Raw genomic sequence first — 57,671 nt, forward strand, 5'->3', positions numbered from 1 at the left:
CCTCGACCTCGATACCACGACCTGGCTGCAGGATTGGCTCAACGAAGCCGACGAAACAGTGATTGTGGTGTCGCACGATCGTGCGTTCATGGACGCGATCTGCACGAACATCCTGCACGTCGAGGCAAAGTCGAGCGAGTCATACAAGGGCAATTACAGTCAGTTCGTTCCGCAGCGTGCCGAACGGCGGCTCACGCGCGAGCGCGAAATGGAAAAGCAGCGCGCCTATGTGAAGAAAGAAGAGGAGTACATCCGGCGGAACCTCGCCGGCGTGAACTCGTTTCAGGCCAAGGGCAAGCGCAAGCGGCTCGAACGCCTGCCGCGCCTGGCGCCACCGCCGGGCGATCCGGCCGCTATGTCGCTCCACTTCGAAGTAGGCGAGCGTGGTGGCGACCAAGTCGTAGACATCAAGGATCTCCGCGTGGAAGTGCCGGGCCGCGTGCTCGTGGAAGACTTCACCGCCGTGCTGCGGCGTAACGACTTCGTGGCGCTCGTCGGGCCCAACGGCGCGGGCAAGTCCTCTTTCATCTCTACCATCCTCGGCGATCGCTCCGCCGCGAATGGCGGGGCTCGAGTGGGGAGTTCCATCACGCCAGCCTGGTTCCGACAGGATCTCTCGGATCTTCCGCTACGCCAGTCGCTCTTTGACGTGATCCAGAACCAACGACCGCTCTGGAACCGCGGCTCCGTGCAAAACCACCTCGGCGCCTTCGGATTCAGTGGGGACGAAGTCCTCCGTGAGATTTCGAGCTTGAGCGGTGGCGAACGGGCACGTGTAGCGCTCGCGCTGATTACGCTGACCCGCGCGAATCTCTTGGTGCTCGACGAACCCACCAACCACCTCGACGTCGAGAATATTGAGGCGCTCGAAGACGCGCTCGACGAATACGAAGGCACCGTGTTGTTGGTGAGCCACGACCGTGCGTTCTTGCGCGAGGTCGCCACGCGGGTGTGGTCGTTTGATGGCACGAGGCTCGTTGACTTTGACGGCCCCTTCGTGGACTGGGAAGCGGATCGTGCGCGCCGAGCGGCCCTCGCGCGCTGAGCGGCCATCGCGCGCCGAGGAAGCCTCGGCGCTAGCCGCGCGGCGTGAGTTCGAGAGGTGATAAAGGTCGTGGCGGAAGTGTCATGAGTTGCGCGCTCCCGCATTGGCGGCCAGCTTCAGTGTGACACGGTCCCTCGGACCGCGTCGCTCCTGCACACTCGGTCGCCCGCCAGTCATTGCACCGCGGGCCCGCTCGAACCTCAAACCAAAATTCCAATGCGCGCGATTCACTGTGTTCGCTTGGCCCTGTTCGTGTGCCTGCCGCAGCTCGCGACGGCGCAGAGTCGCGCGGCGGCCGTCGATACCACCACGCGAACCGTTGACCGCGTGTTTGATGCGTTTCGCGGCACCGATCGTCCCGGGTGCGCGCTTGGCGTGAGCCGCAACGGCCAAGTGATCTATGAGCAGGGTTATGGGATGTCGAATCTCGAAACGATCACACCCATTCGACCAGCGTCGATTTTCCACGTGGCGTCCGTGTCCAAGCAGTTCACCACGATGTCGATCATGTTGCTGGCCCGAGATCATGCGTTGTCGATCGACGACAACATCCGCAAGTATCTGCCTGAGATCCCCGACTACGGCACGCCGATCACGATTCGGCACCTCATGACCCACACCAGCGGCCTGCGCGATCAATGGGACCTGCTCAATCTCGCCCGCGGCCGCTTTGAGGAGAATCGCATTACCGAGGCCGATGTCATGGACATTGTGCCGCGCCAAAAGGCGCTGAACTTCACGCCTGGCGCGGAGTACCTGTACAGCAATACGGGCTTCACGCTGCTTGGCGTTATTGTGAAGCGCGTGAGCGGCAAATCACTCCGCGACTTTGCGGCCGAACGGATTTTCAAGCCGATTGGCATGGCCAATACGCACTTCCACGACGACTACACGATGCTCGTGCCGGGGCGCACGTCGGCGTACGCGGTTGGGGCAAACGGTTGGCGGGTGAGCATTCCCAACTTCGACACCTACGGCGCCACGAGTTTATTCACGACGGTCGGCGACCTCCTGCGCTGGGAGGCCAACTTCGACAGTTTCACGGTCGGAGACCGGGCCACGTTGGAGCAGATGCAGACGCAAGCTCACCTGACAAACGGCGACACGATTCCATACGGATTTGGCCTCGTGATGAGCCGTTACCGCGGCGTACGCGAGGTTTCGCACACGGGCTCTGACGCGGGCTACCGAGCTTACGTTGGCCGCTATCCTGATCAGGGGATCGCGATTGCGATTGCCTGCAACGCGGCGACTGCCAACACCACGACGCTCGCGCACGGAGTGGCCGACGCCTATCTAGGGAGCGCGCTGGCCGCAGTCGATGCGACTCCGATGCCCCAGCCCGTACCCCTGTCTCGCGCCGCGCTCGAACGCCGGATTGGCAGCTATCTCCAGCCGACGACGCTGCAAGTGCTTGAACTTTCGCTTCAAGACGGCAAGCTGATTCTGGGACGCACTGCGGGCCCCGTGCTCATTCCGTTGGCCGAGAACAGATTTCGGGTCACGGATCAGCCAGTCGAACTGGTGTTCGGCAGCGGCGAGCACGCGCGCATGGAGCGGCGTGTACTCACCGGTGGACGCGCAGTACCGTTCGAATGGCATCTGCCGCTGGCGGGTACCGCGGGCGCGCTGGCCGGATTCGTCGGGGAGTACTACAGCGAAGAACTCGACGCCCGCTACCGTTTGACGGCGACCGACTCCACCCTGCTCTTCCGCACGGGAACCTCCGAACCGACAGAGGCACGACCCGTGTTTGCCGACGGCTTTCTCAACAATAACGGCGTCACCTTTCAGTTCATCCGTAGCGGGGCGCGCGTAACGGGTTTCGAAGTGACGACCGGGCGGACTCGGCGCGTGAAGTTTGTGAGAGTCGCGCCCAGTCGGTGAAACGATGTTCGCGCTCGAGTGCTGACGTTCGTACATTTCGGCATCCTCTTGGAGCCATCACATGACACGTGCTTTCCGTTCCGCAGGCCTCACCGGCCTCGCGATGCTCGCCAGCTTCTCCTCGGCCAGTGCCCAACGGTCGACCATCACACGCGACGCGTTCCGCCAGCGCGCGGACTCGCTCGTCTACAGCTATCTCGCCGAATCGCACGCCGCGAGTGCGTCGTTCGCGGTGATTCGCGGCAACGACACGCTGGCCTTCGGTGCGCACGGTCTCGCGAACATGGATGCGTGGCGCGCACCGACCGCCACAACGATCTACGAGATCGGATCGCTCACCAAGCAGTTCACCTCTGCCGCGATCATGAAGCTCGTGGACCAGGGGCGCATCAAGCTGGATGACGATCTCTCGCAGTACGTGCCGCAGTTCCCGCTACACGGAAAGAAGATTTCGATCCGTCAGCTGCTGACGCACACGTCGGGCATCCACAACTACACGTCGTCACCCGCGTGGTCGAAGACCTGGAACGACGAGCTCTCACCTGATGCCGTTGTCGCGTTTGTCGCAGCCGACTCGCTCGACTTCGCGCCTGGCACCGCCTATCGGTACAGCAACACGGGCTATGTGCTGCTCGGGATGGTGGTCGAGAAAGCCGCGGGCCAGTCGTACGCGAAGTACCTCGATGCACAGTTCTTCAAGCCGCTCGGTTTGCGGCAAACATCGTACTGCCCGTCTAAGACCAGCGATCCCACCTTCGCGCTCGGCTACAGCAAGAGCCCGAACGGCACGGTTCGCGCGCAGTTCATGCACCTCTCGCACCCATTCTCGGCGGGCGCCGTCTGCTCCACGGTGGGTGACTTTGCCAAGTGGCAGCGCGCACTCGACGCTGGAAAGGTGGTGTCGCCGGCATCGTACGCACTGATGTCGTCCGCCGACACGCTCAACAGCGGACGCAAAATCAACTACGGGTTCGGCCTCGTCCCTGGCCTGTTTAATGGCCACAAGACGGTCTCGCATACCGGCGGCATTCCGGGGTTCGCCACGGCGGCGACTTACCTGCCTGAAGACAGCCTGAGCATTGTGGTCTTTACGAACTATGATGGCGAATCACCGCAGGCGTTGACGGCGAATCTTATGCGCCTAGCGTACGGCGTCGCTCCCGTGGGCCGAGCCGCCGCGGCTACACCTGCGGCTACACCTGCGGCTCCGCCTTCGCTCTCGACGGCAGACCGAGACGCTGTCGTCGGCAGCTACGCACTAGAGTTGCCCGGCGGGCAGACGTTGCCGATCAAGTTCTTTGCCGACGGCGCACGCCTGATGGCGCAGGCGCAGGGTCAGGACCCAAGTGAAATGCGCTACCTCGGCAGTTTCACCTTTGGCGTCGCGTTTGACCCGGCGGTGCGGTTCACGTTTACGGTCGTCGCGGGGAAGGCAAGTAAGGTGACCTTGCTGCAGGGTGGAGCGAAGATTGATGGAGCGCGAGCCCCGTAGTTGTTGACTCAGACGGCCGTGGTCATGTGGGCTCGTCCACATGACCACGATGCCGGCATAGCAGTAACTGCTGTGATTCAACCACCCCCCACTTCAGCGTGACACAAATGCGAATCATTGCTGTCGCACTCGGCGCCTGCAGCGCATTTTTCGTTTTCTATGAAGCTCGGCTTTTGGTCGTCACCCGTTTCTTTCAGCTGGTTCGGTCGAATGGTCAGGGAGCGTACATCGGTGCGATGGCATTTCCCGTGATTGCTCTCGCCTTTGGTCTTGCCGCCCGCGCCGCCTGGCGACGGAGTGCTCGCTAGCACGCGGCCTGACCATAGACTGGACAGACGTCACACGTTCGCTGCACTCCCGCCATCTCCAACATTCCCCGCCCCGATGCCATACGGCCCCCCGCCGAAGACGCGCTACCCGATCGCGGGCGTGACGCGCACTGGGTTTCTCAAACCCTTCATCACGCGCCCCAACATCGTCGTCGGCGACTACACGTACTACGATGATCCTCGAGGACCCGAACACTTCGAGGAGAACGTTCTCTATCATTTCGACTTTAACAACGATCGACTGCAGATCGGTCGGTACTGCTCGATTGCCGCCGAGGTGCGATTTATTATGAACGGCGGCAATCATCCCACGACGTGGCTCACGACGTACCCGTTCCCGATCTTCGGCCAGGGGTGGGAGTCTGCGACGCCACTGGCGTGGCCGAATCGCGGCGATACCGTCGTTGGCAACGATGTTTGGATTGGCTATGGCGCCGTGATCATGCCCGGCATTCATATTGGCGACGGAGCCATTATTGCGACCGCGTCGGTGGTCACGAAGGATGTGCCACCGTACGCCATTGTCGGCGGGAACCCTGCCACTATCCTGCGATACCGTTTTGACGATGCCACTATCGCGCGATTATTATCCGTGCGCTGGTGGGACTGGGATGTGGAGAAGGTGACGAAGTATGTCGGTGCGCTGTGCAGCGGCGACGTCACCGCGCTGGAAGCGGCGGTCTAAACGAGTTGTGCCTAACTTACGGAGTCATGCTTTGAAGATCACGGTTGAAACCCTCGTCGTCGCACCAATCGCCAGAGTCTGGAGCGCGTACACCTCGCCGAGCGACATCACCCAGTGGAACGCTGCATCCGATGACTGGCACACCGTCAAGGCCACGGTCGATTTGCGAGAAGGCGGCGTCTTTTCGTCACGGATGGAGGCCAAAGACGGCAGCTTTGGCTTTGACTTCGCCGGTACGTACACCAAGATCGTGACGCACGAGCTGATTGAGTATTCGCTCGGCGAGCGCTCGTGCACCGTAGACTTCTTGACGGGCGAGAACGGTGTGACCGTGCGCGTCACCTTCGACGCCGAATCCGAGCACACGGTGGAACAGCAACGTCAGGGATGGCAGGCGATTCTGAACAACTTTTCCAAGCACGTTGCATCGACGCAGTAAATGCGGCGATGCGCGGCCTAATAATGGTGAAAGTTCCGTTCTTTCGGAGCTTCCCCAATCACACCGTACTCAGTTGCCCGGATGGTACACCCGCTCCGTATGCCCAGCGAGTTGATTCGGGTAGTAGTACACCTCACGCAAATCGCCCGTGGCGTACCGCGCACCTTGGTCGTTGAAGTGCTTGGAGCCAATCACGCTATTCAAGCCACCGGCGGTCACCGCGCGAGCACGCACGCTGTCCTTGCCGAACTCCACTACCGCCACAAAACTGTTGCCGCTCGTGCCGTACCACTTCTTGGTGTTCGGGTAGGCGTGCGCGCCAAACGATGCGAGTGATCCGTACACCGCCGACGGGAACCCAACCGGTGTGCTCGGTGCTGCATCGTCAAACGATGAGTTGATGTCGGCATTGAGACGCTGGAAGCGATTGATGTCGCCCCATGGCGTGTTGCATTTGCCAAAGTCGGCGGTGAGCTTGGCACAGGCTGCCTCGAGCGCTTGCAGTTGCTGCTCGCCGGTCGGTGCATCGGCGGCGGCGGCGCGACGCCCGCGTCCGCCGGCAATACGCTGCAACTCGGTGGTGTAGAAGATCGCGATGGACGTCGGCACTGACGTCGAGCTCCAGCGCATATCCCAGGCGCGCAACAACGCGACTTGCTCTGCAACCTTTGCCTTGAGCCCCCCAGCGGGGGCGGCATCCCACGCCTTGATGAGTGCTGGGACCGATGCTTCAAAGCCAGGCAGATACGTGTCGTAGGCGGCGTCGCGCAAGCCGGAAATAGTGAAGTCTTTTTTGTTCTGCAACACCATCACCGCGTGACGACCGCGATGCGACTCCACCCCACTGTCCACGTACTTGGGGAAGCTGGACTGCTTGGGACTGCTCGGACCAGCCGCAGCCCATGGCCAATCATTCGAGTTGTACGCCCAGCCACTTTCCGGGTTGATGACGTTTGGCTCCTCTTCAAACTTCAACAGCCCCTTCCACTCCGTGGCCGGATTGCTGCCATCCACCGGCTTGGTCCAATCAAACGACGTGTCGCGACGCGGAATAAAATTGGCGTGAAGATACGCAATGTTGCCCTCGGCGTCGGCAAAGAGCGTGTTGTTCGACGAGTTCGTGTGTAGCTCCATCGTCTTGTTGAAGCTCGCCAAATTCGTGGCTTTGGTCCGCGAGTAGCTCTGCATCAATGCCTTGAGCGGCTCCTGCATGATGCGAATAGCCACCCACTTGCCGCCGGTGGACCGCACGATCGGCCCGAAATGCGTGTAGTAGACCACGAACTTCTTCTCAGCCATTCCACTGGCGGTGGTGTACGGCACCGTAATGGTCTTGGAGATCAGCGCCTTCGGTACGCCACCGACCGTGTACATAAACTTGTCGCCGCTTTTCGTCACAGTTTCCAAGAACTCGTCGCCGCGATCGGCCGCACTGGTGGTGTGCATCCAGCCGGCTTTGCTGTTGAAGCCCTGATAGATAAAGAACTGACCCCAAGTGGACGCACCATAGGCGTTCAGCCCTTCGTCGCTGGTCATCTGTAGTTCTTCGCGAAAGAAGAACGACGTGTGAGGATTGATCAGAAGCAACGCGCGCCCGGCCTTGGTGTTCTTGGGAGAAACCGCCATGCCGTTAGAGCCAGACGGTTCCTTTTCGATGGCGTCTTCGAGCGCCCGCGTGATATCTGCGGCGCGTGCGGCGCGCTCATTGGGGCTACCGGGCGTCAGAGACGACAGCTTGACCGGTCCGTTGCCGTAAAACGCCTGCAGCTGCGTCACGTTCACCTGATCGATGTCGTTGCCAATACTTCCTTCGCTGAACGACAACGCCATCCACGGTTCAAACTTGGTGATCACGTGCGGCTTGACGGTGGGATGCTTAGCCAGATAGAAGTTGAGGCCGTCGGCCCACGCCACCATCAACGTCTTGAGCCACGCCGGGCTCGACGCGTACATCTTTTTGAGCGAATCGGGATCAATAAACAACTTCATACGCAAGTCGCGGTAAATCGCCTGCTCTCCTTCGGCTTCCGCGGTGCGGCCAAGGCTGGTGATGAAGTTCGCTTCCACGCGATTGAAGTCGTCTTCGGCCTGCGCGTAGATCGCGCCGAACACGGCGTCCGCGTCGGTCTTGCCCCGCACGTGCGGAATGCCCCAGTCATCACGGGTAATCGTGATGCGCTGCGCTTGTGCCTGCCACCGCGTCATATCTGCCGGACTTTGAGCAACCGCAGTGTTGAGGGCGAACGCCGAGGCGAGCAAAACGGCGAAGATTTTCATGGTTGGATTCTGGGATGGGCGGTTGGGGCGACGAAGCTGCCTTTCGCTTAAAAATACGGCGTGGAGCGGCTCCGCGTTTAGTCGGCGCGCTTCCGGGCGGTGATCACCACGCGGTACGCATTTTCGGCATTGAGGTTCACGAGGGCGACAAAGGCCCGCCCCTGATACTGGCCGACGGTCCCCGACTGCGAGACCGAGCTCACCTCCCAGCCGGCCGGGAGCAGGAAACTGTTGCGAAGCCCCTTCACCACCCGATCAAAACGCAGTTCGCCGGCCGTGACCGTGTAGTCAGCGTCGGCGAGGGTGCCGGTGACGCGCAGATGGGCGCTCTGCTTGTCGTTGATGATGGGTTCTTCGAGCGTCACCACGGTAGCCCCGCCCTTTTTGCTCTGCGGAAGCGGATGGGCGGTATCCAGGTCGGTCACGATCACCTCGCTGAGCGCCGCATACGAGAGCAAGTCGATGGGCAGCGTCGTTCCCGTGCGCGCATCGCTGTACGTCTGCTCCACCGAAATTCGATGCGCCCCAGGATCGCCAAAATCGTACAACGTTTTGACGTCGTCGAGGAACATGTCCACGTACGGCGTAGGGGCAAACGTTGTGGTTGTTTTGCGCGCGTGAATCGTAAACGGATTGCTCAGGCCACTCGGATTCGCAAAGTGCAGTGCGAGCCGCCCGTCGGGCGTGGTGCTCATCTGCGCGGCGATGCTGGATGACAACAACCGATACCCAGCCGGCAGGATCACACCGAGCCGGTAACCACTCAGGCTCCGCACCCAGGAGATATCACCGGCCTGAATGCCGTACTGCGCATTGGGTTCGGTGTAGTTCTGATAGGTGCGGGCATCCTTGTATGTCTTGTAGATCAGCACTCGCCCAATGCCGCCCTGCGGCACTGGCGCGGTGAGTTTAGCATGAATGGCGTGGCCGTCGCCCTCGGGTTCGTACGTAAAGGGCAACGGTTTGCCGGTGCGCGGGTCGAACACGGCAACGTCGGTGCCTTCACTTCCACCGCGAGTGGCGTTCACCAACTCAGTGGCGCCCACGCGTGTTTCTTCGGTGAAAAACCGAATGCGGAATTGTTCGCTCCCCGGCTGTAGTAGCGCGTACTCGGTAAAGGCATCCTGAGTAAACAACCGCTGGAGGCGGCCCGTGGGGCGCAGCGAGCCATCGGCGTTTTCGCCGCCCGGGAACGGCCCAGCGGCGGGCCGCTGGGCATGGGCCGCTAGCGGCGCGAGTACCATCAGTACCAGCGCCGCGCCAACGAAGCCCCGCTGAATGCTCTTTAGGCAATACATAGCATCAGTTCTGGAAGGAGAATACCACGGCCGAATCCATCGTCAGACGTTCAACCAAATCCTAGACACTCACCGCTTGGCCGGCGGCTCCTCTTTCCACCACCATTGCGCCGGCAGTGCCTTGGTGCGCGGCCAGACTTCGTCGAGCGTGTTGCCGTCGTAGATCCGGCCATTCTTCATGACATACCGAATCGAGTTCGTATTGTGGATGTCGGTCAATGGATTCTTGTCGAGCACTTGCAGGTCGGCCAGCTTGCCGACCTCAAGCGACCCGAGGTCTCCGGCGAGGCCAATCGCGTCGGCTCCGTGAAGCGTGGCGGCGCGCAATGTCTCGAGGTTCGTCAATCCACCGGACTGCATCATCCACAACTCCCAGTGCACACCGAGTCCCTGGAGTTCACCGTGCGAGCCGAGTCCCACTCGGCCGCCGGCCTTCACGAACTTGGCGAGCTGTTCGGCGTGCCCCTTGAAGATGTACTGGTCATCTCGATTGTAGGTGACCGTTCTCCACGAGTCGAGTTCATCGTGCGGCGTGAAGCGGCGCAGCTTTTTATCGTCGTCAATGTTGTAGCGTGTCAGGTAGTAGTCGCGCCCAATCGGGCCGCCGTATCCAACGATGAGCGTAGGCGTGTACGTGATACCGCTCATTGCCTCGAGTTGAACGACATCCTTGAAGAGGGGGAAAATCGGCATCGCATGTTCGAGCCCCGGATACCCGTCCTGCATGAGTGTCAGGTTCATCGTGAGGTTCGAACCACCTTCGGTGGTGGTCGTGAGCCCCAGTTCTTTAGCGGCCATGATCACCCACTCCCGCACCTTTCTGTCGCCGGCCAGATACTGTTTGATCGTCTTGGTATTGTAGTGATCGGCGTAGCGGCGGAGGATGTCGCGCGCTTCGTCCAGACTCTTGATATTGTCGGCGGCAAAGATCCCGGGGCCGGTGGAATACAGACGTGGGCCAATGAACGCGCCCGTCTCCATCAGGTCGGTATAGGTGAGGATATCGGTGGCTGAAGTCTGAGGGTCACGCTGCGTCGTCACGCCGTACGCGAGGTTGGCGAGCAGCTGCGTCACCTGATCGCGGTGCACGCCCCAGCCAAACCAATTGTGCGCGTGGATGTCGACGAAACCTGGAATGATCGTCTTTCCGCTGGCGTCGATGACGCGCGCACCCGCTGGCACACGCACCGATCCGCTCGGGCCGATGGCCGTGATACGATTGTCCGTGACGACCACATCACCCTTTTCGATGACCTGGTCGCCCTTCATCGTGACGAGTCGAGCACCCTTGAGTACGACGGCGCCGCGCGGCTTGTCCTTGGCCGCCGTAACCGTCACATCCGTTCGGCGCGCTTCGTAGGCCATGGACAGCTTTTTCGTCGTGTCGCGTGCGCTGACGCCACCGGTACTTGGGGCGCTGGTTGCGATCGAATCGGCGCGCGCCACTGAATCACGAATCGCGCCCTCGCCCGTTCGCACATTGTACTGGAACCAGCTGTGGCCGATCGAATAGAACGCGGTCGCGCCGTCGTTGGACCATCCAATAAAATCGCCACCCACTCGCGTTAGGCGCGTGGTGGGCACGCCGCTGGATGACACTCCAATGGCGGGTGCCTGCCCCACCACCGGTGGCACGGTGATGATGAAGACGTTGCTGCTGGCCACCACCAAGGCTCGTGTGCCGTCGGGTGAGAGCAATACTTCGTCTGGGGATGGCGGTGGTGGCGGTGTCGCACCCGGGGCGAGCGGCTGTGCCGGTGCCGGCGGACCAGCGACCCGAACCACGACTTTCCGGTCGGTGCCGTCAAATCGCATTGACACCAATCCCTCGTTTCCTGCCCAAACGTAGAGCCGCGTGCTGTCGGGCCCGACGTGCGGCACATTGCGCCCCTGCTGCGACTGACCGCTGCCGGCCCACGCGATGCGTGTGGCCGTACCGCCCTCTGCCGGGAGCATCACATACTCGAGTTCGCCGTTGCTGATATTTCCAAAATCCTCGAACTGCCGCAGGCGGCTGTACCGCGAGCCGCGCACGGCCATGAGGTGGGCGCCATCCTTGGTGTAGGCAACCTTGTCGAAGTACGCGGCTGTGCGCGTGAGGCGCTCGGCCGGTCCACTGCCGTCAGCGCGCACGCGATAAATATTGCCGCCGGCCGTGTCGGTCCATGTCACGTAGGCGAGGTAGCGTCCGTCGGGCGACCAGACCGGTGCGTGCTCCACCATCGCGCCCGTCGTGAGGCGCCGCGCGTTGCGCACGTGGCGTGTCGCAGTGTCACCGGCGGCTGCGGCCGGGCCGAGCTCGCCGACGTACAGATGGTCGAGAGCGGTGAACGCGAGCAGGCGTCCGTCTGGCGAGGGGCGCGCGCCGCGAATCTGCGTCACGACCAGTGTGGAGTCGTTGATGGGATACTCGAACTTGGCGAGCGCGCCCATTTGCTGCTCCACTTGCGCAGTAAACGGAATCGGCGTCACCGCTCCCGACGGCACCTCGACACGCCAGATCTTGCCGCCGTAGCTCGTGATGAGCGACCGAGAGTCAGGCGTGAACGCCGAGCCGGGATAGAGATCGCGGTCGTTGACGCCGCCGCCCTGCGAGTTGTCGCGCTGCACGTCCATCACGAGCCAGCGTTCCTCGCCGGAGGTGAGATCGCGGAGCTTGAGTGCCGCGCGTGCGTCGTGGCGCGTGGCATACACGAGCCACTTGCCGTCTGGGCTCGCGACGGGACGGAACGCGCCTTCGGTTTCGTGCGAGCGGACGAGGGTGCGGCCCGTTGCGCGGTCGAACTGTGCAATCTGGTATGTCCCCAGCCGACGCGCGTTGCTGCGCGCGGCGAGTTCATCGTTTTCCTCGCGCGCAGATGTGATGTCATCCGGGGTCGCGCCGAATGCGCCAGTGGCAAGCGTGGTTGAAACTCCACCGCTCACGTTCACCCAGAGCGTGTGGGAATCACCGCCCTGCGCGGGGGCATAGTGCGAGGGGCCGGCGCCCGGCGCGCCTGCAGACGCGGCGCCTTCCGAGCGAAGCCCTGTGAGCTGCACACCGGATCCGCCGTCCTTGTTGTACATCCAGAGCTGTCCCGTTCGCGCGGCGATCACGTACTGCCCATCGGCTGACCAGATGGGCGACGCGAAGTTGATCCGCTCACTCTTGGTGAGGAGACGGGCCCTCGAACCATCGGCGTGAGCAATCCAGATGTTCTTGGATCCATTGCGGTCGCTAACGAAGACGATCTGCTTCCCGTCGGGAGCGTAGCGTGGCTGCTGGTCCCACCCGGTGCCGCTCGTGATGCGCGTAGCGGTGCCGCCGGCCACGGGGAGCGTGTAGAGGTCGCCCAGAATGTCGAAGACAATCGTCTTGCCGTCTGGCGCAACATCGAGCGAGATCCACGACGCCTCGTCGGTGGTGAAGCTGAGCTTGCGCGGCGTCATGAGCGGCAGCGAACTGGTCCGCGCGGCGGCTTTTACCGCACTGTCATTCTGTGCGGGGGTCTGCGCGCCGAGTGGCGCAGTAGCGACGATCGCGATCGCCAAGGTCGATCCGAGCAGGCGCAGGGGCTTCATCGAGCGGTCTCCCGATCCACGGTGGTGTCGCCAGACGAGCGCAGCGACGCATGAAGATTCGAAGCTACTGGAGCCGTTCCGAGGCCGCCAGCGTGGACGAGGGCAACCCTACGCCTCGTGAGGGTCCGTGCGGGTTAGTTCGAGCGTGAACGCCATGGCCGGTAGACACCGAGGGCCTCTCGACCACCACCCTTACCGTTTCCTGTTTTCGGCATGATCTTCTCAGGGATCGGTCTCATTCCTTTCCCGCGGAGTCGTCGTGCAGCTCGTCATTGAAAACCTGTCCAAAACCTACCCGAATGGCGTTCGGGCTCTAAATGGCGTTAGCCTCACGATCAACACCGGGATGTTCGGGCTCCTCGGCCCCAACGGAGCCGGCAAGTCGTCGCTGATGCGGACGATTGCGACGCTCCAGCTCCCAGACAGCGGCACCATTCGCTTTGGTGAGATCGACGCGCTACTCGATCCCGACGCCCTCCGCCGAGTGCTGGGCTATCTGCCACAGGAGTTCGGTTTCTATCCGAACCTGTCGGCCGAAGTCACGCTCGACCACTTCGCGAGCATGAAAGGGATCGTGGACCGTGGTCAGCGCAAAGAACTGGTCGCGAGCCTGCTCAACCAAACCAATCTCTACGATGCCCGAAAAAAGCACGTCGGTACTTTCTCTGGCGGCATGAAGCAGCGACTGGGCATTGCCGTCGCGCTCGCCGGAAGTCCGAAGCTCCTGATTGTGGACGAGCCGACCGCAGGTCTCGACCCGACAGAGCGCCATCGTTTTCTCAACTTGCTCGCTGAGATCGGTCAGGACATTGTGGTCATTCTCTCGACGCACATCGTTGAGGATGTCCGCGAGCTCTGTAACGCCATGGCAATCATTAATAAGGGAGAGGTTGTGGTCGCGGGCGATCCGCGGCAGATCGTCGACAGCCTCAGCGGCAAGCTCTGGCGGAAGTTTGTGTCCAAGGCAGAGCTCCCTGCAGTGAAGGCATCGTATCACGTGATCTCTACCACGTTGCTCGCCGGCGCGCCGGTGGTACATGTGTATGCGGAGCAGTCGCCGGGCGACGGCTTTACGCCGATCGAAGCGGATCTCGAAGACGTCTACTTCCACCAACTCGGCCTCGCCGGCTTGACTGAGGCCGTCTGATGTTCGGCACGATCTTCCGTTTTGAGATTCGCTACCACCTCACGCGACTCATCACCTGGTTCTACGCCTTCATCTTCTTTGGCCTAGCGTTTTTGTTTATGGCCACAGATGCTGTGGAAGTCGGTGGTGGCGTTGGGCAGGTGATGCGGAACTCGCTCTTTGTTCAGGCCCAGACGTTTTTCATTCTCGTGGCCGTCGGCCAGGTGATCCTGACCGGCCTTGTCGGCACGGCGGTGCTTCGAGACTACCAGTTCAAAACACACGAGCTGCTCTTCACCACGCCCATCACGCGGTTCGCCTACCTTGGCGGCCGCTTTTGCGGCGCGTTTGTGGTGATGGTGATCGTTCACCTCGGCATCCCGTTTGGCCTGCTCCTGGGCCCGATGATGCCGTGGGTGGATCACGCGAAGATGCTACCGGCCAACCCAGGCGGCATTCTCGTCCTCTTTGCGACGATTCTGTTGCCAAGTGTCTTTCTCCTCAGCGCCATCTTCTTTGCCGTCGGCGCGCTGACCCGTAGCCTTTTTGCGATCTACACACAGGGTATTGCCCTGCTGGTGGCGTGGACGATTTCGGTTCCGATGCTCATGAACGTGAACAATCAGCGAATGGCGACGCTGTTGGATCCGTTTGGGCTCTCCGCGTATGCTATGCTCACGCGGTACTGGACGCCTGCCGAAAAGAACACACTCTCCGTGCCGATTGCGGGAGTGCTCCTCGAAAATCGAATCTTTTGGATCAGCATCGCGTTGATCATCTTGGCGGTGACCTATAACGTGTTCCGGTTCCGGAGCGCGCCGATCACCATCGGCCGCAAAGCGGTCGGCGACGCCGAAGCGGAAGCGGTACGGCCATTTGTCGGGCATGTGGTGCACGCCGAACAGCGCTTCGATAATGCGACGTGGAGAACCCAAGTCATCAGTAGCGCACGACTCTCTTTCTGGAGCATCGTGCGGCAGGTGCCGTTTCTCGCGATCGTGACTGTCGGCATCGTGAATATGCTGATGAGCTCCTCATTCGTGGACAGCCTCTACGGCGAAAAGACCTGGCCCGTCACCTACACGATGGCGCAGGTGCTCGAGGCCAGTTTTGTACTTTTCTTCATGATCACGATTACGATCTACGCCGGCGAAGCCGTCTGGCGTGAGCGACAGCTGCAACTCGACCAAATCTCCGACTCGTTACCAACCAAGACCAGTGTGGGGTTCCTCGGTAAGCTGGGCGGCCTGTTGATGGTTGAGGGATTGTTGCTCCTGATCATGATTGTGGCCGGGGTCGTCATACAGACGTTCAAGGGATACCATCACTACGAGCTCGGACTTTACCTCCGCTATCTCTTTGGCACCACATTCCCCTCGCTCGCCCAGATCACGGTTCTCGCATTTCTGGTGCACGTGATTGTCAACCAGAAATACGTCGGGCACGTGGTCATGATTCTGTTTTGGGTGATGCAGATGGCGATGCGGCCCCTTGGCGTCGAACACCTTCTATTTAAGTACGCCAGCACGCCGACCTTTCTGTATTCCGACATGAACGGCTTCGGGCCCTACGTTCCCGAACTCACGCTCACCGCGCTCTATTGGACTGGCGTGTCGATCGTGCTTGGCGTGGTCGCGCTTCTGTTGTGGGTTCGTGGCACCGAAACGCGGTGGAGTTTCCGTCGAGCCACGGCACAGCTCCGTTGGAACCGCTCTGCCTTCACCGCTACCGCCGCCGGATGCCTGCTGGCCGTTGGGGCCGGCGGTGGGACGTTCTACAACACCAATATTTTAAATCGCTACGAAAACTCGAAGGACGTGCGCAAGCGGAAAGCCGCGTACGAACGGACGTACAAGAAGTATGAGAAGATGGAACTGCCCCGCCTCGTAGCAGCGGCTGTTCGGGCGGACCTTGTTCCGGAGCGGCTCACCTTTACCGCGAGCGGTACGTTCACGTTCGTGAACAAGCATCAGCAGCCAATCGACTCGGTGCTCGTCTTCAACTTGCACGATCGCGATCTCCGAATCGACAGCTTAGTGTGGGATCGGCCGGCCACGGCGGTGCTGACTGATGATGAACTGCGCATTTTCCGCTTCGCGACTCCGTTGGCGCCGGGTGATACCGTGCACCTTCGCTACCGCGCAGCGCTGGAGAATCGAGGGTTTTCGAACAACGGCCCACTGACCGTCGCGGCCGCCAATGGCACGTTCGTGAACTCCAATTACTTTCCTGCACTCGGCTATCAATCCGTCGGCGAGATCGATGACGACGATGACCGCCGGAAAGAGCAGTTGCCGCCCAAGATGCGGATGCCTTCGATTGACGATGAGTCGGCCAGAGCGAACTCGTATTTCACCAATAACGCCGACATGATCGACTTTAAGGCGACCGTGAGCACGGCGCCCGATCAGATTGCCATAGCGCCGGGCTACTTAGTAAAGGAATATCAAGAAAAGGGTCGTCGCGTGTTTGAGTACGCCATGGACCACCCCATCATGAACTTCTATGCCTTTCTGTCAGCCCGGTATCTGGTGAAACGCGAGGAGTACAAAGGCATCAAGCTCGAGATTTATTATCATCCCGGCCACGAGTATAACCTCGACCGCATGATGGCCTCGATGAAGGCCTCGCTCGATTACTTCGGAACCAACTTCAGTCCCTATCAGTTCCGGCAGGTTCGCATCATCGAGTTTCCGCGCTACGCGCAGTTCGCGCAAGCATTCCCGAATACCGTTCCATTTTCCGAGAGCATTGGATTCATCCTCCGCACTGGGGATGGCGATGGCGATCTGGATCTGCCGTTCTACGTGACGGCACACGAGGTGGCGCACCAGTGGTGGGGGCATCAGCTGGTCGGCGCCAACATGCAGGGGTCCACCTGGTTCTCCGAAGGGCTCGCGAACTACTCGGCGCTCACGCTGATGGAGAAAAAGTCTGGGCGACCTGCACTGGAGAAGTTCCTCTCGAACGAGCTCGACCGTTATCTGACGGGACGCGCCTTTGAACGGAAGAAGGAACTGCCGCTCTTGCTGGTCGAAAACCAAGGCTACATCCATTACAACAAAGGCTCGCTTACCCTGTACGCCTTCCGTGACTTAGTTGGCGAGCCGGCCATGAACCGCGCGCTGTCAAAATTCTTGGCTGCCCGCGCGTTCAGTGGAGCGCCCTATCCCACGAGCCGCGAGTTTATTGGCTACCTCAATGCCGAAACACCGGACTCGCTGAAGTACGTGCTCGACGACTTCTTCAACACTATTACCGTATGGGACGGCCAGGCCACGGAGGCGACCGCTACGAAGGGGGCCGATGGCACGTATCAGGTCTCGCTCAAGGTGTCGGCTCGAAAATTCCGTGCGGATACGCTGGGGAATCAAAAAGAAATCCCGATGGCCGATCTCGTGGACGTTGGGGTGTTCGGCGAACGTGAGCCCGGCAACAAGCTGGGCAAGCCGCTCTATTTTGCCAAAGTCTGGATTCACGGCGATACCACGTTCACCATTCCGGTGACCGGTGAGCCGAAGCGTGCGGGGATCGATCCCTATCACAAGCTGATTGACCGAACGCCGAAGGACAACGTGAGGGACGTCATTCTCAATGCCGCGAAGACACCCTAACGGGGAGGCCGGTATGCAACGCGTGCAGAGCAGGACCGCACACCGACTGCTGCAACTCGGCATCTTGCTCTTCTTGCTGGGACTCGTCACGGGCCTCGCCGTTCCCGCACTGGCGAACCCGCGCATGGGGCTTGCCAGTCACGTCGAGGCGGTAATGAATGGGACGTTTCTGGTGGTACTCGGCCTTGTGTGGCCGCGACTGATCTTGACGCCGCCTCTCCTCAGCGCTGCTTTTTGGCTCGCTGTGTACGGTGCCTTTGCCAACTGGCTCGCAACATTGCTCTCCGCCGTCTGGCGCGCGGGCAATCCCATGATGCCAATCGCGGCGCAAGGAGCCGCAGGCACCGCCCTGCAGGAGCTCGTGATCAAAGCTCTCCTCGTATCGCTCGCCCTCGCCATGATCGGCTGCTGTCTGCTCGTGCTGTTCGGGCTCCGCTCACCGGAAACGCCACGGGACGAAGGCTAGACGTGATCGCCTGCTCAAACCAACGCAACCGCATTTCCACGACTCACACCGCGTGAAACCCACGCGGCGCGAAGTGATCGAGATGGCGGGCTACTTCGCCCTGTCGGCCGTGATCTATTTCTACCTCGGCCGCCACGGCGTGGCGCCGGTGGAAGTAGTGAACGCGTCATGGGTGCCCTTTCTTCCTGTGTTGGCGCTGCCGTATCTACTGCAAGTCGTGGTCAGCTACGCGTTGATCCTCTTGCTGAGCGATCGCGCGTTACGCCGCGCCACGGTGAAGGCGTACTTCGTGGGCTTCGCCGTCTGCGCACTGGCGTGGCACTTCTACCCCACCGTAATGTACCGCCCAGAAATTCTGAACCCTACCTGGTGGAACTGGCCCTTCCGCGTGATGGCGAGTCTCGACATGCCCACGAATATTGTTCCAGCCGGACACATTCTTATGCCGGTGCTCATCATCTGGGCCTTTGCCATTGATCGGCCGCGCTCACTGTGGTGGCTCGTCCCCTGTGAGTTGGTGGGCACGCTAGCGATCGTCTCGACTTGGCAGCACCGTCCTATTGATGTGGCAATGGGAGCCCTCCTCGCGGTCGCTACTGGACTGTGGGCCGGGGTGGGGCGACACCCGGGCCGTGCGGCTATCCGATCTGCCCCCTGACCGTTATCATCTGCGCTTCGAGACGTCTCTCCCCGCACCGCAGAGCATTGTGCCTCCACGCACCTCGGCAGCCTTCGCCCCTCGGGGTATCGCGTGACTGACGACGACGACAAACTCGGTCTTGATCGCCACATCTCGCGTCGCGATTTTCTCGACGGGGTAGCGATCGCAATCGGCGGTTCCATAGTCGGTCCCGCTGCCCTGCAGGCTGCATCGGCCCCGCGCGGCGCCACTCAGTCAGCGAGCCGCGCCGCGGGATGGGCGGACGCGTATCCGCCAGCACTCACCGGGCTACGCGGCTCGCACGTCGGATCGTTCGAGGCGCTTCACGCACTCAAGAACGGACAGTTTTGGAATAACGCCAAGCGGCCAACGCCAACCCGCGAAGACTACGATCTCATCGTTGTAGGCGCTGGCATCAGCGGGCTCGCCGCCGCGCACTATTTCCGGCAAAGCCGCCCAGACGCTCGTGTACTCATTCTCGACAACCACGACGACTTTGGCGGCCACGCCAAACGCAATGAGTTCACCTACGAAGGCGAAACCCACATCGGGTACGGCGGAACGCAGTCCATTGATAGCCCTGCGCCATACAGCGCTGTTGCAAAGGCGCTGCTCGTGGAACTCGGCATCGACGTCGCGAGCTACCCCTCGGTCGTGGACCGCGCGCTCTATCCGTCGCTGGGACTCAAACCGGCGGTCTTCTTTGATGCCGCCACATACGGAGCAGATCAGCTCGTCGTCGGCAATGCTCGCGCCGCCGACCAAACTTTTCTTGCCGCAGCGCCGCTCTCCGACGCCGTGCGACACGACCTCGAACGACTGACCACCGAACTCTTCAATCCATTTCCCGATCTGTCGCTGACGGAGAAGAAAGCAAAGCTCGCGCGCATGAGCTACGCCGAATTCCTCACCAGCGCCTGGAAGGTGGATCCAACAGTTGTGACGCTTTTCCAAAAGACCACGCATCCTCTGTTCGGCGCCGGCATTGATGTGGTTCCTGCGCAAGACGCATACGGACTCGGGCTTCCAGGTTTTCAGGGAATGGCGCTCGATGACGTACCGGGACCGGGGCAGAACTACGACTCAAGAAAGTCCACGGAAACCGAGCCGTACTATTTTCACTTTCCCGACGGCAACGCCACCATCGCGCGACTGCTCGTGCGCAAGCTCGTCCCCGCTGCGATGCCTGGCTCTACCACAGAAGACGTCGTCACCGCTCGTGCGGACTATGCGCGGCTCGACGAAGCGGGCGCCCCCGTCCGCATTCGCCTCAGCTGCCCGGTGATGCGGGTGCGACACCTCGGTGCGCCATCAACAGCGAAAAGCGTGGAGGTCGCCTATCTCGACAACGGCACCCTGCGCACGGTCACCGCTCGCGCGGCAATCCTCGCCTGCTGGCACCAAGTCATTCCGTTCCTCTGCCCCGAGCTTCCGGCGGCGCAGAAAGAGGCGATGAACTTTGAGACGAAAGTGCCACTCGTTTACACGAACGTCTTCATTAAAAACTGGACAGCCTTCGAGAAACTCGGCGTCAACAGCATCGCCACACCGGGGCTCTGGCACGACAGCGTGTCGCTCGACATGCCGGTTAGCGTTGGCACGTATCAGCATCCGAAATTACCGACGCAACCTATTGTGCTCCATCTCAACAAAGCGCTTGCCAAGCCGGGGATGCCGATTCGTATGCAGCACCTGGCGGGGCGAAGCGAGCTGTACCTCACCGCCTTTGACACCATCGAGAAACATGTGCGCAGCGACCTGCAGCGCGTACTCGGCCCCGGGGGGTTTGACTCCGCGCGCGATATTCTGGGCCTTACTGTCAATCGATGGCCACACGGCTACGCGTATCAGTACAACTCGCTGTTCGATGACTTCTGGTTGAATGGCGGCGAACAGCCCTGCGAAGTGGCACGGCGGCCATTCGGTCGACTCGCTATCGCCAATGCCGATGCGGCGGCGTACTCTTACACAGACGCCGCGATTGACCACGGATACCGTGCCGTACAGGAAGTTCTCGCGCTCAGCACTCGATGATCGTCTCCTCTCTTCCACCGACTGTGCCATGACCATCCTGCTCCGTCGCACGCTGTTGATGCTGCTCTTCGCGTGGCCCACCGCACAGTTCGCACAATCGCCGACGGCGCTCACGCGCCTCCTCGCAGCGGACGCCGCGCGCTTTCCAGGATCGTTTGGCGTCTACGTGAAGCATCTGGGAACCGGCGAAGAAGCCAGCGTGCGCGCGGACGAGTCTTCTAATTCGGCGAGCGTCATCAAGTTGCCGATCCTTGCCCTCGCGATGCAGCAGGTCGATGCCGGCACATTGTCGCTCGCGACGCGTCTCACCATCACGGCGGAGCGTATGCGCGGCGGTAGCGGTATTCTGCAGCGCTTCGACGCCGGGCTACAGCCGACGTTGCAGGATGTACTCACGCAGATGGTGATCACCTCAGACAACACGGCCACGGATCTCGCAATCGCCGAGGTCGGCGGCGTTGATCGGGTCAATGCGTGGATTGGCGCGAATGGCGGCGGGATGCAACTGTTCTATACGGTGGCGCAGGTCTTTGCGAAGGCACGCGAATCGGCGTACGCCGCGAATCCGCGCGAAGCGGTCTCGCACAATAGGGCCTACTGGCTTGGGGAGATCACGCCACGGGCGGTTGGCCGTTGGCTCGAGCGCCTGCAGCGGTGTCAGGATGGGACCTCGCAAGGTGCGCCCCTCGCAAGCCTCGCGTCGTGCAAGCGGATGCTGACCATGATGCGGATGCAGCTGTCGGGCGATCACCGCCTCCCGCACTATCTCGATATTCCGGTTGCCCATAAGACGGGTGACTGGCCGCCATTTCTCGCGAACGATGTGGGGATCCTGTACACGAAGTCCGGGCCGGTCATCATGGTCATCTGCGCGAATAACATCACGGGCAACTACGGTGAGGCGGAGGACCGTATGGGTGAGCTGGCCCGTCGCGTGGTGGACTATTTTGACGGCGCGAGGTAGGCACTCGACGCACCGCGGCACGACGTAAGCACGGGGCCGCAGCATCGGGCAGCCGGGGCTCCTTGATATACATAGCACCGCAATGTATAATACCGCTATGTAGCTATCGAGCCGGGCCCGTGAGCCCGGCACCACGCCTGCGATCATGGAAATCAACAAAGACCTCGTCGCCGCTTCGTCTACCCCTATCGTCCTCTCGATCCTCGCCGAGTCCGACAGCTATGGGTACGCGATTCTTTTGCGCGTCCGAGAGTTGTCGGGAGGACGCATGGCGTGGACGGACGGAATGCTGTATCCAGTGCTCCATCGCCTCGAGCGACTCGGCTATGTGACCGCGCGATGGGAAAGCTCGGAAAATGGCCGTCGGCGCAAGTACTATCGCATCACCGTTGAGGGGCGTGCGCAACTCGCTGAAGAGCATCGCCAGTGGCAGGCGGTGAACGCGACGCTGCAAGGCATGTGGTCACTTCGCTTCACGCCCGCTGTCGCACATCACGCTGCGTCGGCCGTGCCACTTCCACAGGGAGCGTAACGATGACGGCTTCAGGGAACGCCTACTCGCTCGAGGAACAGATCGACCAGTGGCGCAACTATCTCCGCCGTCGACAGGCCATTCAGTCCGTCGACGTGGCGGAACTGGAAGACCATCTCCGCGAGCAAGTGGAGGTGCTGATCAATGCGGGGCTCGCCACCGATGAGGCGTTTTTGGTGGCCGTGAAGCGTCTAGGCGACCTCGATTCCCTTTCGCGCGAGTTCGCGCGTGAGCATTCGGACCGCCTCTGGAAGCAACTCGTGGCGGTTGGTGCGGATGCCAACGAGGCAGCGGCGACGGCGCGCACCGAGGCCATGATGGCCTTCGGGTTTGCCGTGGCGGCTGGCGTGGCCGTCAAAGCGCCGGCGCTATTTGGTATGCCGTTGAATACGAACGCCAGCTTCTACGCGCGCAATGCGAGTCTATTCACCTTCCCCCTGCTCACGGCCTTTTTCGCGTGGAAACGACGGCTCGACGTGGGCACGCTCGTGCGACTGCTCGTAGCGTTCGCCGCGGCAGGGATTGTGGCGAACATGTACCCGCTCGTGTCGCGCGGCTCCAATGAAGTACTCACGGCCATGCACCTCCCGATCGCGCTCTGGCTGGCGGTGGGAATTGCGTACGCCGGCGGTCGTTGGAACCAGGCCGCTCGTCGTATGGACTTCGTTCGATTCTCAGGCGAACTGTTCATCTACTACGTGCTCATCGCACTCGGCGGCATCCTCCTGACTGCGTTTATGGCGGCGATCTTTGAGGCCATCGGGATCAAGATCGAAATTTTCTTCCAGACCTGGATGCTCCCCTGTGGGGCAGCAGGAGCTGTGATCATTGCCAGCTGGCTGGTGGAGGCTAAACAGAGTGTCATAGAGAACATGGCACCAGTACTCACGCGCCTCTTTACGCCGCTCTTTGCCGCCGTGCTGATTGCATTTCTCGTGACGCTACTGTGGACCGGACGTGGCGTCGTCCATGACCGCACTGTGATCATCGCATTCGACGCGATCCTCGCGCTGGTCCTGGCGCTTCTGCTGTACTCGGTCTCCGCGCGGGATCCCCGAGCGCCCGTCGGCGCCTTTGATGCGCTGGAGGTGGTCCTGGTGGGGAGTGCGCTCGTGGCTGACGTGGTTGCGCTGTGGGCGATTGCCGCGCGCATCTCGGAATTCGGGTTCAGCCCAAACCGCGTGGCCGCGCTGGGCGGAAACCTCATTCTTCTCGTCAACCTTGCCTGGTCGGCTGTGCTGTACCTCCGCTTTTTGCGCGGGCGCGGAACGTTCGCACAGCTCGAGCGCTGGCAGACGAACTATCTGCCGGTCTACGCCGCGTGGGCGGCGTTCGTCGTGGTCGCCTTTCCGCCGTTGTTTCGTTATATTTGACGCAGCGTCGCGTGCCATTTACGCGGCCGAGCTTGATCACTCCCCGGAATGTTGTGCCACTCCCCTCGTCGAGGCCCCCGTGCGCCACGCTCGTCTTGCCCTGATCCTCGCGCTCGCCTGCACGGCAGCGCCGCTCACCGCGCAGCAGCTCATCTCCAAAGATGCCCTCATTGCCGTGGTGGAAAACCACAAAGGCGCGGTCATCCGCTACATCGACGCCGCTCCGGACTCGATGCTCGGTTTTCGCCCCACCAAGGGCGTACGCACCTTCGCGGAACAGATTGAGCACGCGGCGGGCGCTGATGCGCTCATCGCCCATCTGGCCATCACCGGCGGTATGAAAGGCATTCCCGCGATGGGCGACTCTGCCGTGTATCTGCACAACAAGGCCGCACTCAAGGCGTATTCTATTGCCGCCATGGATCACACCATTCAGATGCTGAAGGCCGTGAGCGACGCTTCGATGCAGGAAAGCATCGTGCAGTTCGGCAACAAGGTCACCCGCGGCCGCGCGCTGATGGAACTGCTCGACCATTTTCCTTGGACGCTCGGACAGACCGTGCCGTACCTCCGCATGAACGGCGTCACGCCGCCGGCATACTCGCCCTTCTAAGTCGCGGTAGTTCAGCCACAAGTACCGAGAGCGCCCCGCACCGATCATGATCGGTGCGGGGCGCTCTCGTTTGCATCCTAGTTCATACGCCGAGTATTACTCGTGGGGATTCTCCGCCGGAATAATCGCCGCCTGCGCCGCACGTTGCGGCGCGTTCCCCAGCTCATCCGTGCTGGGCACAATCGGCTTCTGGCCTGCCGCCTTGAGCGTGGCATTCACGCGCGGTAGCAGCACGTCCATCTGCTTCTTGAGTCGTACGAGTTCTACGTTCAACTGCGGCACAAGCGTGTTCCATACCTCGTACGCCTGCGGCGGCGGACGGCGATCATTGGCGGAGACGAAGCCAGAGATTGCGCCGATTTGATTGCCGAGTTTGATCGGGAAGTTGAGCGGATCCTGCCCAGCCTCGTTCTTTGTTTGATAGAGCACCCCTTCCACCTTGCGAGTGCTGTCGATCAACACATTCGCTTCCTTCTCGAATGCTTTCAACTGCGCGCCATTGAGCACATTGCGCAGGCTATCCACTTGATAGCGCACATTGCGAATGGTGCGCACCGCATTGTTCGCGGCCGACGCCGTATCGCGAATCTTGATGAGCAGATTGAACTTCTCAATCAAGTCGCTTTCGGTGGCACCGGTACGCGGCGGCGGTAACACGCGAACCGTCGCGGTCACCGGTGCGTTGGTGCCAGCCGTGAGGCGTACGGTGTACGTGCCTGGCGGGCCCGCCGGTCCGTTGAGTCCGTTGCCAGACCAGTAGACGGCGCCGCGAAAGTTGACGCCATCCGGGTACCGAAGTGCAATGCTGTACGTGTTGAGCCCTTCAGTGGTTGTTACGCGCGCCGCAGGAGCTCCACCAAAGCCGCCACGACCACCGCCGCGCCCGCCACGTCCGCCAGCTGCGGCAGCTGTGTCGGTACTGGAGGCCTTCGTGACCACAAAACCCTTCTTGTCGAGCAACTCAACCGTCACCGGCTGCGTGGCCGACTTGAGCCAGTACTGCACCTTGATGGCACCTTCATTCTGATACGTGGCGCCCGGCGTATAGAGATGTACGCCCGCCACGCTGTTCACTTTGTCCGCCTCGCGCAGCGCCGCAATGCCTTCCATGGCATAGAAACCGCGCCCCATCGTCGCAATCACAATGTCATCATCGCGGAGCGCAATGTCGTGCACCGCCACCGGCGGAAGATTGCGCTTGAGACTCTGCCAGTGATCGCCGGCGTCGTACGACACATACATGCTCCGCTCCGTCGCGGCGTAGAGCATGCCAGGGCGTACGAGATCTTCACGCACCGCGCGCGTGAATTCGTTGGCGGGAATACCAGTGACAATCTTCTGCCACGTCTTGCCGTAGTCCGTCGTGCGATAGATATACGGCGCAAAGTCGTCCATCTCATATCGGTTCGCGGCGAAGTACATCGTACCAGCGCTATAGCGCGACGGCTCAACAATCGAAATGCGCGTCCACTTTGGAAGATCTTTGGGCGTCACATTCTGCCAGGTCGGCATCGCCGCACCCGTACCCACATTGCGCGCCACATGAATGAGGCCGTCGTCCGAGCCGCTCCAAACGAGCCCCTTGGTTACGGGCGACTCTGCCACCGCGAAGATCGTAGCGTAGTACTCCACGCTCGTCTGATCCTTGGTGAGCGGCCCGCCCGATGAACCGAGCGTGCTGGGATCGTTTCGCGTGAGATCGGGCGAGACAATCTTCCAAGTGGCGCCGAGGTCTGACGAACGGAAAAGCACGTTCGCGCCGGCGTACAGCACCTTCGCGTCGTTCGGCGAATTCATAATTGGGAAAGTCCACTGGAACCGATACTTCGAATCCTTGGCGTCGTGGCCCATCGGGTTCAGTGGCCACGGGTCGAGGCGCATCGATACACCGGTGCGCTTATTCTGCATCGCTAACACGCCGCTATAGTTGCCACCGAAGGTCACATCTGGATCGTTCGGATCGCTGGCCACGTAGCCTGACTCACCACCGGCACCACCGTAGCGCGGCGTGAAGTCGAACTGCGATGCCGGCGTTCCAGGAGCCGCACCACCGCGCCCACCGGCTGGCGGAGCTGCCGCGCCGCGTCCACCGCGCCCGCCCGCAGCACTCGCAACGCGCACGGGGAAGCAATCCACGCCGCCGTCCTGTTCAGCACCGCACACATCGTACGGCGAAGCGTTGGTGAGATGCACGTGATAGTACTGGCCCGTCGGCAGGTTGGCGCGCACTGTCGAGGTGCCACCGTCGTACGTGAGCACAATCCCAGGATCGCCGGCCACGGCAATTCGCTTGGGGTTTGTGGGGTCAATCCAGAAGTAGTGCGTGTCTCCGTTGCCGAGTCCGCTGCGGAAGGTTTTGCCACCGTCGTTGGAGATGTAGCCGCCAACGTTGCCGGCGTACACGGTGTTCGAATCTTTTGGATCGGCAAAGAGCTTGCTGTAGTACCAAGCGCGCTGACGGAGATTGCGGTCGGCATTCACGTACTGCCACGTGGAGCCGGCGTCGTCGGAGCGGAAGACGCCGCCAGAATCGGCTTCAATAACGGCCCACACTCGATTCGGCTTTGCCGGCGAAATGGCAATTCCAATGTTGCCCCACAGGCCATGCGGAAGACCGGCGTTGTGCGAGAGTTCAGTCCAGTGGTCGCCGCCGTCCGTTGTCTTGTACATGCTGCCACCAGCACCGCCGCTCACCAGAAGCCACGGCTTGCGACCGGCCTGCCAGAATCCGGCGTAGAGCACATTCGGATTGGTGGGATCCATCACAAGATCGGCAATGCCCGTCGAGTCATTCTTGAACAGAATATTCTGCCACGTCTTGCCGCCGTCCTTGGAGCGGTACACGCCGCGTTCCTTGTTGGGGCCAAACACGTGGCCGAGCGCGCCCACGTACACGATGTTCGGATCCGTTGGGTGCGTGACGATGCGCGAGATATACTGCGTCTCGGCGAGCCCCATAAAGCTCCACGTTTTGCCAGCATCGGCGCTCTTCCACACACCGTCGCCATGCGAGACGTTGCCGCGAATCGCCGTTTCGCCGCCGCCGGCCCACACGACATCGGGGTTCGGCTTGAAAATGTCGAGCGCGCCAATCGTACCGCCGAAGTACTTATCGGTGGTCGGGTGCCAGGTCTTACCGCTATCGGCGGTCTTCCAGACGCCGCCGCCGGTGGTGCCCACGTAGTACTCAGCAGGACGCTGCGTAGAGCCCACGACCGAGGTCATACGGCCGGAGTGCGCCGGTCCGAGGAGGCGCCAGCTCACATTCTGCCAGAGGGTGGTGTCTACCGAGGCGGCCGAGGCCGGCCGCGCCGCCGCAACCTTGGCGGCCTGCGCCGGGAGCAACGCCGGCAACGAACAGAGCAACAGAGCAGCCAGCGCGTGGCCGCGCCGAGTCCGTGGGAAGAAACGCATGGAAAAGTCCTCGAGAAAAAGCGATGGGGCGCCCGCAGTCGGGCAACCTTTAAGATACGCTTTACGAGGCGGGGGCGTTCGGGCTTCCGCCGAAACGCCCCCCTTCGCTTCAGTATCAGGCCAAGCAGAACTCAGGCCAGGTCAAACCGGTCCAGATTCATCACCTTGGTCCACGCGGCCACAAAGGCCTGCACAAACTTTTCCTGCGCATCATCAGCCGCATACACCTCGGCGAGCGCGCGGAGCTGTGAGTTCGACCCAAAAATCAGATCGACCCGCGTTGCGGTCCACTTCTGGTCGCCGGTTTCGCGGTCGTGCCCTTCAAAAACACCGTTGGTGCCAGCGGTCGGCTTCCACGTCGTGCCAATGTCGAGCAACTGCACAAAGAAATCGTTGGTGAGCGCCTCAGGACGTTTGGTGAACACGCCGTGCTGCGCGTGGCCGAAGTTCGCATTCAACGCGCGCAGACCGCCAACGAGTACCGTCATCTCCGGAGCGGTCAGCGTCAGGAGTTGTGCCTTGTCAATCAGCAACGACTCGGCGGACACGGTGTACGCGGCCTTCTGATAGTTGCGGAATCCGTCGGCGATCGGCTCGAGCACGCCCATCGATGCAACATCCGTCTGCTCCTGCGTTGCATCCATACGGCCTGGAGTGAACGGCACCGTCACGTGCTGGCCGCCGTTCTTCGCGGCCTGTTCCACGGCCGCGCATCCACCGAGCACAATAAGATCGGCGAGCGAAATCTTCTTGCCGTTCTTCTGCGCGGCGTTGAACTCCTGTTGCATCGCCTCGAAGAGCTTGATCGCCTTGGCGAGCTTCGCTGGCTGGTTCACTTCCCAATCTTTCTGAGGCGCCAACCGAATGCGCGCGCCGTTTGCGCCGCCACGTTTGTCGGAGCCGCGGAAGGTGGATGCCGACGCCCACGCCGTGGAGACAAGTTGTGCGATGGACAAACCAGACGAGAGAATCTTCGCCTTGAGCGCCGTGACGTCGGCTGCATCAACCAACGGGTGATTGACCGCCGGAATAGGATCCTGCCAGAGCAACTCTTCCGCGGGCACAAAGGCGCCGAGGTAGCGCGAACGCGGACCCATATCACGGTGCGTCAACTTGAACCAGGCACGCGCAAAGGCGTCGGCCAATTGTTCGGGGTGCTTGTGGAACCGCTTCGAGATGGCGAGATAGGCGGGATCTTCGCGCAGCGCCATGTCGGCCGTGGTCATCATCGGTGCATGGCGCGCCGTTTTGTCGTGGGCGTCCGGCACCGTGGTTTTGGCCGCCGCATCCTTGGGCGTCCACTGCTGGGCACCGGCGGGGCTCTTGGTCAGTTCCCACTCGTAGCCGAGCAAGGTGTCGAAGTAGCCGTTGTCCCACTTGATCGGGTTCGGAGTCCACGCGCCTTCAATACCGCTCGTGGTGGTGTGCACGCCTTTCCCGCTACCAAAGCTGTTCTTCCAGCCAAGTCCCTGCTCTTCGATTGTAGCGCCTTCGGGCTCAGGGCCCACAAGCTTTGGATCGCCCGCGCCGTGCGCCTTTCCGAACGTGTGTCCGCCCGCCACGAGCGCGACGGTTTCTTCATCGTTCATGGCCATGCGCGCGAACGTCTCGCGAATGTCTTTGGCTGATGCGAGCGGATCGGGACGCCCGTTGGGTCCTTCCGGGTTCACATAGATGAGCCCCATCTGAACAGCGGCGAGCGGATTCTCGAGTTCGCGGTCGCCCGAGTAGCGCTTGTCACCAAGCCACTCGGCTTCGGAGCCCCAGTAGATATCGGTTTCCGGTTCAAAGACATCGGCTCGGCCACCGGCAAAGCCGAAGGGCTTGAGCCCCATCGACTCAATGGCGCAGTTGCCGGCAAAGATCATAAGGTCGGCCCACGAGAGCTTCTTGCCGTACTTCTGTTTGATGGGCCAGAGTAACCGACGTGCTTTGTCGAGATTGCCGTTGTCGGGCCAGCTGTTGAGCGGGGCAAATCGCTGGGTGCCGCTGGATGCGCCGCCGCGGCCGTCTGCCGTGCGGTAAGTGCCCGCACTGTGCCACGCCATTCTAATGAAGAGCGGGCCGTAGTGTCCGTAGTCGGCTGGCCACCAGTCCTGCGAGGTGGTCATCAGCGCGTAGAGGTCTTTTTTGAGGGCCTCGAGATCCAGCGTCTTGAACTCCGCCGCATAATCGAACCCCGTGCCCATAGGATCGGAGAGGGCAGAGTTTTGGTGGAGGATCGAGAGGTTGAGCTGATTTGGCCACCAGTCTTTATTCGAGGTGCTTGCGGCTGCCGTCGCCGTGCCGGCGCCGTGCATGACCGGGCATTTACCCGCCGTATTGCCAGTATGTCCGTCCATCGTTCCTCTCCTCTCATGGATTCCGTGAGCGCAGCGCTTTATCAACGACGCTTAGCTAACGCTTCGGTACACAATCCAGTTTCATAGGGAGGAGGGGGTTCCAGCCCTCAGAGCGGAGGCGAACTACTCAGCGGAATCCGCTGGTCCGCCGGCGCGATACGCGAGTAACCACTCTGCGCTCCATCGCGCAAAATCTCCGGCACAGATAGCCGCGCGGGCCTCGCGCATTAACCCTATGAGCATGGCGAGATTATGCAGCGCAATGAGGCGTGGACCGAGCGGTTCGTCGGCGGCAAAGAGGTGTCGGAGATACGCACGGTCGTATTGCGTGCACGCGGGACAGGGACAGCCGTCCACGAGTGGCGCACGGTCGAGGCGATTCGTGCCCTTGAGCAGCTGCACCGTTCCGCGCGGGGTGAACGCCGTGCCATGGCGTCCCATGCGAGTGGGCGCCACGCAGTCAAACAGGTCCATACCGCGACCGACGGCTTCGACAAGGTCGTCGGGAAAGCCCACGCCCATCAGATAGCGCGGTCGTTCGCGCGGCAACTCTGCGCCGCAGATATCGAGCGTGGCATACATCTCGGGCTTGGGCTCGCCCGTGGAGAGGCCGCCCACGGCAAAGCCTTCCCAGTCGCCGCAATTCAAAATGCCGCGCATCGACGCGCGACGGAGCTCGGCGTGCACACCGCCCTGCACAATCGGAAAGAGCGATTGCTGTGGCGCGCGCCGTTCGTCGTCGTTGGTCGCGGGGAGCAGCGGAGTGCCGGGCGGTGTTGGGACGGTATCCAACGGCGCGCGCCCCTCGCGCGAGATTCGATCAAACTCAACGCGGCACCGTTCGAGCCATCGGAGGCTTCGCTCCATCGCGCCGCGCGCCGGTTCGAGAGCGCTTCCACCATCTATCAGCTCGTCGAGCTGCATAATGACATCGGCGCCAAGGTTGCGCTCGATTTGAATGACGCGCTCGGGGGTATAGGCGTGGAGTGAGCCGTCAAATTTATTCTTGAAGGTGACGCCTTCCTCGTTCACTTCGCGGTACCGCGCGAGCGAAAACACCTGGAAGCCGCCGGAGTCGGTGAGCATCGGCCCGTCCCACCGGGCAAAGGCGTGCAACCCACCGAGCGCGCGGACCACGGCGTCGCCCGGACGCAGGTACAGATGATACGCGTTCGATAGGAGCATGCGCGCACCCATCGCGCCCACCTCGGAGGTGGCGAGCCCGCGAATGGCCGCGTGCGTTCCCACGGGCATGAACGCGGGTGTTTCCACGGTGCCATGCGGCGTCGTGAACTCAGCGGCGCGTGCGGCACCTTCGGTGGCGTCGAGCCGGAAGGCGAATGGCGCCGTGCTCATGGGCAGCGAGCGGGTGCGAGGAACAATGGAAAGGGGCGAGGGGCTTATGGTGGTGCTAACGCTATCCGGTAATAAGTTAATGTAGACACCCTGCCCCCCGACCCCCTCATTCCGATGACCCGATCCATTCGATTTGACGATGGCGCCGCCTACCAGCGGTATATGGGCCTATGGAGTGAGCCAGCGGGCGACGCCTTTCTCGCCTGGCTGGCGCCGCCGTATCGCGTGCGATGGCTCGACGTGGGATGCGGCAATGGCGCGTTCACCGAACGAATTCTCGCGCGCACGGCTCCCAGTTCGGTGCACGGCATTGACCCGTCGGCCGCACAGCTCGAGTTTGCGCGCACGCGAGCCGTGCTCGGGAACGTGCACTTTCGCCAAGGCGATGCGATGGCGCTGCCGTACACCGATGACCAATTCGACGCGGCAGTGATGCCATTGGTGATCTTCTTTGTGCCGGACCCCGCCAAGGGCGTGTCCGAAATGGTGCGGGTCGTCGCGCCGGGCGGTGTGGTCTCCGCGTATGCGTGGGATATGGATAACGGCGGCTTTCCTTATGCCGCGCTACAAGAAGAACTGCGTGCACTCGGCGCCACGCTTCCGGTTCCACCCAGTCCTGAGGCGGCGCGCGTTGATGTGCTGCGCGAGTTGTGGACCGCTGCAGGGTTGGAGGATGTCGCAACGCACGAGATCACCGTGCAACGAACCTTCGCGGACTTCGACGACTATTGGGCGACCATTCATTTGGGCCCGAGCGTCGGGCCAACGCTGGCGGAGATGGGTGCCGAGGATAGTGCGCGGCTCAACGCGCGGCTGCGCGAACGTTTGCCAGCGGGTGCCGATGGCCGGATTCAGTACAGTGCACGTGCCAATGCCGTCCGAGGACGCGTGCCAACGCCGCACGCGGGCTAATGTCGTTCATACGAAGCCAGCAACGCTCTCACTACTCGCGTTCATCGGCTGGCACGCCGCGGCGTGAGGCACATTGTCGTATCTTTGCGACTCCTCACGTCCCGGCAGGTGCCCTGTGCGTCACGTTCTTTGTTTTGCCTCGCTGCTCGCACTCGCCGCGTGCCGCCCCGCGACCCAGCCCGCGCAGAGTGAGTATCTCTTTCTCTGGGCCGGCGACTCCGCCGACAAAGCCACAGACTTTCTCGCGGTGATCGACGCGAATCCCGCATCGGCCAAGTATGGGAGCGTCGTGACCACGCTCCCCACCGGAGTGGCGGGCACGCAGCCGCATCACACCGAAGCAGAAATGCCCCTCAATCGACACCTCCTGGCGAATGGGTTTCACGCCGGGCGCACTTGGCTATTCGACCTGACGGAGCCGACAAAGCCCAAGATTCTCACGGAGTTTGGCGATCGCGCGGGGTTTAGTCATCCGCACACCTTCGTGCGCCTGTCGAACGGCAATGTGCTGGCGACCTATCAGTACAAGGCGGACTCCGCCACTGCCTCGCCAGCGATGAGCACCATGCCGATGGGCGCCATGAAACCGCACGCCGTGGACGTCACCGGCGGGCTCGTGGAAATGGACGAGCGTGGTACCGTTGTCCGCAGAGGTGCCGCGGCGGACAGCGCGATCCCCGACAAGCTGATTTATCCGTATAGCGTGATTGCGATGCGCGCCGTTGACCGCGCCGTCTCCACCACCACGAACATGTCGCATGACGACAAGATCTCTACCTCCGAATGGGTGCAGTTCTGGCGCTTGTCCGACCTGAAGCTGCTCCAGAGCATCGCACTCAAGCCCGGGCCGCGTGGCGATGAGCACAAGTTCACGGGCGAGCCACATCTCCTGCCCGACGGCAAGAGCGTGTACATCCACACATTCAACTGTGGGTTGTATTTGTTGCGTGGCGTGGAAAGTTCGGCGCCTACCACAACGTTTGTGAAAGGTTTTGAAGGCACGGGCTGCGGCGTACCGGTCCTCACGGGTCACTGGTGGCTACAACCGGTGCCGGCAGCGCACTCGCTCGTCGCGCTCGACATTTCCGATCCCGAGCATCCGCGCGAGGTCTCGTCTGTTTCGTTTGGAGTTGACGAGGAGCCGCACTGGATTGCCATAGACCCCACGGGGACGCGCGTGGTGTTGAACTCCGGCGGCTGGGTCGCCAACGGGTTCTCAAAGGGGAATAGACTCTTCGTGATCAATTTCGATCCAACAACCGGCACGCTCGCTATTGATGCGCGATTCAAGGATGCGCAGAGCGATCGGCCCGGCCTGACCCTCACTGGCCGGACGTGGCCCCACGGGTTTACCGGTACGGCCGTGCCACACGGGACGGTGTTCTCTCGGTAAGGGAGCGTCCCCGCCGAGCGATGGCTCGCTCGGCGGGGTTTCCCTATGGGCGCGGCGCTCGCGTTTCGTCCCAATGTTGGCGTACGTTGTGCGTATGGAACTCTCCCAAATTCCGTTCGGCACCACCAACTGGGCTGAGGTTTCGCCAACCGAGCATCCCGGCGAAACCGGCGTTGCACTGTGGCGCACGCAGCAGTTCGGCACGGTCCGCGTGCGCATGGTTGAGTACTCCGCCAACTACCGTGCCGATCATTGGTGCTCCAAAGGCCACATCTTGCTCTGCCTCTCGGGGGAGCTTGTGACGGAGTTGGCTGACGGCCGTAGCTGCACACTCACGCCCGGCATGAGTTATCAGGTGGCGGACGGTGCCATGGCGCATCGGTCGGTAACGGCGGCGGGCGCCACGTTGTTTATTGTGGACTAATGCAGCGCGACCGGACGCCGTATGTCCGGCCCGATCTTCGCTCGAGGGAATCATGTTGATCATTCGGTACGTGTACAATCTGCTGGTACTCGGTACCGTGTTGTATGCGTTGCGCAGGGGCTATCTCCGTCGGCGCCCGTACTGGTCTCGTGCGTCGTGGCTTCGCTTTGGCGCAACGTGCGGCGTGTGCATCGTGATGATCGCCGTATTCCTCGTGGATGCATCTGGCAGTCACCCAGCGTGGGTAACGAGCGCTGATCGGCGATCCTATTGGATAGTGGGCATGCTCGCGCTAATGATGGTTGGCGCAGGCGGTCTCTCAGCGGCGATCGGGTGGTTGGTCGTCGGAGAAGCTGCGCGCCCATTTCCAGGAGTGCGCGACCAGAATCAGCTCAGCCGCTAACGTCCCCTCAATGGCCTGATTACGGCCGTTTCGGCTTGCGGCGTCACCAGGAAATTCGTATGATCGCCCGTTCATCCCCCCGAGGAGTTTCCGTGGAACGAGCCCCCAAGTGGTTTGTGCCGGTCGTTGTGATTGCGTTGTTGTGGAATCTGATGGGCTGTGCGGCCTACCTCAGCGATGTGATGCTGTCACCCGAAGCGTTCGCCAAGATGAGCGCTGCGCAACAAGCTGCCTACTCCACACGGCCCGCCTGGTCGGTGGCTGCAACGGCGGTTGCCGTCTGGTTTGGTGCGGCGGGATGTGTCGGCCTGCTGATGCGCAAACGGTGGGCAACGCCGGTGCTCATCGCATCACTCATTGGGGTGATTGTGCAGGATGTGTCGCTCTTTGCGTTGAGCAAGGATGCGGGACAAGCTGGGACGGTTGTGATCGCACTGCAGGGGTTGGTGTTGCTGGTCGCGGTTGCGTTGGTGGTGCTCGGAAAGCGAGCGGTCGCGCGCGGATGGAGCGCGTAGCGGAACCATTCATGCATCGCGTGATTAGCCTAGCCGATAGTATTGACGCGTTTACCGGAACACGGGGAAGGGTAAAGTCGTGACCCAATTCCAGCGATTCGCTCCGGATATTCAGCTCTTTCACGTTCGATAAACACCGCCACCGCTCAGGGGCACTATGTCCAGCGACGACCGTCACGGAAGCGCGCATGAACTCTCTCGCCGTACGCTGCTCGAGCGCGGTGCGGCGGCCGCGGCGTTTTTTGCGATCCCCGCTTCGCTGCGAGGCGATGTGGTGCGCGGTTGGACCGCCGCACGGCCCTACCTCGACGCCGCTCAGCGTGCAGAGCGATGGATTGCGCGCGCTGCCGTGAAGGGCGCGGCCGGCACAACATGGCCCGCCGATCCCGCTGACGCAAAATCCATTCAGAGCAATCTCTACAGCGGTAGCCCGGGCATCGTGCTCTTTTACCTTGAGTTGCATCACGCCACCGGCGACGCCGCATATCTCGCACAGGCACGCGCCGGCGCTGACTACCTCATGGCAACCCTTCCCTCGTCCGCCGCATCACTCGGCGACGAAGGCGCAGGGCTCTACACCGGCGTGGCGGGCATCGCATATGTGCTGGAACTCACGCGTCGCGCCAGCGGTGACGCGCGGTACGCCGAGGGCGTGGCGCGCGCTGCCTCGCTCCTGAAGAGCGCCCTTACGCCGATGGGCGCCGGAGCGGGATGGAATAACTCTACCGACATCATCTCCGGTAGCGGGGGCATTCTGCTCACCCTCCTCTGGCTGGGGCAAGCACGCGGAGAGTGGCCGGATTGGCGCCGCGACGCCGTGAAGGTAGGCGCGCGTCTCGTGGAAGTGGCCCAGCCAGAACATGGCGGACTCAAGTGGTCCATCTCCACCGACATGCCGCGACGCTACCCCAACTTCTCGCACGGCACCGCCGGCGTCTCGTACGTGTTGGCCACACTGTACAAGGAAACAGGAGAACGGCGCTTCCTCGACGCCGCGCTTTCGGGCGAGCAGTACCTACAAGCGATCGCTACACGAACCGCGCAAAACGGAATGAAGATTCTCCATTCCGAGCCCGGCGGCGAGCAACTCTTCTATTTGAGCTGGTGTCATGGCCCAGCCGGCACGGCGCGGCTGTATCGCCGTCTCGCGGATGTCACGGGTGATACGAAATGGCTCGACACCATTCCTCGCCTCGCCCAAGGCATCATCGACAGCGGCGTCCCCGATCAACACCCGGATGGCGCCGGCTATTGGAACAACATCTCGCAGTGCTGCGGCAACTGCGGCATCTCGGAGTTCTTCCTCGACTGGCATGCCGCCACAGGCGAGCCGCGCCATCTGACTTTTGCGCAGCGCGTAGTGGATAACACGCTGCAACGTGCCACGCCCGACGGCAACGGACTCAAGTGGATTCAGGCCGAGCATCGCGTGCGCCCCGAACTGCTCGTGGCGCAAACGGGATTGATGCAGGGCGCGGCTGGTGTGGGGCTCGCACTGCTGCATCTGGACGGCGCACTCGAAAAACGTGCGCCGCGCGTTCAGCTTCCCGACACGCCCCGCTGGCGCTGACGCCCGTCAGCCGCCCCAGATCTCGCCGAGCACGCGCTTGAAGTTGCCGCCGAGGATGCCTTCGATTTGCGCGTCGGTGTACTTCCGTCGCGTGAGCCCCTCGGTGAGATCAAACATCCGTTTGGGGTGGTCTACCCCCTCGATGTCGGTCTTGGCGCGGAATCCATAGACGGCCTTGTAGCCGGCCTGGATTGCTTTGATCTGATCCGGCGGGAGCGCGTCATACCCGTGAAGATCCATGTCGCTGCCCACGCCGAGGTGTTCTGGGCCGGTGAGTTTCGCGACGTGATCGAAGTGATCGAGCAGGCTTTCGATAGTGGTGGGCTCGCTCCCCTTCACGAACATGCGCACGCCGGTGATGCCCATGACCGAACCAGCCTTGCCCATGGCTTTGATGACTTCGTCGGGCTTGGTGCGCGGGTGGCCACTGGCCAGCGCGCGGGCATTGGAGTGCGTGATCAAAACTGGTTTCTTGGAGACTTCAAATGCGTCGAGCGACGTCCGGTCGCCGCAATGCGATACGTCAACGGCCATTCCCACGGCATTCATTCTCTCCACAATCGACACGCCAAAATCAGAGAGCCCTTCATCCCGACGCTCGGTGGAACCGTTGCCAATCATGTTGCGCGTGTTGTACGTGAGTTGCGACACGCGCTGCCCGAGGGCGTGAAAGGCTTCGACATCCTTGGCCGTGCGGAAATGCTCGGAGTTTTGTAAGCCGAGGAGCAACCCGGCGCGTCCGCTTTTTTTGGCGCGGTCGAAGTCGGCGGCGGTGTCGATGCGAGCGAACCACTGAGGGTGGCTCGCAATGAATCCGTTTTGCAGCGCGAGGTATCGGTAGCTGTCCTCATACGCTCCTGGGCCACCCATGCCCACCGCGATATGAAAGGCGGAGATCCCTGATGCTGCGAATTCCGCCGCGTCAGCCGCCGTGAACGAGGCGGGCTTGCTCAGCCATTGCTCCATCTTCGGAAAATTCAAGGTGATCGGACTCAGCATGTCGATCACCGTCGCCCGTTTCATCAGGTCGATGGTGCGCGCGGAGTATTCAGCGCCGCTCCACGGAAAGAGAGTAAAGCGGCCGCGGTTGAAGGCGGGAGCAACGGCGAACGCACTAGCGGCAAGGAAGGAGCGGCGGCTGAGCATAGAAGATCCGAAGAGAGAAGAAATGCGTTAGCGCACAACCGGTCGGCGGACCGGCTTGCCAGGTAGCGCTTCCAAGACCAGCGCGCCCGCACGAATCACCGGCGTGCCATTCACAATCACATGACGCATCCCTTCGGAGTGCGCGTTGGGAGCGGTGAAGGTGGCCTTGTCGGTCACGGTCGCGAGATCAAACACGACGAGATCGGCATCCTTGCCCACCTGCAGTCTTCCCTTCTGCTTCATTTGCGGCACGCTCGCTTCAATAATCTGCGCAGGAATGAGCGTCACTTTGCGCAGCCCCTCGCGCAACGACACCTTTTGCCGTTCGCGCACATAGTCACGCAGAAATCTCGTGAAGGTGCCCGCGCTGCGGGGATGCGCAAAGGCGTCGGCCGGCAACGGCCAAACATTCTCAGTGATCGTCTTTCCGTTGGACGTCCAAGGCATAGCATCTGATGCAATCGCCCCGCCGGGAAAGAGCACGGCCTGATCGAGCAACGCCTGGTCCGTGGCACTTTGATCCGGGCGCATGAAGTGCACCACGATCCACGATCCAGGTGTTTTGGCCTGCGCTTCCGTGAGTGTTGAATCGTTGTACGGCTTTCCACCGAACTCAATGTCGCTCGCCTTCGCGCCACCCATCCGTTCGCGCCAGTTACCGCGGAATATCTCGGCGCCAACGACCGTGCTGCCGGCGGCATACGGATAGGCTTCCGTTGTGATCGGCAATCCGCGCGCCTGCGCTCCGCGAATGAGTTCGGCGATGATAGGAATGTCGCGCGTGCTATTGCTATTGAGATGGCTGATGTGCATCTGCGCGCCTGTCGACGCGGCAAGCGACACCAGTTCTTCAAACGCCTCGAACGATGACTGCGGTTCGATCACGCTCAGGTAACGCACATGCGTGTACGTGGGGACGTTGTATTTCTTGGCCAGTTTGGCGACTTCGTAGTACTCCTTGCGTCCGTGCCCAGGGGCGTAGCCAGCCAGCACACCAATCCCGAGCGCGCCTTCCTTGAGGCCCTGCTCTACGCGAGCCATAATGCGCGCCGTTTCGTCTGGTGTCGCAACCGTGTACTGCCACCCTGTCTTCTTCTGTGCTTCTTGGAAATAGCTGAGATCGCCTGTCGGCTCCATATGTTCTTTCTCAGCGACACGACCAAATAGCCACGAGGCCGAGAACCCATAGTTGATCGGACGCCCCTCGCGCGCCGCGCGGTCGTACGCGGCACCCACCGGCAGAATACCGGCCTCGAGTTCCAGACCGGTCGTGACGCCATCAAAGGCCTGCATGCGCGCCGCGGCGATCTGCTGCCCGTGCGCGTGCAGATCAATGAATCCTGGCGCGACAACGAGACCGCGCGCGTCGAGCATCTCTTTTCCCGTGATCGGCGTCGCGGAGATCGCGGCAATCTTGCCCGCCCGTACGCCAATCCAGCGCACGGCATCGAGGCCGGTTTCGGGATCGATGGCACGGCCGTTTGCAATCACGAGATCGTAGCTGGCGGCGGGACGCCCCTGTGCCGGAAGTGTGCTCGCGACCGAGAGGGTCACGGCACTCAACGCAACGGAGGCGGATAACCGAAATGGGTGTCTGAACATGAAACCGCGCTTTAATTGGTGATGGCACCACTCCAGACCAAACCGGAGTCAGCGACGTATCGCGCGGATACGATGCGGTAGCCACTCCGATTTGGCTAGGGCGCGTGACGGCTTGGCCGGTGAGCCCGCAGCCCTGCGGTTACCTGTTGCCCAGCGCACACACCACAAGCTGGTCGAAATCCCGACGGTAGTCATCCAGCGAGACCACCGTATGCCGCCGTGCGTTGTCGCGGCGGGTTGGCGTAGAAACCGCCGCCAAGCCGACGTCAACCAATGGGGAATACAGCTTCACCAGCCGCTCACCACGACGAGTCACCACCCCGGCGATCGCGTAATAATGGTCGTCGATCAACCCCGCGAGGTCTGCTCGACCGGTCCGCCGAGCGAGGTCGCGAGTGGACGGCGTGCTCGTCACCATGGGGTGTCCTGCCGCAATGCCCTCCACGAGCCGCTGCCAGAGCGCGAGCCGTGAGCGTTTGTTCGGCGTCAGCGTTCGGCTCGGTGTGCCCGTCAACGCGGTGAGCGCAAACCCGCCGTCACCACCCTGATTGACGTGCACGTACCCATGTTGCCACGCGGCAAAGGCTTTCTCAAAGAGCGCCGGCCAAAGCACCTGTCCCCGAGAGCTCGAGCGGAGGCTGCGTCCGAACTTCTGATGGCCGCGCCTATCTACGGGAAACCGCGTGTCAACGCGAATGCGTACGGGCGCGGCCACCCCCCGTTTCCGCTCCCAGAACGTGACGGTATAGGTGCCATCATCGTTCGCAACAATGCCGCGCCGAATCAGCCGCGGGTGGCCGTTTGCGACGGCGGCGAGTGACGAGAGAAAGTAGCAGTCACCCAAATCGCCTTGGCCAATCTCATAGCCGGAAATACGACCGGCAAAGAGGTCGCCTTCATAGCGACGATAGTGAAGGCCAACAAATCGATGTCCGTCAAAATCCTTGCCGCGCGGCAGCGGCGGCTCGGAGAGCGATACTGGCGTGGGGTGTTCGAAGCGAGTCAATCGTGGCGGCATTGGGGGGTACCTGCGTTGCTATAAAGCTACCACTGCATATTAACCTTTACCGATGCCTTCCCGTGACACCCTCACCGCACTGCTTCGGCAGCTGAATCCGGTACTCCATCCCGGAACGTACGTCTTCGCTACGGTGGCCCCCGACGCGGCCCTCAGCGTGCACGAGATTATTGCGTCGGTGCAAGAGCCGGAAGGGCGCTCCGTCATCGTCGAATCTGCCGTGGCGCGACGGGAAAAACTCTCGGCTCGCTTTCCCTGCGCGTGGATTACGCTCACCGTCAACTCTGACCTTGCGGCCACTGGGCTCACGGCGGCTTTCTCCGCGGCTCTAGACAGCGCCGGAATTAGCTGTAATGTCGTGGCAGGTATTCACCATGATCACATCTTTGTGCCCCATGCGATGGCGCAGGCGGCGATGGGAGCGCTTCAGCAGCTGCAGCTCGGCGCGAGCCACGGCACGACGACGAATCCTCTCGAATAACGATCACCTTCTGCCCGACGAGGACATGCATGCTCGGCACCAACTCGACGTCTGCTGACCAACAGGCCGCACGCCGAACCGTGTGGACCTACCTCGTCCTTACTGTAGCGTTCAGTTCCATCTTCTGGGGACTCATCATCTCCGCCGGCACGCTTGGCGTTCGCGGCGGACTCTATGTGTACTTGCTCATGTGGTCACCCGGCGTTGCGGCGCTGGTGACGCGACTCTTCTACCAACGCAACGTGCGCGGCGAAGGATGGGGGTGGGGCGGCACACGATGGCAGCTGTTTGGCTATTTCTTGCCGATCGCCTACGCGACCGTCGCCTATGGCACCGTCTGGCTCGCGGGACTCGGCGGCATCGGAACCTTCAAGAATAGCCTGCCGATGTTCATCATCGCGGGATCAATACAGAGCTGCCTTTCCGCACTCGGCGAGGAACTCGGCTGGCGCGGTCTGCTGGTTCCGGAGCTCGCCAAACTCACCACCTACACCCGCACGTCGCTCATCAGCGGTTCGATCTGGGCGCTCTGGCACGCACCGCTCATCCTGTTCGCGGACTACAACAGCGGCACGCCAAAAGCCTTTGCCCTCCTCTGCTTTTTCGTCATGGTGGTGGGCATATCGTTTGCGTTCGCGTGGCTCCGGCTTCGCTCCGGGAGCGTGTGGACCGCGATGCTCCTGCACGGCAGTCACAATCTCTGGATTCAGAGCTTCTTTGATCGCGTGACGGTGAATACCGGTCGTACCGCATGGTTCACTACGGAGTTCGGCGCGGCCCTCGCGATCGTGTCGGTGGTGGTCGCGTACCTGTTCTGGCGTCAGCGGAACAGCCTGTCGTCGGCGGTGACGTTGTCTGCTCTCCCCGCGCAGTGAAGGCGAGCGGGGTCGGCTGGGCGCCGAGGTGAAGTAACCGGTCTGCGTCGGCCTACCGCGCTGCGTTCCCCTGACAGAAGCTCGTATCAAGTAACCGGCATCGCGCACTCGGATAACGTCGCGAACGACCTGACGTCTCACTCTCCGACGGCGCGCTCGTGCCGTGATCCGTGCGTCACGCAATCGCCGACCGCTTGTTCCCAACCAGCGAGAGCACGGTAGATTCTTTTCCCGTAGATCATCCTTCTGACCAGGACGCTCTCGTGGCCATCCCGCTCCCAACCGTCTCGCCCGTCGCACCGAACGTTCGCGTCTGGCGCACGTTGCAAGCGCTCTTCTGGCTGGTCGGCTGCGTCATCTTCACGAGCCTGATCTTCTTTCCGCCGCTCGGCCTGACGCTCCTCTGGAACATCCTCATTCCCGTGGCGCCGATGCTGATGGTGGTCGCCGTCGGCCTGTGGCGGAATGTGTGCCCGCTCGCGAGCGTGGTGCTCTTCCCGCGCCATATGGGATGGTCGAAGCAGCGGATTATGTCGCCACGCACACAAGCCAAGCTCGGGCTGGTCGGTGTCATGCTGTTGTATCTGATCGTGCCCATGCGTCACGCGATGTTGAACACCAACGGGCCGGCCAGCGCTATGCTCATCACCGCACTCATCGTGGCGGGATTCGTCATGGGAACGCAGTTCGAATGGAAGAGTGCCTGGTGCTCGTCGCTCTGCCCCGTGCATCCGGTCGAAAAACTCTACGGGTCCAATGTGTTTGGCGCCATGCCCAACGCACACTGTGATCAGTGCATGAACTGCGTGGTGCCCTGCCCTGACTCCACGCCGAATATGACCCCGCGTCGTCCGAGCAAGAACGCGTATACGCGCGCCAGCGGTCTGCTGATCGCCGGCGGACTTCCGGGCTTTGTGTGGGGATGGTTCCACGTGCCCGACCACCTCGGCATTTCCGAAATCGGCGATCTACTTCGTGTGTATCAGATGCCGGTCGCTGGGCTGGTAGTCACTCTCACCCTGTACGTGGCGCTCCTCCGGCTCAAGTTCGCCACCGAGCCGTGGCTCACGCGCATCTCTGGAACAGCGGCCGTATCCTGCTACTACTGGTATCGTATTCCGTCGCTGCTTGGGTTCGGTCAGTTTGCCGGAGATGGACGGCTCTTCGATGCCCACGGCTTGATTCCTGACTGGGCACCGCTCGCGATGACGCTCGCGTCCACCGCGTTCTTTGCCTACTGGTTGCTCATTCGCAAGCCGAACGAGAAGAGTTGGGTGGTCCGGCCCAGCTACGCTGGGCGGGCAGCGTCGGAAGATCGGGTGTAATGTCGGCGGCATACAACAGACCCTGTCGGGGCTATCGCGTGAGCTTAACACCAGATCAATTTCAGTAAGGCTGACTTATCAGCCTGAACGAGGTGATGTGTGTTACCGACAGGAGCGCCCTCCGACCATGACTCCACAATCTGACACCACCCATCCGAACGCCGAAGCATTTCCCCACGGCGTGAGCGGCCCCGTGCTCCGCGCACTCGCGCACGCAGGCATTCGTTCGATGGCGCAGCTCGCGCAGCGCACCGAAGCGTCGGTGGCCGCGCTACACGGCATGGGGCCGAAGGCGATTCGCATCCTGACCGCTGGGCTCGCGGATCAGGGAAGAAAATTTCGGCGCGATTAACACACGCGCGCCGATGACAGCACATCATATCACAGGGCGCGATATGGCGGCCGCAGGCACGGTGGCCGCCGCGTGACTCCCACGCGGTGGAATATTCCCAACGCTCTCTCCGCCGCGCGACTCCTCGGCGTGCCGGTGCTGTTCCTACTCGTGGATCATCGGCCGGTCACGGCATTCGCCACACTCTACGCGATCCTCGGGCTCACCGACTATCTCGACGGCAAACTCGCCCGCGCCTGGAACCAGACCTCGGCGTTCGGCTCGATGCTCGACGCCGTCGCCGACATTGCCTACTACGTATCCACCGCGTATTTCGCCGTACGGCTCTTTCCTAACTACGTCACGCCAAACATTCCATACATCGTTGGATGTCTGGTGCTGTACTTGGCGCTAGTTTTTGTGTCGAAGGCACGCGTCGGTCGCATCGTCCTGCCGCACACCCATCTGAGTCGCGCGGCGGGCGTGCTGGTCGTGGTGACGCTGTTTGCGTCCTTCCTCATCGACACCACGTGGGCCTTTCGCGGCGTGATCGCGCTCTACGGAATTTCATTCGTGGAGCAGATCGCGATGGTGTGGCTGTACGGCGACGTACCGCTCGACACCCGCAGCATCCTCTGGTTGCGGCGTGGCCGGTCGCACGCGGCGACCGGCGCACGCCCCACCTAGTCGCTACGCCGGAACTTTCGGCAGCGACGACAGCGCTTCGGCCACCAGCTCTTTGGGATACTCGTAATCCTGCAACTGCCCGCGGTTGTAGGCCTGATATGCCATCATATCGAAGTGGCCGTGACCGGAGAGATTGAACGCAATCACTTTCTTCTCACCCGTCTGCTTACAGACCAGCGCTTCATCGATCGCAACACGAATGGCATGTGCGCTCTCGGGCGCGGGAATAATTCCCTCGGCCTTTGAGAACTGCACGGCCGCCGCGAAGGTCTCCAATTGATGGACCGCGCGCGCCTCGATGTCGCCGTTATGCACGAGCGCGCTCACGCTGGGCGCCATGCCATGGTAGCGCAGGCCACCGGCATGAATGTCGGGCGGCATGAACGTGTGTCCGAGCGTGTGCATCTTCACGATGGGCGCGGTGCCAGCGAGGTCGGCCCAGTCGTATGCATAAACGCCGCGCGTCATGCTCGGGCAAGACGCCGGTTCGACCGCAATGATCCGACTCTTCTTCCCCGCCGTCAGATTCTGATGGACAAACGGATACGCAAAGCCGGCAAAGTTTGAACCGCCACCGGCGCACGCAATCACAAAGTCTGGATACTCGCCAGCCATTTCCATCTGCTGCAGCGCTTCTTGGCCGATCACCGTTTGATGCATCAGCACGTGGCCGAGCGACGAGCCGGCCGAGTATTTCTTGGCTCCGCCGCTCATAGCCACCGTCTCAACGGCTTCTGAGATTGTAAGGCCGAGCGTGCCGGCATTTTCGGGGTCTCGCGCCAACACCGCGCGGCCCGCATGCGTGCGATCGGTGGGGCTCGCATACACCTGCGCGCCGAAGTTTTCCATGATGATGCGGCGATACGGCTTCTGCGTGTGACTGATCTTCACCATGAAGACTTCAAGGTCGATATCAAAAAAGTTGCACGCCATCGCCATCGCCGATCCCCACTGGCCAGCACCAGTCTCTGTGACCATCGCCTTGGTGCCCGCTTCCTTATTATAGAACGCCTGCGCCACCGCCGTATTGGGCTTATGCGATCCCACGGGGGACACGCCTTCGTACTTGTAATAAATGTGCGCGGGTGTATCGAGCATCTTCTCCAAACGCACGGCGCGCAGCATCGGCGTGGGCCGCCACAAGCGATAGATGTCCCGCACGGGTTCGGGAATATCGATATAGCGCTCGGTGCTGATTTCTTGCATGATCAAACTCATGGGCAACAGCACGCCTAAGAAATCAGGCGTGACCGGCTCCATCGTGCCTGGGTGCAGCACCGGCTGCGGTGGCACGGGCAGGTCAGCGTTGATGTTGTACCACGTCTTGGGAATCTGATTTTCGTCCAAGAGAAACTGACGCCGTTCGCTCACGGAGCATCTCCTTACCAAACGGGGGGACGGTCGACGTCGTGCGCCGAACGTGGGGCTCATGCCATGCCGATGCTACCTCGCTGACAGTCGCCGTAGTGCGGTAGTATGTAGAGTTGCCGGTGCATACGCTAGCAAACATCGTATAGTTTGGACATCAACAAAAGTTCGCCTACGAACAAGGTGTCCTAAAAAGGGCCGTCTACCGCAGACGGCCTCCGCGCACGTTTCCGCTGAGGGAGGGCAGCTGTGACCAACATGACCGAATGGCTACAGTCTGTGCGCCTCGCGGAATACGCGGCGCTCTTTGCCGAACACGAAATCACGCTCGACGTGCTCCCGCATCTCACCGAGTCCGACATCAACGGACTCGGCTTGCCCATCGGTCCGCGCCGTCGACTGCTGGTGGAAATTCAGGCGCTCGCCGCTGCCGCTCAGCCGGCGGCGATCGTCGAGCGTACCGCGCCACTCAAAGAACTCGACTCCGCACCAAGCAGCGCCGAGCGGCGCCAGCTCACGGTGATGTTCTGCGATCTCGTGGGCTCTACGGCACTCGCCGAACACCTCGATCCCGAAGAACTGCACGCGCTGATGCAAACGTATCGCGCCGCCTGCGGTGCCGTCGTCGCACGCTATGAAGGACATGTGGCGCAGTATCTGGGCGACGGCTTGATGGTCTACTTCGGTTGGCCCGTGGCGCACGAAGATGACGCCGAACGCGGGGTGCGCTCGGCGCTGGAAATGGTGGAGGCGGTGCGGCAGATTCGAGCGGCGCGTCCACTCGCGGTGCGCATCGGTCTCGCCACTGGCCAAGTCGTCGTGGGCGATACGAGCCAAGACAACGCCGAAGCGAGACTCGCCGTGGGAGAGACGCCGAACCTGGCGGCACGCCTCCAAGCACTCGCGGCACCGCACGAAATCGTCATCGCGCCCACCACACGCCGCCTCGTGGTTGATGCCTTTGACCTAACCGACCTCGGCGCGCGCGAACTCAAGGGAGTCGCACAGCCGGTGCCGGTGTGGCGCGTGGATGCCGCTCGTCGCACAGAAGGGCGCTTCAAAGCAGCGCACGGTGGTATGCAATTGGCGCCGCTGGTAGGTCGTGAAGAAGAGAGCACCCTGCTGGAGCGCCGCTGGCGTCAGGCGAGCGCCAACGATGGGCAAGTCGTGCTGATTGGCGGACAGGCCGGCATTGGCAAATCGCGACTCACGCAAGGATTGCGCGAGCGCATGACTGGGCCCTGCACCGAAATCCATTACCAGTGCTCGCCCTACCACCTCAACTCGCCGCTACATCCGTTTATTGAGCAGATCGAAGGCGCGGCGGGCTTTGCGCGCGACGATGCCGCGGAACAGCGCCTCAATAAACTGGAAGGGTCGCTCGTAGGTGACGCGGCCCAGATTGCGCAAACGGCCCCCTTATTGGCCGCTGCACTCTCACTGCCGGTGGATCGCTATCCGCCGTTGGCACTCTCGCCGCAGAAGCGGAAAGAGAGAACGCTCGAGGCAATCGCTGGGCAAATCGAAGCGCTCGCGTTGCAGGGCCCGGTGCTGATGGTGGTGGAAGACGTCCACTGGATTGACCCGACGAGCCAGGAATTGCTCGAGCTACTGGTGCCGAAGCTGCGGCAGCTTCCCGTGTTGCTGGTGATGACGCATCGACCGGAGTACGTGCCCGTGTGGGCTACGCACCCCAACGTGACCAGCATCACGCTCAACCGACTCGGGCGAGCCCAAGGGGCGTTGCTCGTCGGCGCCGTCACCTCTGGCCGCGCCCTACCACCAGACGTGCTCGACGAGATTCTGGCGCGCACCGACGGTGTGCCTCTGTTCGTGGAAGAGTTGACCCGTTCGGTGCTTGAGTCGGGACTGCTACTTGAGGACGGCGATCACTACACGCTGCAGGGGCCGCTGTCCGCGTTGGAAATTCCCGCCTCACTGCGCGACTCGCTCATGGCGCGCCTCGACCGACTCGGCGCCGTCAAAGAACTCGCGCAGATTGGCGCGTGCATTGGACGGGAGTTTTCGCACGATCTACTTGCCAGTGTCTCGCCGTTGCTTGCCGAGCCGCTCGCGGCCGCACTCGAACGTCTGGTTGAGGCCGGGCTAGTGACGCAACGCGATGTGGCGCCATTCGCGACCTACACGTTCAAGCACGCCTTGGTGCAGGACGCCGCTTATGAATCGCTGCTCAAAAGCCGGCGGAGCGCACTGCACGCGAAGATTGCGTTTGTGTTGGAGCATGAGTTCGTCGATCGTGTGAACAACACCCCGGAGTGGCTCGCGCACCACCACACGCAGGCTGGGAATCTCGCCCCGGCCATTCCGCTCTGGCGCAAAGCGGGCACCATGGCGGTCAGCCGCGTAGCGCTGAAAGAAGCCGTGGCGCACTTCCAGAACGGGTTGTCGCTGATTGATCAGTTGCCGCCGTCCGAAGAGCGCGATCGACTGGAACTCACAATCCGCGAACCACTCAACGCCGCGTGGACCGGTTTACGCGGTTGGGCCGCCGCCGAGGTTGGCGTCAATGCGGCGGCGATTCTCAAACTCGCCGAGAGTCAACGGAATGCGCAAAGTGTGCTCTTGGCCATCTGGTGGGTGTGGACGAGCACAATCACGCAGGGTCGCATCGCTGACTCGCTTCCGTGGGTAGAGCGGCTGGTCGCGGAGGGGCGAGAGTCCGATGACATCGACCTCAAGATGTTCGGCCATGCCACGGCGATGGTGCAGTACTTTCTGCACGGCGACCTGCTCGAGTCGCGCGCGGAAACAGATAAAGCGCTCGCACTACACGACCCGCGTCGTTCCCAGCGTTGGATTCAGCTCACGGGGCACGATCTTCGCACCTTCGTGGAAGTGTACGCCTGCCAGCTGATCTGGATGCTGGGCTATCCGGAGCAGGCGGAGCGGATGAGCGAAACGAGCACGGCGCATGCGCGCGCCGACGGCCATGCGTTTGGGCTTGTATGGGCGCTCACCTTCAGCGCGTACGTCTTTGCGTATCGTCGCGAGCCGGCGCGGTTTATGGAGCGCGTGGATGAAGCCGACCGCCTGGCGCGCGAGCAAGGGCTCGCGTTCATCTCTGAGGTTTCCGCGCCACAGGCGCGCGGGATAGCCGCGCTCCAGAATGGTGAGTTCAGTGACGCCATCGTGCTCCTGCGACGCGGGCTTGAACGGTGGACGAGAACCGGTGGCAATGTTCGCGTGCCATTCGTGAAGTCTGCGCTGGCGGAGGCGGTGGCGCGTCAGGGCAACCTCGACGCCGCGTTGGAGTTGATCGACGAATGCCTGGCGCAGATCGATCGACAGTCGGGACAGGAGCGGTTGTGGCTCGCGGAAGTCTTACGTCTCAAGGGCTGGATGCTGATGCGCCAAGAGCGATACGACGAAGCCGAGTCGCAGTTGCGCGCGTCCATTGACTGCGCGCATAGCCAGCATGCCAAGTCATGGGAGCTGCGCGGCGCCACGACGTTGGCGGGATTGATAGCAACGCAGGGACGGCGCGACGAAGCGCGCGCCATTCTTGCCCCCGTTTATGCGTGGTTCACCGAAGGCTTCGGCACCAAGGACCTGACGGAGGCAAAAGCCTTACTCGACGAACTTTCCTCGTGAGGAATGTGGGTTGCGAAGTAACCGTCTAGCGGTAGATTCGCGGAATCACGGAAGTCTTCTCGCTCCCCCCGCATATCACTTCCCCTCAGGAGTCGTGAGTTATGAGCAAGAAATCAGGGTCCCGCACGTCTAAGCCGAAATTCGACCCTCGTATCGTCAAGGCGCACAAAGCGTACGTCAACGCCATCAACTCGAACATTACTTCTCGGGTCATGGCCTGCTACGACAAAGACGCGCAGGTGATGCAGCCGGACGGTCCGCTCGTGCACGGTCACAAGGCCATCGAGAAGTGGGTCGCGGGCTACTTCAAAGAATACAAAACGCACTGGGACAAAGTTTCGAAGCTCATCTGGGTGGCCGGCGACTACGGCTTTGACCAGGGCGTCGACTCGGCGGTGGACATTCCCCGCAACGGCGGCTGCACGCAGCGCTATACCGTGAAGGGGCTGCTGATCTACAAGCGTCAGGCAAATGGGGAGTTCAAGGTGTATCGCGACATCTGGAACTTCAATTCCGTGCCGACCTTTACGCGCGGCTAAGCCACGTGGGTCCGCGCTGGCGCGCCGAACGGCGCCCAGCGCGGAGTTTGACCGCCCTCCCCCCTCGCACCAGGCACGGCAATGTCCTCACGTAGCGATCGCCACGTTCTCCGGCCAACGCCGGCGACCGCGGCCCAGAAGTCCTTGGCCGCCTCGAAGAACGCTGGGAGCAAAGCTCGACTGCCCAAGCTCCCACCCAAGCCGGAAGAAATGACGTGGCGTGATTATCTCATCATGCTCCTGCATATCGGCGCCGAGCTCGAGCACGCGCTCATGGTGGAGTACCTCTACGCTGCATACTCGCTCGGCGGGGACGATGCCGCAAAGCACGACGACCGCGTACGCGAGTGGCGCGACACCATCCTCACCGTGGCGCGCGAAGAAATGGGGCACCTCATCACGGTGCAAAACCTCCTGCTGCTTGTTGGCGGCCCGGTGAGTTTTGAACGGCGCGACTATCCGTGGAGCAGCCCGTTCTATCCGTTTGAGTTTCGTTTGGAGCGGCTCTCGCTCAAGTCGCTCGCGTGCTACGTCTACGCGGAGATGCCTCGCACGCTCGTCACACCCGCCGACAAAAAGGTCCGGCGCGATGTGGTGAAACTCGTCGGCCCCGACGCCCCCACGGTGGGCGAGATCTACGATCGTATTATTGAAGTGATCGGCAATGAAAAATTGATTCCAGATTCGATGTTCAACGCGGACTCATACGCGTTTCAGTCCACATGGGACGAGTGGGGACGCGGCTACCGGCCGCCGAACCACCAGCCGTATGCCAAGCATCCAGAAATCCCGCCGGCGCACGAGCGCAAGACACGCGTCATCGTCACGCAAATGGCGACGCGCACCGAAGCACTCGACGCGCTCCGTGACATCGCCGGACAAGGAGAAGCCGAGCATCTGCGCTCGGATGCGAAGATGGAAGAGTCGCACTTCGATCGCTTTGCGCGGATCTTCCGCGAGTATCAGGCCATTCTGAAGAAAGACCCCAAGTGGTCGCCGAGTCGCCCGGTGCCTGAGAATCCGTACGCGGGCGAAGCCGAGTATGCACCAGAAGGCACGACGGCCGTTTCGAATCCGGCCTCGATGGCCTGGGCAAGCCTCTTCAACGTCCGCTATCGGATTCTGCTCTCGCTGCTCACGTACACGTTCCGTATTCCCCGAGACGCGCCGGAGTCCGCCAAGCTACGGCGCGCATCCATGCTGGCTCGCACCTTTGGGGAGATGTACAACCTCAAGGCGGTCGCCGGTGTGCTCGTGCGGTTGCCACTCGCTGGGCCTAGGGGCGTGAAACGGGCGGGGCCGCCCTTCCAACTCCCCTACACGCTCACGCCTCCGCTACCGGAAGCGAACTATTGGCGCCTGCATCTCGATCTGCTCGACGCCAGCAAGGAGCTCGCCGAGAGTTTGCTCGACTCCAAGCGACACCACACAGCAGACGCGCCAACAGACGGCACACGGTATCTGCACGCCATGCTCGAGGCCGACCACGCGTCGAGAACGTGGATTGAAGGCATTCTCGCTGGCATCGACTTCAGTCGGAGGTTGCTCGCATGACCATTCGCGAACTTCGCATCCTCCCCCCGCTCGCCATCGGCCGCCTCGGCTCGGCGAGCAAGCCGCTCGACAACTTCACGATGGAGACGAACCACGACAAGCCGTTGGGGTTTCGTCGCATCGTGCCTGCCGAAACGCTGCACGTGGACGAGAAAACGGGAGAGATCAGTCACCAAACGATCCCGACGTCGATCGAATTTAAGACCGTGCACGGAAAAATCCGCCCGGTCGCCCCGTTTATTGAAGTGTGGGCGCGGGTCGACGACTCCACGACATTCGTTCCCCTCACGCTCGACCTGCTCAAGAAGCACGGCGCAACTGCAAGCGACATTGCCTGGGATGTGACGGTCGGCAACCGCAAGGTTGAGCGTCGCACGGGTCATGCAGGCGACCGCGTCGAGGCCGTCACCGGCTCGTTCTCTGATCACGGCAAGCAGCCGCTCACTGGGCACAGTCCGCATTTTCTCTCAAAGAAACACACGATCGACTTCGGCAGCGTGCGGTTCATCAAGCCCAATCACGCACACCCCGAGATTCGACTGCGCTTTTCCCCCGCCAAGGGTTTGATCTACGGACCCAAGATCACGGCGAAGGAATTCAAGAAGATGCAGGAGGCGGACCCGAGCGTTCACAATCTCTATCGGGTGCCTGCGAAGCAGGCCGTCTATAACAAAACCAAGGGATGGTGGAAGTTTTCGATTCCGCCCGAAGTGCGAAACGCGGACCCGAGCGTCACCAAGTTCTACAACGAAACGATGCCGCCGGCGTTGTTTGCGATCATCCCACCTGGTCCGTGCTGGCTGAACAACAACGTAGCGGTGAGCCGTGGGTATTTTGACGACGCCTGTGACGGCACGGTGCACGTCAAGCTCAAGGTGGGCGGCAAGAAACTCACGGCCGTTGGGCGGATCGTGGCGGCACCGCCGGCGCTGGTTCCGGATTCCCTCTTTGTGCGCAGCCTCGCCGACGACATTGATCAGGTGATCTTTGGCCCAGACGTCCCAAAGAGCGAGACGGTCGATGTGACGCGGGCCCGCGCCGAGGACATTGTGCGTCGTGCCTTCGAGACCGTGCGCTTTTTGAACGTCGCGGTGATGAATGGCAACCCAGTTCAGGGGCGCGATCCGCTCGACATCGACACCATGCCGGCTGAAGAAGCGTTCGATAACTATCGGCTCATGCGTCCGGTGTTCGCACCGCATTCGGCTGACACGCTCGCCATCATGGGGTTACACCAGCGTGTCTACGCCACCATGCGAAGCGGCGCCGCACCCTGGTTTCCCGTCGTCCTCCGCAAGCCAAACGAGGTCGCCGACTTCACTGACAGCGGCCGCCGCAAGATGCCAGCGTTGATGGCCGGCGCCGACGGCAACTACCTCGCGCTCACGTACCGGCAGATTCAGACGATTCAGGCGGCATCAAAGGCGCCGCTCGATATGCCCAATACGGATATCACCATCGAAGCCGATACGAATCCGGCACGATTGATTCCGCGCAACGCATCCGCTCGGCGCGCCGCCGAAATGCATCACGTGGCCATGGGCAATCCCGTGAGCTCCCGCCCCGTCACGGCCATCGGCAATTGCACACCAGGAATGGAGGTGGACTTCCGCGCGGTGTGGCGCCGCGTCTTTGAGGGCATCGTCCTGCGCGAGTATGACAATCTTGTCTTGGAGTCTGACGACAAGAAATACCGCCACCTGGTGGGCCATCGGTTGCTCAAGGTGGAGTATCAACGGCCGTCGGGGAGTGGAAAGAAATCGCAGGCGTCATTCCTTACGATGACCACGCAGATCGGGCCGAATCCGTACGACACCGCCACCGAGTCCGTAGTGCTGTCATTTGAAGCCAGCCCGGATGGCGTCGCGCCACTCGAGTGGTCGAACCTGCTCGCGTACATGCTGCACGAGCGTGCCGGCAAGACGGTCACCTGCTACTTCAGCGCCGACAACGAAAACCTCGGCATGATCGCGTGGAATCCGAAAGACAAGCACATCAAGATGACGCTCTCCGTACGCGAGTTCTTCGACGGGGACACCGCCATGATCGCGCCCGTGCTCGCTAAACCGGGCGAACTGACGCAGGGGCTCTGTTCTCCCTGGCAGAACGATTACCGCGAGTGCTCGTGCTACTACTGGGCATCGGCGCGGCCAGACTTTGTGAACGTCGAAGCCGCACCCTCCGGAATGGCGGTGGGCGACAACTGGCTGCAGAAGACGCGTACCGGCGAATACGTGCCCGACGATTACGCCGACACGCGACTCGTGTTGTACGACGATCTCTTCAACGAGTGGGAGAAGTGGCTGCGCTTCGCGGTCAAGGGTCAAGACGCAGAAGGTGAGGCCAAGCGGTGAGTGTGATGGGTACGGACGCCGCACCCGTACGGCCTGACGCGCCGTCCGCACGCACTGAGGCGATGAGGCACGAGGGACGATCCTTCATGGACGCCTCGTCGCCTCGTTCGCCCGCGGCGCATCTGCTCAGCTCCGAAGCGGGGCGCCATCTCTTCGTTCCCGATGGAAGCCGACTCTTTGATGCCGACGCGAGCCTGTTCGCGCAGTTCGAGGCAGCCATCGACAGGGGTCACGCCGATGCGCTGCTCGATGACGTGGGATTGCGTGGCACGCCGTTCATTGACGACGAGCCGCTGACGGCGCCACCGCTGCACGCCCTCTCGCTCGCCATCGCCCAGAAGTGCAATCTGGGATGTACCTACTGCTATGCACAGCAGGGAGAGTTCGGTGGAACCGCGCGAAACATGGCACGCGAAGCCGCCGAGCAGGCGGTCAATCTGTTGGTGGGCGGTGCGGAGCCAGGCGCGCGACTGAATCTCGCCTTTTTGGGTGGTGAGCCGCTCGCCAATCGCGCGCTATTACAGGAGACGACGCGCCGAGCGGCGATGTTGGCGGCGGAACGGAACGTGACGCTCGGGTTCTCCATTACGACCAACGGAACACTGGTCACTGCGGCGGACGCCGATTTCTTTGAAGAGTTCGGTTTTGCCGTGACCATCAGCCTCGACGGACCGCGCGAGGCACACGACGCGCAACGTCCATACAAAAGTGGTAAGGGAAGCTTCGACCGCATTATGGCGAACCTCGAGCCTATGTTCGAGAAACAGCGCCGGATGCAGGTCACCGCCCGTGTAACGGTCACGCCGCGCAACATGATGTTGCGGCAGACACTCGATGAGTTCGTCGCCGCTGGTTTTCACACGGTGGGATTTTCCCCGCTCCTGCGCTCGCCCACCGGCCAGGGTGAATTGGAACGCGACGATCTTGAAGTGATGCTCGGCGAGATGATCGATTGCGGCCGGGAATTTGAACGCCGCACCGTGGCCGGCGAACGGTATCCGTTCGCGAACATGCTCAACGCGCTGCGCGAAATCGAACGCGGCACGCATCGGCCCTATCCCTGCGGCGCTGGCGCTGGCTACCTCGGCGTGTCCGCGGAAGGCGAACTGGCAGCCTGTCATCGATTTGTTGGGGACGCCGATGGTGCGATGGGCACGCTTGCAGAAGGAATAGATGCGGCTCGACGCGCCACGTGGCTGAAGGAGCGGCACGTGCATCAGCAGGAGCCGTGCACGCAGTGCTGGGCGCGCTATCTCTGCGGGGGCGGCTGTCACCACGAAGTCATCGCTCGTGGCCGGCCGGCCTGCGACTACATTCGCGGCTGGCTACACTACTCGCTCGGCGCCTATCTCCGGCTCACGCCGTACGGACTCGGATACGACCCACGTGTTCCGCGCGAGGTAGCGTAGGCTGCAATGACGCGCGTCACCACGGAGATCGTCGTCGTCGGCGCCGGACCCGCAGGATGCGTCTTTGCAACGCGAATGGCGCAACTCGGCTACGACGTCGTATTGATTGAGCGCGCGCGCTTTCCACGGTCGCACGTCGGGGAATCATTGAGTCCCGGCGTGATGCCGATGCTCGCGTTGATGGGATCGGCCGCGATTATCGAAGCCGTGGGTTTTCCGCGCGTCAGCAACGTGAGTACAAACTGGGAGGGCACGGAGGCGGTCCGTCACGATCCGCGCGCGCAAGGCATGCTCGTGGAGCGCGGCGCGTTCGATGCTGCCTTACTTGCGCGTGCACACGCGGTGGGGGTGCGCGTGCTGCAACCGGCGCAGGTTCGCGAACACGAGCGCACGCCGAATGGTTGGCGCCTCAACGTGGATGTTCCGGCCGAGTCGATGGAGCTTCACGCTCGTTTTCTTGCGGACGGCACCGGACGTTCCGCTCGATTTGGTGGACGGCGCCGCACGATGGGGCCGCGCACGATAGCAATTCACGGCTACTGGACCGGCACGAAACTTCCGGACCAGCCGCGCATTGAGGCCGGCGAACGTGAGTGGTATTGGGGCGTTCCGATTCCCGACGGGAGCTACAATACGCTGGTTTTTGTAGATGCCGAACGATTCCGCGCGGAACCCGGCGTTCCGCTCGATAATCGCCTCCGCGCGCTACTTGGTGAGTCTTTGCTGATGCGCGATACGCGGGGCGCAATACTCCGTGCGCCCGCGCGCGCCGCCGACGCCACGCCGTATGTCGATGACGACTGCGTCAGCGCGCATCACATCCGAGTGGGTGATGCGGCGCTCGCCATTGATCCGCTCTCGTCTAGTGGTGTGCAGAAGGCCATTCAGTCGGCGCTCGCTGGTGCGATTGTCGTCAATACGTTGTTGCGGCGTCCTGAATCCACAGATGCGGCCCTCACGTTCTACCGCGAAAGTCTTCAGGAGTCCGCCGTACGTCATCGACTGTGGGCCGGTAGTCACTATGCCACTGCGGCCGCGCGTTTTAGTGACGCGTTCTGGCACGACCGCGCTAGCAACGCCGACGTCATGGCGGCGGCACCGAGTATGATGCCGGCCGTCGCGCCAATTGCCGACGACGTACCGCTACAATTGTCGCCGATGACCGTGTGGGACGACGTGCCCTGCCTCGGCGAGCAGTACGTTGAGCGCAAGCGCGCGCTCCGCCATCCGTTGCTCGATGGGCCGGTGGCGTATGTTGGCGGTCAGGAGCTTGCCCCGCTTCTTCGTGAAATGCCGTCGGGGCTCACTGCTCTGGAACTCGCGCAGGTGTGGTCGCGTGCGATGCCGACCAGCGTGGGGCACTCGGTCGCGCGGTGGCTCGTGGGGCACGGAGTACTCGAGCCTCTGACAGACGTCAGCGGTTCTATACGTCCTGCTTCGACGCATACCTAACCTACTGGACGGTGTTATTCGCGCCCCTTCTATATAATGGGGCGTTGACGGTGATGAGCGGCGCGCCCGACGCCAATCACCGAAACAACGACCAGCGCGCATACGCCGTTGCATCCGCCGCGCTTCGCTTCATACTTCCTGAGCCGTACATCCCGTCCACGCACTCACCCGAGCTCGTCATGACCCGCATTCGCATTAAAGCCGGCCCCTTCGAGTTCTTTGGCCAGCTCGAAGAAATCGCCGCGCCGCGCACCTGCGCCCGTTTTCTACAACTCTTGCCCTACACCAACAAAGTCATCCACTCCCGCTGGAGCGGCGAGGCCGTTTGGATTCCACTCGGCGATCTCGACCTTGGACTCGAATACGAAAATCATACGAGCCATCCGTCGCGCGGCGATATCTTGCTGCACCTAGGCAAGTTCAGCGAGACCGAGTTTCTCTTTGCCTACGGCAGTTCCTGTTTTGCCAGCAAAGTTGGCCAGCTCGCCGGCAATCACTTTCTCACAGTGATTGAAGGCACTGAACACTTCGCGGCGTTCGGAAAGCTCGTGTTATGGGAGGGAGCGCAGGATATCGAGTTTTCGCTTGCCTGATCGCACGTGAGTCACGCCTATTTTTTGTGCTCCGCCTCGAACAACTTGCGTTGCTCACGAATCAGATACGCCTGAATCGCTTTTGCGTCAGCTGGCGTGAGCAGATCGGAGAAGCTCGCCATCCCGTTCGCCGCGTACATGCCGCCGAGTACCACGGAGTCGAACACGGCGTGGGTTGCGGCGGGGAGACGATGCAAGTCGGGATATGACGAGAGCTGCTGCTCTCCCTTGCCGCTATGGCACCGGGCGCAGCGCGCGCCAAACAACCCAGCACCGCGCGTCGCCGCCGTATCGGAGTACCACGCCAGCTTCGGCGCTTCAGGCGTCGCCACGACCGGACGCTTCGGCGGCAGAGGCGTGGCGCCACCGCCAATCTTGAACGCGAGAATGCGGCCCGTGTTCAGATACTTCGTTGTAGCGAGCAACGGCGACAACGCCGGGTTGACCGCACCTCCGAAACCTGCGAACACCGCGACGTACTGCTCGCCATCAATCTCGTAGCTCACCGGCGCTGCCATGATGCCCGTGCCCACGTCGATTTCGTGCAGTTTCTCGCCGTTGTCCGCGCGATACACAATTAATTTGCCAGCGCCGGTGCCC

The 57,671-nt window shown here is 61.9% G+C and carries 44 protein-coding genes (1 of these 44 running past the window's edge); 33 read left to right on the top strand and 11 right to left on the bottom strand.

Going from position 1 to position 57,671, the window contains the following annotated elements:
* From NTZ43_14010 to NTZ43_14035, 6 genes are all read left to right on the top strand, one after another.
* Window positions 1-1,045: ABC-F family ATP-binding cassette domain-containing protein (locus NTZ43_14010; protein ID MCX5768328.1), on the top strand; the 1,045-nt coding region annotated here is incomplete at its 5' end.
* A gap of 216 nt (window positions 1,046-1,261) precedes the next feature.
* Window positions 1,262-2,932: a serine hydrolase gene (locus tag NTZ43_14015; protein ID MCX5768329.1), complete on the top strand. Its 1,671-nt coding sequence runs from the start codon at window positions 1,262-1,264 to the stop codon at window positions 2,930-2,932.
* A 61-nt stretch (window positions 2,933-2,993) separates the two neighbouring features.
* Entirely contained in the window at window positions 2,994-4,424 is a 1,431-nt protein-coding gene (locus tag NTZ43_14020; GenBank protein MCX5768330.1) for a serine hydrolase, read from the top strand.
* Window positions 4,425-4,522: 98 nt separating this feature from the next.
* Window positions 4,523-4,732 carry a hypothetical protein gene (locus tag NTZ43_14025; GenBank protein MCX5768331.1) on the top strand — a complete coding sequence of 70 codons (210 nt, stop codon included), beginning with the start codon at window positions 4,523-4,525 and terminating at the stop codon, window positions 4,730-4,732.
* A 76-nt stretch (window positions 4,733-4,808) separates the two neighbouring features.
* On the top strand, window positions 4,809-5,438 hold the full coding sequence (locus NTZ43_14030) for a CatB-related O-acetyltransferase (protein MCX5768332.1): 630 nt from the start codon (window positions 4,809-4,811) through the stop codon (window positions 5,436-5,438).
* Window positions 5,439-5,469: 31 nt separating this feature from the next.
* Entirely contained in the window at window positions 5,470-5,877 is a 408-nt protein-coding gene (locus NTZ43_14035; GenBank protein MCX5768333.1) for an SRPBCC family protein, read from the top strand.
* 69 nt (window positions 5,878-5,946) lie between these two features.
* Here the strand turns inward: NTZ43_14035 and NTZ43_14040 are convergent, their stop codons facing one another.
* The 3 genes from NTZ43_14040 to NTZ43_14050 form a co-directional block, all read right to left on the bottom strand.
* A complete protein-coding gene (locus NTZ43_14040; GenBank protein MCX5768334.1) occupies window positions 5,947-8,154 on the bottom strand; it encodes a penicillin acylase family protein in 2,208 nt (735 codons plus the stop codon).
* A 77-nt stretch (window positions 8,155-8,231) separates the two neighbouring features.
* The gene (locus NTZ43_14045; protein MCX5768335.1) at window positions 8,232-9,452 is read right to left on the bottom strand and encodes a hypothetical protein; all 1,221 of its coding nucleotides are present in this window, start codon (window positions 9,450-9,452) and stop codon (window positions 8,232-8,234) included.
* A gap of 69 nt (window positions 9,453-9,521) precedes the next feature.
* Window positions 9,522-13,013, bottom strand: coding sequence for an amidohydrolase family protein (locus NTZ43_14050; GenBank protein ID MCX5768336.1), 3,492 nt, complete (start codon window positions 13,011-13,013; stop codon window positions 9,522-9,524).
* Window positions 13,014-13,272: 259 nt separating this feature from the next.
* Between NTZ43_14050 and NTZ43_14055 the strand changes: the two genes are divergently transcribed.
* From NTZ43_14055 to NTZ43_14095, 9 genes are all read left to right on the top strand, one after another.
* Complete coding sequence (locus tag NTZ43_14055) at window positions 13,273-14,160, top strand: ABC transporter ATP-binding protein (protein ID MCX5768337.1); 888 nt, start codon at window positions 13,273-13,275, stop codon at window positions 14,158-14,160.
* Entirely contained in the window at window positions 14,160-17,753 is a 3,594-nt protein-coding gene (locus tag NTZ43_14060) for a M1 family aminopeptidase (protein MCX5768338.1), read from the top strand. The genes NTZ43_14055 and NTZ43_14060 overlap by 1 nt, the downstream gene beginning before the upstream one ends.
* A gap of 13 nt (window positions 17,754-17,766) precedes the next feature.
* Entirely contained in the window at window positions 17,767-18,219 is a 453-nt protein-coding gene (locus NTZ43_14065; GenBank protein ID MCX5768339.1) for a hydrogenase, read from the top strand.
* A gap of 52 nt (window positions 18,220-18,271) precedes the next feature.
* Window positions 18,272-18,877 (top strand): hypothetical protein, encoded by a 606-nt coding sequence (locus NTZ43_14070; GenBank protein MCX5768340.1) that lies wholly within the window; start codon window positions 18,272-18,274, stop codon window positions 18,875-18,877.
* Window positions 18,878-18,970: 93 nt separating this feature from the next.
* Window positions 18,971-20,914: an NAD(P)-binding protein gene (locus NTZ43_14075; protein MCX5768341.1), complete on the top strand. Its 1,944-nt coding sequence runs from the start codon at window positions 18,971-18,973 to the stop codon at window positions 20,912-20,914.
* Between the two features lie 28 nt (window positions 20,915-20,942).
* Window positions 20,943-21,878, top strand: a complete 936-nt coding sequence (locus NTZ43_14080) for a class A beta-lactamase-related serine hydrolase (protein ID MCX5768342.1) — start codon at window positions 20,943-20,945, stop codon at window positions 21,876-21,878.
* A 145-nt stretch (window positions 21,879-22,023) separates the two neighbouring features.
* Entirely contained in the window at window positions 22,024-22,410 is a 387-nt protein-coding gene (locus NTZ43_14085) for a helix-turn-helix transcriptional regulator (protein ID MCX5768343.1), read from the top strand.
* A 2-nt stretch (window positions 22,411-22,412) separates the two neighbouring features.
* The gene (locus tag NTZ43_14090; protein ID MCX5768344.1) at window positions 22,413-23,783 is read left to right on the top strand and encodes a permease prefix domain 1-containing protein; all 1,371 of its coding nucleotides are present in this window, start codon (window positions 22,413-22,415) and stop codon (window positions 23,781-23,783) included.
* Window positions 23,784-23,862: 79 nt separating this feature from the next.
* The gene (locus NTZ43_14095) at window positions 23,863-24,396 is read left to right on the top strand and encodes a DinB family protein (protein ID MCX5768345.1); all 534 of its coding nucleotides are present in this window, start codon (window positions 23,863-23,865) and stop codon (window positions 24,394-24,396) included.
* 96 nt (window positions 24,397-24,492) lie between these two features.
* Here the strand turns inward: NTZ43_14095 and NTZ43_14100 are convergent, their stop codons facing one another.
* From NTZ43_14100 to NTZ43_14110, 3 genes are all read right to left on the bottom strand, one after another.
* A complete protein-coding gene (locus NTZ43_14100; protein ID MCX5768346.1) occupies window positions 24,493-27,810 on the bottom strand; it encodes a glycosyl hydrolase in 3,318 nt (1,105 codons plus the stop codon).
* A 131-nt stretch (window positions 27,811-27,941) separates the two neighbouring features.
* Window positions 27,942-30,152: a catalase/peroxidase HPI gene (gene katG / locus NTZ43_14105; GenBank protein MCX5768347.1), complete on the bottom strand. Its 2,211-nt coding sequence runs from the start codon at window positions 30,150-30,152 to the stop codon at window positions 27,942-27,944.
* Between the two features lie 123 nt (window positions 30,153-30,275).
* On the bottom strand, window positions 30,276-31,508 hold the full coding sequence (locus NTZ43_14110; GenBank protein ID MCX5768348.1) for a tRNA guanosine(34) transglycosylase Tgt: 1,233 nt from the start codon (window positions 31,506-31,508) through the stop codon (window positions 30,276-30,278).
* 114 nt (window positions 31,509-31,622) lie between these two features.
* Between NTZ43_14110 and NTZ43_14115 the strand changes: the two genes are divergently transcribed.
* The 6 genes from NTZ43_14115 (at window position 31,623) to NTZ43_14140 (ending at window position 36,725) form a co-directional block, all read left to right on the top strand.
* Window positions 31,623-32,420, top strand: a complete 798-nt coding sequence (locus NTZ43_14115; GenBank protein ID MCX5768349.1) for a methyltransferase domain-containing protein — start codon at window positions 31,623-31,625, stop codon at window positions 32,418-32,420.
* A 115-nt stretch (window positions 32,421-32,535) separates the two neighbouring features.
* On the top strand, window positions 32,536-33,813 hold the full coding sequence (locus NTZ43_14120) for a hypothetical protein (protein ID MCX5768350.1): 1,278 nt from the start codon (window positions 32,536-32,538) through the stop codon (window positions 33,811-33,813).
* A gap of 94 nt (window positions 33,814-33,907) precedes the next feature.
* On the top strand, window positions 33,908-34,237 hold the full coding sequence (locus NTZ43_14125) for a DHCW motif cupin fold protein (protein ID MCX5768351.1): 330 nt from the start codon (window positions 33,908-33,910) through the stop codon (window positions 34,235-34,237).
* Between the two features lie 52 nt (window positions 34,238-34,289).
* Window positions 34,290-34,640 carry a hypothetical protein gene (locus NTZ43_14130; GenBank protein MCX5768352.1) on the top strand — a complete coding sequence of 117 codons (351 nt, stop codon included), beginning with the start codon at window positions 34,290-34,292 and terminating at the stop codon, window positions 34,638-34,640.
* 92 nt (window positions 34,641-34,732) lie between these two features.
* A complete protein-coding gene (locus NTZ43_14135) occupies window positions 34,733-35,155 on the top strand; it encodes a hypothetical protein (GenBank protein MCX5768353.1) in 423 nt (140 codons plus the stop codon).
* Window positions 35,156-35,312: 157 nt separating this feature from the next.
* Window positions 35,313-36,725: a lantibiotic modifying-like protein gene (locus tag NTZ43_14140; protein MCX5768354.1), complete on the top strand. Its 1,413-nt coding sequence runs from the start codon at window positions 35,313-35,315 to the stop codon at window positions 36,723-36,725.
* A 6-nt stretch (window positions 36,726-36,731) separates the two neighbouring features.
* Here the strand turns inward: NTZ43_14140 and NTZ43_14145 are convergent, their stop codons facing one another.
* The 3 genes from NTZ43_14145 to NTZ43_14155 all read right to left on the bottom strand — a co-directional run bounded on the left by NTZ43_14145 (window position 36,732) and on the right by NTZ43_14155 (window position 40,491).
* Window positions 36,732-37,871, bottom strand: a complete 1,140-nt coding sequence (locus NTZ43_14145; protein MCX5768355.1) for a membrane dipeptidase — start codon at window positions 37,869-37,871, stop codon at window positions 36,732-36,734.
* A 27-nt stretch (window positions 37,872-37,898) separates the two neighbouring features.
* Window positions 37,899-39,425, bottom strand: a complete 1,527-nt coding sequence (locus NTZ43_14150) for an amidohydrolase family protein (protein MCX5768356.1) — start codon at window positions 39,423-39,425, stop codon at window positions 37,899-37,901.
* Window positions 39,426-39,612: 187 nt separating this feature from the next.
* Window positions 39,613-40,491 (bottom strand): C2 family cysteine protease, encoded by an 879-nt coding sequence (locus NTZ43_14155; GenBank protein ID MCX5768357.1) that lies wholly within the window; start codon window positions 40,489-40,491, stop codon window positions 39,613-39,615.
* A 52-nt stretch (window positions 40,492-40,543) separates the two neighbouring features.
* Between NTZ43_14155 and NTZ43_14160 the strand changes: the two genes are divergently transcribed.
* From NTZ43_14160 to NTZ43_14180, 5 genes are all read left to right on the top strand, one after another.
* On the top strand, window positions 40,544-40,972 hold the full coding sequence (locus tag NTZ43_14160) for an ACT domain-containing protein (GenBank protein ID MCX5768358.1): 429 nt from the start codon (window positions 40,544-40,546) through the stop codon (window positions 40,970-40,972).
* 29 nt (window positions 40,973-41,001) lie between these two features.
* Complete coding sequence (locus NTZ43_14165; protein MCX5768359.1) at window positions 41,002-41,847, top strand: type II CAAX endopeptidase family protein; 846 nt, start codon at window positions 41,002-41,004, stop codon at window positions 41,845-41,847.
* A 263-nt stretch (window positions 41,848-42,110) separates the two neighbouring features.
* The gene (locus tag NTZ43_14170) at window positions 42,111-43,172 is read left to right on the top strand and encodes a ferredoxin (GenBank protein ID MCX5768360.1); all 1,062 of its coding nucleotides are present in this window, start codon (window positions 42,111-42,113) and stop codon (window positions 43,170-43,172) included.
* A 127-nt stretch (window positions 43,173-43,299) separates the two neighbouring features.
* Window positions 43,300-43,524 carry a DNA-binding protein gene (locus NTZ43_14175; GenBank protein MCX5768361.1) on the top strand — a complete coding sequence of 75 codons (225 nt, stop codon included), beginning with the start codon at window positions 43,300-43,302 and terminating at the stop codon, window positions 43,522-43,524.
* Between the two features lie 72 nt (window positions 43,525-43,596).
* Entirely contained in the window at window positions 43,597-44,190 is a 594-nt protein-coding gene (locus NTZ43_14180) for a CDP-alcohol phosphatidyltransferase family protein (protein MCX5768362.1), read from the top strand.
* A gap of 3 nt (window positions 44,191-44,193) precedes the next feature.
* On the opposite strand, the gene NTZ43_14185 is transcribed toward NTZ43_14180, so the two are convergent.
* Window positions 44,194-45,561: a TrpB-like pyridoxal phosphate-dependent enzyme gene (locus tag NTZ43_14185; protein MCX5768363.1), complete on the bottom strand. Its 1,368-nt coding sequence runs from the start codon at window positions 45,559-45,561 to the stop codon at window positions 44,194-44,196.
* A 255-nt stretch (window positions 45,562-45,816) separates the two neighbouring features.
* On the opposite strand from NTZ43_14185, the gene NTZ43_14190 reads away from it, so the two are divergent.
* From NTZ43_14190 to NTZ43_14220, 7 genes are all read left to right on the top strand, one after another.
* Entirely contained in the window at window positions 45,817-49,170 is a 3,354-nt protein-coding gene (locus tag NTZ43_14190; protein MCX5768364.1) for an AAA family ATPase, read from the top strand.
* 101 nt (window positions 49,171-49,271) lie between these two features.
* Window positions 49,272-49,709, top strand: a complete 438-nt coding sequence (locus tag NTZ43_14195; GenBank protein MCX5768365.1) for a hypothetical protein — start codon at window positions 49,272-49,274, stop codon at window positions 49,707-49,709.
* An 81-nt stretch (window positions 49,710-49,790) separates the two neighbouring features.
* Window positions 49,791-51,263, top strand: coding sequence for a ferritin-like domain-containing protein (locus tag NTZ43_14200; protein ID MCX5768366.1), 1,473 nt, complete (start codon window positions 49,791-49,793; stop codon window positions 51,261-51,263).
* Window positions 51,260-53,617, top strand: coding sequence for a hypothetical protein (locus NTZ43_14205; GenBank protein ID MCX5768367.1), 2,358 nt, complete (start codon window positions 51,260-51,262; stop codon window positions 53,615-53,617). Before NTZ43_14200 ends, NTZ43_14205 begins: the two co-directional genes overlap by 4 nt.
* Before the next feature lie 86 nt (window positions 53,618-53,703).
* A complete protein-coding gene (locus NTZ43_14210) occupies window positions 53,704-55,026 on the top strand; it encodes a radical SAM protein (protein MCX5768368.1) in 1,323 nt (440 codons plus the stop codon).
* 6 nt (window positions 55,027-55,032) lie between these two features.
* On the top strand, window positions 55,033-56,478 hold the full coding sequence (locus NTZ43_14215; protein MCX5768369.1) for an NAD(P)/FAD-dependent oxidoreductase: 1,446 nt from the start codon (window positions 55,033-55,035) through the stop codon (window positions 56,476-56,478).
* 179 nt (window positions 56,479-56,657) lie between these two features.
* Window positions 56,658-57,071, top strand: coding sequence for a DUF3830 family protein (locus NTZ43_14220; GenBank protein MCX5768370.1), 414 nt, complete (start codon window positions 56,658-56,660; stop codon window positions 57,069-57,071).
* Between the two features lie 17 nt (window positions 57,072-57,088).
* Here the strand turns inward: NTZ43_14220 and NTZ43_14225 are convergent, their stop codons facing one another.
* Window positions 57,089-57,671: the end of a PQQ-dependent dehydrogenase, methanol/ethanol family gene (locus NTZ43_14225; GenBank protein MCX5768371.1), read on the bottom strand. It continues 1,595 nt past the right edge of the window; only the last 583 of its 2,178 coding nucleotides appear in the window; its start codon lies off the right edge, out of view — the gene reads right to left on this strand; the stop codon is at window positions 57,089-57,091.

The organism is Gemmatimonadota bacterium (assembly GCA_026387915.1).
In the GTDB taxonomy this organism is placed as follows: Bacteria; Gemmatimonadota; Gemmatimonadetes; order Gemmatimonadales; family Gemmatimonadaceae; genus Fen-1231.

Coding starts and splice junctions, on each gene's coding strand:
- NTZ43_14015 (MCX5768329.1), top strand. CDS start 1,262: ATGCGCGCGATTCACTGTGTTCGCTTGGCCCTGTTCGTGTGCCTGCCG.
- NTZ43_14020 (MCX5768330.1), top strand. CDS start 2,994: ATGACACGTGCTTTCCGTTCCGCAGGCCTCACCGGCCTCGCGATGCTC.
- NTZ43_14030 (MCX5768332.1), top strand. CDS start 4,809: ATGCCATACGGCCCCCCGCCGAAGACGCGCTACCCGATCGCGGGCGTG.
- NTZ43_14040 (MCX5768334.1), bottom strand. CDS start 8,154: ATGAAAATCTTCGCCGTTTTGCTCGCCTCGGCGTTCGCCCTCAACACT.
- NTZ43_14045 (MCX5768335.1), bottom strand. CDS start 9,452: ATGTATTGCCTAAAGAGCATTCAGCGGGGCTTCGTTGGCGCGGCGCTG.
- NTZ43_14050 (MCX5768336.1), bottom strand. CDS start 13,013: ATGAAGCCCCTGCGCCTGCTCGGATCGACCTTGGCGATCGCGATCGTC.
- NTZ43_14060 (MCX5768338.1), top strand. CDS start 14,160: ATGTTCGGCACGATCTTCCGTTTTGAGATTCGCTACCACCTCACGCGA.
- NTZ43_14065 (MCX5768339.1), top strand. CDS start 17,767: ATGCAACGCGTGCAGAGCAGGACCGCACACCGACTGCTGCAACTCGGC.
- NTZ43_14080 (MCX5768342.1), top strand. CDS start 20,943: ATGACCATCCTGCTCCGTCGCACGCTGTTGATGCTGCTCTTCGCGTGG.
- NTZ43_14085 (MCX5768343.1), top strand. CDS start 22,024: ATGGAAATCAACAAAGACCTCGTCGCCGCTTCGTCTACCCCTATCGTC.
- NTZ43_14090 (MCX5768344.1), top strand. CDS start 22,413: ATGACGGCTTCAGGGAACGCCTACTCGCTCGAGGAACAGATCGACCAG.
- NTZ43_14100 (MCX5768346.1), bottom strand. CDS start 27,810: ATGCGTTTCTTCCCACGGACTCGGCGCGGCCACGCGCTGGCTGCTCTG.
- katG (MCX5768347.1), bottom strand. CDS start 30,152: ATGGACGGACATACTGGCAATACGGCGGGTAAATGCCCGGTCATGCAC.
- NTZ43_14110 (MCX5768348.1), bottom strand. CDS start 31,508: ATGAGCACGGCGCCATTCGCCTTCCGGCTCGACGCCACCGAAGGTGCC.
- NTZ43_14115 (MCX5768349.1), top strand. CDS start 31,623: ATGACCCGATCCATTCGATTTGACGATGGCGCCGCCTACCAGCGGTAT.
- NTZ43_14125 (MCX5768351.1), top strand. CDS start 33,908: ATGGAACTCTCCCAAATTCCGTTCGGCACCACCAACTGGGCTGAGGTT.
- NTZ43_14130 (MCX5768352.1), top strand. CDS start 34,290: ATGTTGATCATTCGGTACGTGTACAATCTGCTGGTACTCGGTACCGTG.
- NTZ43_14140 (MCX5768354.1), top strand. CDS start 35,313: ATGTCCAGCGACGACCGTCACGGAAGCGCGCATGAACTCTCTCGCCGT.
- NTZ43_14145 (MCX5768355.1), bottom strand. CDS start 37,871: ATGCTCAGCCGCCGCTCCTTCCTTGCCGCTAGTGCGTTCGCCGTTGCT.
- NTZ43_14155 (MCX5768357.1), bottom strand. CDS start 40,491: ATGCCGCCACGATTGACTCGCTTCGAACACCCCACGCCAGTATCGCTC.
- NTZ43_14160 (MCX5768358.1), top strand. CDS start 40,544: ATGCCTTCCCGTGACACCCTCACCGCACTGCTTCGGCAGCTGAATCCG.
- NTZ43_14165 (MCX5768359.1), top strand. CDS start 41,002: ATGCTCGGCACCAACTCGACGTCTGCTGACCAACAGGCCGCACGCCGA.
- NTZ43_14175 (MCX5768361.1), top strand. CDS start 43,300: ATGACTCCACAATCTGACACCACCCATCCGAACGCCGAAGCATTTCCC.
- NTZ43_14190 (MCX5768364.1), top strand. CDS start 45,817: ATGACCGAATGGCTACAGTCTGTGCGCCTCGCGGAATACGCGGCGCTC.
- NTZ43_14195 (MCX5768365.1), top strand. CDS start 49,272: ATGAGCAAGAAATCAGGGTCCCGCACGTCTAAGCCGAAATTCGACCCT.
- NTZ43_14200 (MCX5768366.1), top strand. CDS start 49,791: ATGTCCTCACGTAGCGATCGCCACGTTCTCCGGCCAACGCCGGCGACC.
- NTZ43_14205 (MCX5768367.1), top strand. CDS start 51,260: ATGACCATTCGCGAACTTCGCATCCTCCCCCCGCTCGCCATCGGCCGC.
- NTZ43_14210 (MCX5768368.1), top strand. CDS start 53,704: ATGGACGCCTCGTCGCCTCGTTCGCCCGCGGCGCATCTGCTCAGCTCC.
- NTZ43_14215 (MCX5768369.1), top strand. CDS start 55,033: ATGACGCGCGTCACCACGGAGATCGTCGTCGTCGGCGCCGGACCCGCA.
- NTZ43_14220 (MCX5768370.1), top strand. CDS start 56,658: ATGACCCGCATTCGCATTAAAGCCGGCCCCTTCGAGTTCTTTGGCCAG.